This is a genomic window from Burkholderia sp. A2 (assembly GCF_001729305.1).
Lineage (GTDB): Bacteria > Pseudomonadota > Gammaproteobacteria > Burkholderiales > Burkholderiaceae > Burkholderia > Burkholderia sola.
This window is the reverse complement of the sequence record NZ_LZXX01000088.1, coordinates 1-56,465: the sequence shown is the minus strand read 5'-3', so window position 1 is coordinate 56,465 and position 56,465 is coordinate 1. Positions and strand designations below refer to the sequence as shown.

Sequence of the window (56,465 nt, the reverse complement as noted above, 5' to 3'; positions counted from 1 at the left end):
ATAGCCGATCACGTGCGCGGCCGTCATGCCGAGCGGGTACTGGCGGAACAGCCGCGCGCGCACGTCGACGCCGGGGAAGCGGAAACGCTGCGCGGTGAAGCGCGCGACTTCCGCGTCGGTGAGCCGCGTGCGGATCGGCAGGCTCTCGAAGTTCTTCGAGTCTTCCTGCAGCTTCTTGAAGCGGCGGCGGTCACGGGCGTCGATCGGGATGATCTCGGACAGCTTGTCGATCGTGTTGTCGAGCGTGTCGTCGAGCTTCGACGGCGTGATCTCGAGCGTGTACGCCGAGTAGTTCTTCGCGAGGATCACGCCGTTGCGATCGGTGATGATCCCGCGGTTCGGCACGATCGGCGCGACCGAGATGCGGTTTTCCTCGGCCTGCAGCGCGTATTTGCCGTGCTGCATCAGCTGCAGGTAGAAGAAGCGGCTCGCGAGCAGCCCGAAGCAGACGAACACGAACACGCCCGCCGCCGCGACGCGCAGGCGGAACCTCGAGAGCTGCTGTTGGGTGTCGTTGAATTCGGTCATTTAAGGGCAATCTGGCCCGCGCGCGGGCGCGGGCGAGGTGCCGCCCCGGAGCGCGGCGCGCGGCGGGCGTGGGGGCGGCGGGTATTCAAGGTCGGTCCGGCTCAGATCGGGCGCGTATCGTCCGGGTCGACCGGGCGGCGTTGCGGCATCAGCAGCAGGTGGCTCGCGATCGGCCACAGCGCGGCTTCGACGAAACCGTCGACCAGATAGCGCCAGCCGGGGAACGCGGCGCCCATCAGCAGGCGGATCACGAACGGCACGAGCTGCGCGGCGACCAGCAGCGGCGTGACGTACAGCACCTGCACGCCGATCGGCATCCACAGCACGCGGCGGTGGATCGTGATCGCGCCGTACGACAGCAGCGTATAGGCGAGCGCGTGCTCGCCGAGCAGCCCCGCGTCGTGCACGTCCATCAGGATGCCGAGCGCGAACGCGACGCCCATCCCGACCTTGCGCGGCTGGTGGATGTTCCAGAACAGCAGCACGAGCGCGACGAAGTCGGGCACGCCGGGCAGGCGGCCCCACGGCATCAGGTTCAGCAGAAACGCGGCGGCCAGGCTGAAGACGATGAAGTACGGATTGACCGGCTGCAGGATGTATTGCGGGCGGTTCATCGCTGCGCTCCTGATTGCCCGGCGGCGGGCTTCGCGGGCGCGGCGGCCGGTTGGACCGGCGCGGCAGGCGCAGCGGGCGCCGGCTTCGCGCCGGGCTGGGCCGCGGCGGCCGGCTTCGCGTTCGCGTCGGCCTTGTCGGTTTTCTCCGCTTTCTCGCCCTTCGCGGCGGCTTTCGCGCCCTTCTTGCCCTTCGCGTTCTTCTCGGTCGCGGGATCGGGCTCGGCCGGGCGCGGCGGGATGTCGTTGCGGTAATGCAGCACGAGCATCTGGCGCGCGCCGCGCACGGCCGCGACCGGTGCGCAGGTCACGCGGGCGAACGCGGTATCGGCCAGCTTGTCGACGCGCACGACCTTCGCGACCGGCAGGCCGGGCGGATAGACGCCGTCGAGGCCGCTCGTGACGAGCTCGTCGCCGGCGACGAGATCCGCGCTCGTCGGCACGAAGCGCAGGTCGAGCGAGTCGCCCTTCGGCGTGCCGTAGATCACGCTGCGCAGGCCGGTGCGCAGCACCTGCACGGGAATCGCGAGATCGCGGTCGGTGACCAGCGTGACTTCGGATTGCAGCGGGAACACGCGCGTGACCTGACCGATCACGCCGTCCTCGCTGACGACGGGCGAGCCGTCCTGGATGCCTTGCTGCGAGCCTTGGCCGACCACGATCTTCTGCGTGAACGGATCGCTCGTGTCGTACTGGATCTCGACCGGCGTCGATTTCGTCGCGATGTGCTGGCGCAGCTCGAGCACAGCGCGCAGATGGACGTTCTCCTGCGCAAGCACCGCGGCCTGGTTGGCCTGCGTGGACAGCTGCAGGTTGCGTTTGCGGAGGTCGTCGTTCTCGTGGCGCAGCGACGCGCCGGTGACGGCGATGTCGGCCGCGCCCATGAACAGGTCGCGCGGCACGAGCGCCGCGCGTTGCAGCGGATAGAGCACGGTGCCGAGCACGCCGCGCACGATTTCGAGCGTGCTGAAGCGCGCGTCCGACACGAGGAGCGCGATGGCGAGGGCGACGAAGAAGATGAGCCGCGCGAGCGCGGGCGGACCTTGCTTGAAGAGGGGCGGCGGACTGTATTCCATGGTCGGCGCCGGGCGCGTGTGATCGGTTAAATAATGCTCAGACGCGCAAACGGCGCGGCGGTTCGTTCTGAACGAGCGATCCGGCCACGCCGCGGGTGCGTCATATCAAACGGGACTGCTTAGGCGATCACTCGTACGAGAAGATGCTGCCCAGCTTGTCCATGCGCTCGAGCGCCATGCCCGAACCGCGTACGACGCAGGTGAGCGGATCTTCGGCGACGAGCACCGGCAGGCCGGTTTCTTCCGCGAGCAGGCGATCGAGGTCGCGCAGCAGCGCGCCGCCGCCCGTCAGCATCATCCCGCGTTCGGCGATGTCGGCGCCGAGTTCCGGCGGCGTCTGTTCGAGCGCGATCTTCACCGACGACACGATCTGGTTCAGCGGATCGGTCAGCGCTTCGAGGATTTCGTTGCTGGAGATCGTGAAGCTGCGCGGGATGCCTTCCGACAGGTTGCGGCCCTTCACTTCCATTTCCTTGACTTCGGAGCCCGGGAACGCGGAGCCGATTTCCTTCTTGATCGCCTCGGCCGTCTGCTCGCCGATCAGCATCCCGTAGTTGCGGCGGATGTAGTTGACGATCGCCTCGTCGAACTTGTCGCCGCCGACGCGCACCGAGCCTTTGTAGACGATCCCGCCGAGCGAGATCACGCCGACTTCGGTCGTGCCGCCGCCGATGTCGACGACCATCGAGCCGGTGGCTTCGGACACCGGCAGGCCCGCGCCGATCGCGGCCGCCATCGGCTCCTCGATCAGGTAGACCTGCGATGCGCCGGCGCCGTGCGCGGCTTCCTTGATCGCGCGGCGCTCGACCTGGGTCGAGCCGCACGGCACGCAGATGATGATGCGCGGCGACGGCGAAAACATGCGCGATTCGTGGGCCGTCTTGATGAACTGCTTGATCATCTGCTCGGTGACGGTGAAGTCGGCGATCACGCCGTCCTTCATCGGGCGGATCGCCTCGATGTTGCCCGGCACCTTGCCGAGCATCTGCTTGGCTTCCTTGCCGACCGCCTGGATCGTCTTCTTGCCGTTGGGGCCGCCTTCCTGGCGAATCGACACGACGGACGGCTCATCGAGGACGATGCCCTTGCCGCGCATGTAGATCAGGGTGTTTGCGGTGCCGAGGTCGATCGCGAGATCGTTGGAGAAGTAGCTGCGCAAAAAACCGAACATTCAGAATCCTGTTTCGCTCTGGGCCGGCCCTGCATAGCGAGCGCTGAGGGCGGCAGCGGAAAAAATAACAGCCTCGGGAAGCGTGGCGGAAGCGGCCGCCGCGGCGCACGAAGCTGCGAGTGATGTCTACCGGGGATCGCACGAAGCACGCACGGCTTGCCGAAACAAGGCGAAACGGTGCGGGAAAAGGCTGCCGGGTTTGGGTCGAACGCGTAATGATACCTTATAATTTCACGGTATTTGAATCGAAACGGGCGGTATTTTTGCCGCTTCGGCCCCGATTTTTGAGGGTGGGATCGCACCCTCCAACCCCCCGCCGCAGTGCTGCCGTCGACGCACTGCGCAGTCTTGTTTTTCCGGTGATCGCATGGCCCTGACCCTGACCGATGTGAAACGCATCGCGCACCTGGCGCGACTCGAAATGGCCGACGCCGACGCCGAGCACATGCTCGGCCAGCTCAATGAATTCTTCGGCCTCGTCGAGCAGATGCAGGCGGTCGACACCGCCGGCATCGCGCCGCTCGCCCACCCGATCGAACAGATCCAGGAAGTCGCGCAGCGCCTGCGCGACGACGCCGTGACGGAAGTCGTCGTTCGCGACGACAACCAGCGTCCGGCGCCGGCCGTCCAGGACGGCCTCTATCTCGTGCCGAAGGTGATCGAGTAAGCGTTCGATGACAAGCGCGCCGGCCGTCCAGCGCCGCGCGCGACCCAGAATTCCCAGGAAAACCACTCAATGCACGCAAAAAGCCTGACCGAACTGCGCGCCGCGCTCGCCGCCAAGGAATGCTCGGCCGTCGAGCTCGCGCAGCACTATCTGAAACGGATCGACGCCGCGCGCGACCTGAACGCGTTCGTCCACGTCGACGCCGACCTCACCCTCGCGCAGGCGAAAGCCGCCGACGCCGAACTCGCGCGCGGCGCGGGCGGCGCGCTGACCGGCCTGCCGATCGCGCACAAGGATGTCTTCGTCACGCGCGGCTGGCGCTCGACCGCCGGCTCGAAGATGCTCGCGAACTACGAGAGCCCGTTCGACGCGACCGTCGTCGCCCGCCTGCAGGCGGCCGGCATGGTCACGCTCGGCAAGACCAACATGGACGAGTTCGCGATGGGCTCGTCGAACGAGAATTCGGCGTTCGGCGCGGTGAAGAACCCGTGGGACACGAACGCGGTGCCGGGCGGCAGCTCGGGCGGCAGCTCGGCCGCCGTCGCCGCGCGCCTCGCGCCGGCCGCGACCGGCACCGACACCGGCGGCTCGATCCGCCAGCCCGCGTCGTTCGCGGGCGTGACGGGCATCAAGCCGACCTACGGCCGCGTGTCGCGCTACGGGATGATCGCGTTCGCGTCGTCGCTCGACCAGGGCGGCCCGATGGCGCAAAGCGCGTCCGACTGCGCGCTGCTGCTGAACGCGATGGCCGGCTTCGACGAGCGCGACTCGACGAGCCTCGAGCGCGACGATGAAGATTTCACGCGCCACCTCGGCCAGCCGTGGGCGCCCGGCAACGACGCGGGCAAGCCGCTCGCGGGCCTGCGCATCGGCTTGCCGAACGAGTATTTCGGCGCGGGCCTCGCCGACGACGTGCGCGCGGCGATCGACGCGGCGCTCAAGCAATATGAAGCGCTCGGCGCGACGCTCGTGCCGGTGTCGCTGCCGAAGACGGAGCTGTCGATCCCCGTGTACTACGTGATCGCGCCGGCGGAAGCGTCGTCGAACCTGTCGCGTTTCGACGGCGTGCGCTTCGGCCACCGCGCCGCGCAGTACGGCGACCTGCTCGACATGTACAAGAAGTCGCGCGCCGAGGGCTTCGGGCCCGAAGTGAAGCGCCGGATCCTGGTCGGCACGTACGTGCTGTCGCACGGTTACTACGACGCGTACTACCTGCAGGCGCAGAAGATCCGCCGCATCATCGCGAACGATTTCCAGGAAGCGTTCAAGTCCTGCGACGTGATCATGGGCCCGGCGTCGCCGACGGTCGCATGGGATCTCGGCGCGAAGGGCGACGATCCGGTGCAGATGTATCTCGCGGATATCTACACGCTGTCGGTGAGCCTCGCGGGCCTGCCCGGCATGAGCGTGCCGTGCGGCTTCGGCGCGGGCGCGAACGCGAAGCGCCCGGTCGGCCTGCAGATCATCGGCAACTATTTCAACGAAGCCCGGATGCTGCAGGTCGCCGACGCGTTCCAGCGCGCGACCGATTGGCACAAGCAAGTTCCGGCGGGGGTGTAAGCATGACTCAATGGGAAGTCGTTATCGGTCTCGAGACGCACGCGCAACTGTCGACCGTCTCGAAGATTTTCTCGGGCGCCTCGACGCAGTTCGGCGCCGAGCCGAACACGCAGGCATGCCCGGTCGACCTGGCGCTGCCGGGCGTGCTGCCGGTGCTGAACCGCGGCGCGGTCGAGCGCGCGATCCGCTTCGGCCTCGCGATCGGCTCGACCATCGCGCCGCGCAGCATCTTCGCGCGCAAGAATTATTTCTATCCTGATCTGCCGAAGGGCTATCAGATCAGCCAGTACGAGATTCCGGTCGTGCAGGGCGGCCAGATCACGATCCAGGTGCCGGCCAACGAAAAGGCCGGCAAGGCCGCGTACGAGAAGACCGTCAACCTGACCCGCGCGCATCTCGAGGAAGACGCGGGCAAGTCGCTGCATGAAGACTTCGCCGGGATGACCGGGATCGACCTGAACCGCGCGGGCACGCCGCTGCTCGAGATCGTCACCGAGCCGGAAATGCGCAGCGCGGCCGAGGCCGTGGCCTATGCGAAGGCCCTCCATGCGCTCGTCGTGTGGCTCGGCATCTGCGACGGCAACATGCAGGAAGGCTCGTTCCGCTGCGACGCGAACGTGTCGGTGCGCCCGGTCGGCCAGGAGAAGTTCGGTACGCGCGCGGAAATCAAGAACCTGAACTCGTTCCGGTTCCTCGAGGAAGCGATCAACTACGAAGTGCGCCGCCAGATCGAGCTGATCGAGGACGGCGGCGAAGTCGTGCAGGAAACGCGCCTGTACGATCCGGACAAGCGCGAGACGCGTTCGATGCGCAGCAAGGAAGACGCGCACGACTACCGCTACTTCCCCGATCCCGACCTGATGCCGCTCGTGATCGGCCAGGACTGGATCGAGCGCGTGCAGTCGGGCATGCCCGAACTGCCGGCCGCGATGCAGCAGCGCTTCGTCGACGAGTACGGCGTGTCCGCGTACGACGCAGGCGTGCTGACGTCGAGCAAGGCGATGGCCGCGTACTTCGAGTCGGTGGTCGCGAAGGCCGGCGCGGCGAACGCGAAGATCGTCGCGAACTGGCTGATGGGCGACGTGTCGTCGCAACTGAACCGCGACGGCATCGAGATCGACGCGATTCCGGTGTCGGCCGCGCAGCTCGCGCTGTTGCTGCAGCGCATCGCCGACGGCACGATCTCGAACAAGATCGCGAAGGAAATCTTCGCGACGATCTGGGACGAGAAGGCGACCGACGAAGGCGCGGCCGACCGCATCATCGACGCGAAGGGCCTGAAGCAGATCTCCGACACCGGCGCGCTGGAAGCGATCATCGACGAAGTGCTCGCGGCGAACGCGAAGTCGGTCGAGGAATTCCGCGCGGGCAAGGAAAAGGCGTTCAACGCGCTGATCGGCCAGGCGATGAAGGCGACCAAGGGCAAGGCCAATCCGCAGCAGGTCAACGAACTGCTGAAGAAGAAGCTCGGCTGAGCATGCGTGCGCGCCTGAACCGCGCTTGACGACGGGCCGCTCCGAACCAGTTCGGGGCGGCCCGTCGCGTTTGGTGGATGCGTTATCGTATGCATCGCACCGTCCAACGGAGGAACGAATGCCGAAACAACCGTCGCTCGACGATTTCCGCGTGCCGTACAGCACGCGCGACAAGGAAGCCGCCGCATTCAAGCTCGACGCGTTCGACCCGGCCGCGAAGCCGTTTTCGTCCGGCTCGAAGGAGGCCGACCGCGAGCGCCTGTCGGCCGTATCGACCGAACTCGACGTCCAGCAGGAGCGCCTGCACACGCAGCAGAAGAAGCGCGTGCTGCTCGTGCTGCAGGGGATGGATACCAGCGGCAAGGACGGCACCGTGCGTGCGGTGTTTCGCGAGGTCGATCCGCTCGGCCTGCGCATCGTGCCGTTCAAGGCGCCGACGCCGATCGAGGCCGCGCACGACTTCCTGTGGCGCGTGCATGCGCAGGTGCCGGCGGCGGGTGAACTCGCGATCTTCAACCGCAGCCACTACGAGGACGTGCTGGTGCCCCGCGTGCTCGGTGCGATCGACGACAAGGAATGCGAGCGCCGCTACCGGCAGATCCGCGATTTCGAGACGATGCTGTACGAGAACGGCACGACCATCGTCAAGTGCTTCCTGCACATTTCGAAGGACGAGCAGCGCGCGCGGCTGCAGGCGCGCATCGACGACCCGACCAAGCACTGGAAATTCGACATCTCCGATCTCGACGCGCGCAAGCACTGGGACGCGTACCAGTCCGCGTACCGCGACGCGCTCGCCGCGACGTCGGCCGAGCATGCGCCGTGGTACGTGATCCCGGCGAATTCGAAGACGCACCGCAACGTGATGATCGCCGAGCTGCTGCTGCGCACGATGACCGACATGAAGCTGGAATTCCCGCCGGCGAAGCCCGAGCTCGAAGGCGTGAAGATCCGCTAAGCTGCCCCCCTGTAAAAACATCGAACTGAACGGAACCCGACATGATGCGAGTGATTACCGCCAACCTGAACGGCATCCGCTCCGCCGCGAAGAAGGGCTTCTTCGACTGGCTCGGCGAACAGAACGCCGATTGCGTGTGCGTGCAGGAAATCAAGGTGTCGGCCGACGACCTGCCGGCCGAATTCGTCGAGCCGCACGGCTTCAAGAGCTATTTCCACCACGCGGAGAAGAAGGGCTACAGCGGTGCGGGCGTGTACAGCCGCCGCGAGCCCGACGACGTGATCATCGGCTTCGGCAGCAGCGAATTCGATCCCGAAGGGCGCTACGTCGAGGCGCGCTACGGCAAGCTGTCGGTCGTGTCGGTGTACGTGCCGTCCGGCTCGAGCGGCGAAGAGCGCCAGCAGGCAAAGTACCGCTTCATGGCCGAATTCATGCCGCACCTCGCCGCGCTGAAGAAGAAGCGCGAGGTGATCCTGTGCGGCGACGTGAACATCGTCCACAAGGAAATCGACATCAAGAACTGGAAGAGCAACCAGAAGAACTCCGGCTGCCTGCCGGAAGAGCGCGAGTGGCTCACGAAGCTGTTCGACGACGTCGGCTACGTCGACGTGTTCCGCACGCTCGATCCGCGCCCGGAGCAGTACACGTGGTGGAGCAACCGCGGCCAGGCATACGCGAAGAACGTCGGGTGGCGGATCGATTACCAGATCGCGACGCCGGGTGTGGCCGGTACCGCGAAAAGCACGTCGATCTTCAAGGACATCAAGTTCAGCGATCACGCGCCGCTGACGATCGACTACGACTACCAGAAGTGATGGTCGGCGCTACGTGGTGCGCGTAGCCGCCAAATGCAAAACGGGCCGCATGTCGAACATGCGGCCCGTTTCGTTTGGGGCGGCGCTTACTGCTTGAGCGACGCCATATCCACCACGAACCGGTACTTCACGTCGCTCTTCAGCATCCGTTCGTAAGCGGCGTTGATCTGCTGCATCGGAATCGTTTCGATATCGGACGTGATCCCGTGCTCCGCGCAGAAATCGAGCATTTCCTGCGTTTCCGCGATCCCGCCGATCAGCGAGCCCGCGAGGCGGCGGCGCTTGAAGATCAGGTTGAACACCTGCGGCGACGGATGATCGTGCTCCGGCGCGCCGACGAGCGTCATCGTGCCGTCGCGCTTCAGCAGGTGCAGGAACGGGTTCAGGTCGTGCTGCGCGGCGACCGTGTTCAGGATGAAGTCGAAGCTGTTCAGGTGCGCGTTCATCTGCGCTTCGTCCTTCGAGATCACCACTTCATGCGCGCCGAGCCGCTTGCCGTCCTCGATCTTCGACGGCGACGTCGTGAACAGCACGACGTGCGCGCCCATCGCGCGCGCCAGCTTCACGCCCATGTGGCCGAGGCCGCCGAGCCCGACGATGCCGACCTTCTTGCCGGGGCCGACGTTCCATTGCCGCAGCGGCGAGTAGGTCGTGATTCCCGCGCACAGGAGCGGCGCGGCGCCGGCCGGATCCAGCGTGTCCGGTACGCGCAGCACGAACGCCTCGTCGACGACGAGCTGCGTCGAATAGCCGCCGTACGTGATGTCGCCCGTCACGCGATCCTGGCCGTTGTAGGTGCCGACGAAGCCGTTTTCGCAATACTGCTCGAGGCCTTCTTCGCAGCTCGCGCAGGTGCGGCACGAATCGACGAGGCAGCCGACGCCGACCAGCTCGCCGACCTTGAAGCGCGACACCTGCGGGCCGGTCGCCGTCACGCGGCCGACGATTTCATGGCCCGGCACGACCGGGTAGATCGTGTTGCGCCATTCGTTGCGCGCCTGATGAAGGTCCGAGTGGCAGACGCCGCAGTAGAGAACGTCGATCTGGACGTCGAGGTCGCGCAGCGCGCGACGCTGGAATTCGAACGGGGCGAGCGGCGACTGCGCATCGGTCGCCGCGTAGGCATAGGTTGTGCTCATGCAATGGGCTCCTTGTCCGGAAAACGTCCGGTGAAACAGACTGCCGCCGCACCCTGTGGCGATGCGGCGAGACAGGACCTCATCGTAAGGAGCGCGGCGCCGCGGCGAAATACATGAAGGTCTTGAAGGTTTGCCTATTCCTCTCGAATTGCGCGCGAACGCCCGTCAAAACGCGTCCAAGGTGCTAAATTGCGAGCCAGATTCTCTTGCCGGACAGGACCACGCAGATGAGCTTCCAGCCCCTTTTTGCCGACTCGGGCGACCACGTGCAGCGCCGCATGATCGAGCTGCACACGCGCCTCGCGCCGAACGAGGGCGACACGCTCGCGGCGCTCGACGGCGTGCGCTTCTTTCGCGTGAGCCGTCCCGCGCCGCGCATGCCCGTGCTGTACGAGCCGAGCATCATCGTCGTGTGCCAGGGCCGCAAGCTCGGCTATCTCGGCGACCGCTCGTTCGTGTACGACGCGCAGCAGTATCTGGTGCTGTCGGTGCCGCTGCCGTTCGAGTGCGAGACGTTCGCGAGCCAGGACGAGCCGTTTCTCGCGATCTCGATCCGCGTCGATCTCGCGGTGATCGCCGAGCTTGCGATCCTGCTCGACGAGACGCTCGGCGCGGCCGTCAGCGAGCCGCTCGGCGTCTATTCGACGCCGCTCGATGCGCCGCTGGCCGACGCGGTCGTGCGCCTCCTCGAAGCGCTCGCGTCGCCGCACGATACGCGCGTGCTGGGGCCGGCGATCATGCGCGAGATCGCGTATCGCGTGCTGACCGGCGAACAGGGCGACGCGATGCGTGCGGCGCTCGTGCAGCAGCATCATTTCGGCCGCATCGCGAAGGCGTTGCGGCGCATCCATGCGGAGCTGAGGGCCGATCTCGACGTCGAGACGCTCGCCCGCGAGGCCGGGATGAGCCTCGCGGTGTTCCACGCGCAGTTCAAGCACGTGACGGCCACGTCGCCGATGCAGTACGTGAAGACCGCGCGGCTGCACCAGGCGAGGCTGATGATGGTGCGCGACGGCGTGGGCGCCGGCGCGGCGGCCGCGCGGGTCGGCTATGCGAGTGCGTCGCAGTTCAGCCGCGAGTTCAAGCGGCTGTTCGGCCGCAGCCCAGGGGACGAAGTGCGCTGGATGCGTGACAGCGGCGTGCGCCCGGCAATGGCTGACGCGGACGCGTAGTGGCCGGCGTCGCGCGGCGGCTCAGCGCCGCACGATCTTGCGCCGCTGCGCGCTGATGCCTGCGTAGTCGGGCAGCGATTCCACGCGTTTGCCCGTCGCTTTCGCATAGAGCGGCATCAGGTCCGGCAGCCGGTTCAGCAGATCCTGGCGGCGCGCGGTGCTGTACGGGTGCGTGTAGATGAAGCCCGACGCCTTGTTCGCGCGCGTCGCGACCGCGAGCTTGTCCCATAGCGTGATCGCCGCGCGCGGATCGAAGCCCGCGCGTGCGGCGATGTCGCCGCCGATCACGTCTGCCTCGGTCTCGTCGGTCGGATCGTAGTGGAGCGACTGCAGGCGCTCGCCGAGGTTCAGCGCCTGCGGCAGCGGATCGCCGACGCCGAACAGCGGCGGCAGCGCGGCCGCACGCAGCGACGTCTGCGAGGCCACGCTGAAGTTGCTGCGCGCGTGTTCGCGCAGCGCGTGCGCGATGCCGTGCGCGAGCAGCACGCCGAACTCGTCGTCGTTCAGGCGCACGCGGTCGAGCATGCCGCCGTACACGAGCACCTTGCCGCCCGGCAGGCAGGTCAGGCGGATGTCGCGCGAGCGGATCGCGTTCACGTCCCACGCCCAGCTTTTCACGCGGTCGTTCCACTTCACCGAATACGGCGCGAGCTTCGCAACGATCGCGCGCAGGCGCTTCACGCGCGGCTGGTTCGCGGGCAGCAGCCGGTTGCTGTCGGCGGCCGTCTGTACGATCTGCGCGTATTCGTTCGCGGTGAGCTGTTCGAGCAGCGGCGACGGGATCAGCGTGCGGAACGCGATCGCGTTGCCGTAGCGGACTTGCGGCGGCGTCGGCGTATAGGCCTTCGCCGGCGCCGCGGCGCCGGTCGGCTGCGCGCCTTCGGCGGACGGCGGGACGGGCGCGGCGGAGGTTGCAGCGGCGGGCGGCGCGGCTTGCGCGGCGGCCGGCGCGGAGCCGGCCGCGGTCGCGCCGGTGTCGGTCGCGTGCGCGACCGTGGCGGCCAGCGCGGCGGCGCCGACGCTCAACGCCACCGCCGCGTGTGCGAGCCGATGCGGGCGGTTACCGCGCACGGCTCGCCTCGCCGTTGCGCGCGGTACCGTTCCACGGCGCGATCCTGAACAGCAGCAGCATGCCGGGAATCGCGAGCGCGGTACACACGATGAAATAGTCGTACCAGCCGATCTTCGCGACGACGAAGCCGCTCGCGGCCGACGCGAGCGTGCGCGGCACCGACGCGAGGCTCGTGAACAGCGCGAACTGCGTGGCCGTATAGCGCGGGTCGGTCGTGCTCGCGATATACGCGACGAACGCGGCCATCGTCAGGCCGGTCGTGAAGGTTTCGAAGCCATAGACGATCGCGAGCGCGACCGTCATCGGGCTGAATTGCGGCGTGACGGCGATGCCGAACACCGACAGCACGGACGCGATCGCGTGGCTCGTCGACACGGTGAAGTCGTAGAGCATCGCGAGCACCGGCGAGCCCGGGCCGAGCTGCGCGAGCCACGCGAAGCCGAGCGTCGACACCATCTGCAGCGCGCCGAAGATCCACAGCCCGCGGCCGATGCCGATCTTCACGAGCCAGACGCCGCCAATGATGCCGCCGGCGACGCTCGCGACCAGTGCGGTGGTTTTCGCGACGATGCCGATCTCGGTGCGCGTGAAGCCGATGTCGAGGAAGAACGACGTCGACAGCGTGGTGGCCATCGTGTCGCCGATCTTGAACAGGAAGATGAACGCGATGACGAGCAGCGCGCCGGCCCAGCCGTCGCGCTGGATGAATTCGCGGAACGGCAGCACGATCGCGTCGCGCAGGTTGCGCGGTGGCGCGCCGACCACTTCGGGCTCGCGCACGACGAGCGTCATCAGGATGCCCGGCAGCATGAACGCGCCGGTGATCGCGAACACGGCATCCCACGGCAGATGATCCGACAGGATCAGCGCCAGCGAGCCGGGGATCAGCGCGGCGAGCTTGTACGCGTTCACGTGCACCGCGTTGCCGAGGCCCTGCTCGGTGTCGCGCAGCAGCTCGCGGCGGTACGCGTCGATCACGATGTCGGCGCTCGCGCCGAAGAATGCGACGAGCGTCGTGAGCGCGGCGACCGTCCAGATCGAGTCGCGCGGCGACACGAAGCCGAGCGCGGCGATCGCACCCGCGACCAGCAACTGCGTGAGCAGCAGCCAGCCGCGCCGGCGGCCTGGCCGCCAGCCGGGCAGGCGCGGGATGTAGCGGTCCATCAGCGGCGCCCACAGGAACTTCCACGTATACGGGAACTGGATCAGCGCGAACAGGCCGATTTCCTTCAGGTTCACGCCCTCGGAGCGCAGCCATGCCTGCACGAGGTAGACGAGCGTGAACAGGGGCAGCCCCGACGTGAAGCCCAGGAACACGCAGATCAGCATGTGCGTGTTCAGATAGGCTCGCCAGCCGGGGTGATCCTCGTGAGCGGTGAGTGCGGGCGCCTCGTGTGGCGTTTTCGACATGGGCTGGAACTGGGTAGCGTTGACTGATGGCGGCGGCAGCGCAGGTGGCGCGGACGGCGCAGGAGGGGCGGCCGCGCGCGTGGGCGGGCCGGATCTTCCGTCAACGGCTCCCCGGCTCAGCTGCGCTTGACGCGATAGACAGCAAGACTACCACGCCAGTTCGCTCCCCATCGAATCGGCTGGCCTTCGTGCAGCACGACGCGGTCGAGGATCGTCACGCCCACTTCGGGCGCCAGCGCCTCGAAATCCTCGATCGTCAGCACCCGCACGTTCGGCGTGTTGTGCCATTGGTAAGGCAGCGACTTCGATACCGGCATCCGGCCGTTCAGCACCGACAGCCGGTGCGGCCAGTAGCCGAAGTTCGGGAACGACACGATGCACTCGCGGCCGACGCGCGCCGTTTCGCGCAGGATCGCGGCCGTCTGGTGGATCGTTTGCAGCGTTTGCGACAGGATCGCGATGTCGAAGCTGTGGTCCTCGAACAGGCGCAGGCCGTCCTCCAGGTTCTGCTGGATCACGTTGATGCCGTTCTTCGCGCTCGCGAGCACGCCCGCGTCGTTCAGTTCGATCCCGTAGCCGGTGACGTCGAGCTCCTCCATCAGCAGCGCGAGCAGCGAGCCGTCGCCGCAGCCGAGATCGAGCACGGTCGAACGCGGCTCGACCCAGCGCGCGATCGTGCGGAAGTCCGCGCGCGCGGACAGGGAATTCAGCGCTTGCTGGTTCATGCTCCCACCTCGTTGGCGATTCGTTCGTAATACGCGCGGATCAGGTTGTGATAGCGCGCGTCGTCGAGCAGGAATGCATCGTGACCGTGCGGCGCATCGATTTCCGCGTAGCTGACCGTGCGCTTGTTGTCGAGCAGCGCCTTCACGATCTCGCGCGAGCGTGCGGGCGCGAAGCGCCAGTCGGTCGAGAAGCTCGCGATCAGGTACTTCGCCTGCGTGTGCGCGAGCGCGGCCGTCAGGTTGCCGTCGAACGCCTTCGCCGGATCGAAGTAGTCGAGCGCGCGCGTGATCAGCAGGTAGGTGTTCGCGTCGAAGTAGTCGGCGAACTTGTCGCCCTGGTAGCGCAGGTACGACTCGACCTCGAACTCGACGTCGAAGCTGAAGTTGTACGCGTCGAGCGCGCCGTCGGCACGGCGCAGCGCGCGACCGAATTTCTCGGCCATGTCGTCGTCGGACAGGTACGTGATGTGGCCGATCATCCGCGCGACGCGCAGGCCGCGCTTCGGCTTCACGCCGTGCGCGTAGTAGTCGCCGCCGTGGAAATCGGGATCGGACAGGATCGCCGAGCGCGCGACCTCGTTGAACGCGATGTTCTGCGCGGACAGCTTCGGTGTCGACGCGATGTCGATGCAGTGCGCGACGCGCTCCGGATACATCAGGCTCCACGCGAGCGCCTGCATGCCGCCGAGGCTGCCGCCCATCACCGCGGCGAAGCGCTCGATGCCGAACGCGTCGGCGACGCGTGCCTGCGCATGCACCCAGTCCTCGACGGTCACCACCGGGAACTTTGCGCCGTACGGCTTGCCGGTCGACGGATCGATGCTCATCGGGCCGGTCGAGCCGAAACACGAGCCGAGGTTGTTCACGCCGATCACGAAGAAGCGGTTGGTGTCGAGCGGCTTGCCCGGGCCGACCATGTTGTCCCACCAGCCGGTGCTGCGCGGATCGTCCGCGTAGACGCCGGCGACGTGGTGCGACGCGTTGAGCGCGTGGCACACGAGCACCGCGTTCGAGCGCGCGGCGTTGAGTTCGCCGTACGTCTCGACGACGAGCTGATAGTTGCCGATCACGCTGCCGCTTTGCAAGCGCAGCGGTTCGGCGAAGTGCATGGTCTGTGGAGCGACGATGCCGATCGATTCCATTCGTTCCGCCTTATGCCATATGACTGGGCGGCTAAACGGTGTCGGCGGGGCGCGGAGGCGAAGGTGCGCGGCTGACGACCTCTTTAGCCGCATTTGTAGTGAACCGCCGGGCCGCACATCCACGCCCCGGCCGGTTCGCGCGCCCGCAATCGAGTCAGCAAATCGGCGCGCTTCCGACCTGCCGCCAAGGGGCGGCAAGTCGGACGAGTATAGCGGAAATTGCGGGACCCGGATTCGGGAGGTGCGCGGGGTGGCCGGCGGTCCGGCCCTGCGGATCCGCCGGGCCGGCCGGAACGGCCTGCGCGGGAGCAGGCGGCACCGGCCCGCGCCCCGTCACCAGTGGTACTTCGCCGCCAGCTCGCCCTTGACCACCGCATAGTCGGACAGGTTCGCCTCCACCCCGAGGCCCGCCGATATCGCGAAGCGCTTCGACACCTGGCCTCGTGCGCCGACCCGGAACGCCGCGCGGTCGCGCGGGACGCTGAACGAGAAAGCATTGCGGTCGAGCGTCAGCATGCGCGAGCCGGGGCCGTGCCACCAGTTCGCCTCGATGAACGGGCGCAACTCGCGGCCGTGCGACATCGCGGTCACGCCGTGCACGCGTACGCCCAGGCGGGTGAGCACATCGGTGGCGCCCTGGCCGTCGAGGCGGCCGCCGGCGGTGCCGTGCGCGTCCGCGCGATAGTCGGACACGACGAGCTGCGCTTCGGGCTCGACGAAGAACCGCGTGTCGCCCCGCTCGTAGAACCCGAGTGAATAGCCGGTCTCGATCGAACCGGTCACGGTGCGCGACCGATACGAATCGGCCGCGAGGCTGCCGCCGACGCTGTTCGCGTAGGCGCCGTACATGAACCACGCATCGACGTAAGGGCCGGTCAGGATGTCGCGGCTGCCGTACCAGGTGCCGTACACGCCGACGTTGTAGCCGGCCACGCTGCCGCGCGCGGTGGCGTTCATGACGCGTCCCTCGATCGGGTTCCACAGCGGGCGTGTCGACCAGTTCGTCTGGCTGCCGTACATGCCCATCGCGCCGATGCGCACGCTGCCGCCGCGGCCGTCGTCGAAGCGGAGCAGGTCGGCGCCAGCGTGAATCAGGCGGCCGTTGCCCGACACGCTGCGGTGGCCGCCCGACATCGACGTCATCTGGCCCTCGGTGCGCAGCCACACGGCGCCGTCCAGCGGGCCGGTTGCCTCGGCGCGTAGCGAACGATCGTCACGCTGATGCAGCGAATGAATCGCCATCGTCGCTGCGGCGTCTGCGTTTGCCAGATACGCGTCGGGTTCCGGTGCGGCGGCGCGCGGCGGAGGGGGGACGACTTCCGGCACGATCGGCGGATCGGGCTGGACCGGCGGCAGTGGCTTTGCCGCGGAAACGAGATACCAGTCTTCCACCTGCCCGCCATCGCCGCCACGTTTGAGCATGTAATCGTAGCCGCCTGCCGACAACGTACCGAAGCCGTTCCGGTAGCCGTCCGATGCCGCATCGAGCGTGAATGCCGATGCATCGGTCGTGCCGCCGTTGCGGGTTTCGACGAGCGGGATGCCGACGGTCGTCGCCGCGCCGTCGCCGCCCGCGCGTTTCACGACGATGCCGGTATCGCCCGATGCGTGGCCGCCGTCGATCACGAGGCGGTCGCTGGGCGACGCGTCGTCCTGCAGCGTCGTATGGAGGACGAGCTTGCCGTTGCGGGCCGCATAGTCGCCCGTCACCACGAGCGTGTGCGGTGTCGGCGCGCCACGGGCCGCCGGCGCGTCGAATGCGATCGTCGAATCGTTCAGCGCGACGGAGCCGACCGACGAATCCGCGGTGACGGTCCAGAGACTGTTCGTGTCCAGCGACAGCGTGCGAACCGCGTCGGTCGCGCCCGTCCACGCGGACGCGTTCGTGAGCGCGACGTCCGTCACCGCGTGCGCCGGACTGCCGTCGTCGGTCGGGTGGTTGACGATGTCGCCTGCGGCATGGGAGCGCTCGTCGAGCGTCAGGCGTACCGGCGCACCCGACTCGGCATGGACGGACAGCAGCTTGCCGTTGCCGCCGATCGCGCGCGTGCCGTTTTTCAGCGTGACCGCCGCATCGGATGCGTCGATCGCGCCATGGCGCTCGCTGACGAGCGTGCCGTCGTCGATCGTCAGCGTGCCGCCATGGACGGCCGCCCCATACGCGTCGGCGCCGGTCGTGCGGGCGTCGCTGCGCAGCAGATCGACCGTGCCGCCGACACTCGCGTACAACGCGGTGGCTTCGGCGCCGTGCGTTTCGACGCTCGTATCGGTGAGCGAGGCGACGGAGCCTGCGCCGGCCGACAGCACGCCGCGCGCGCGTTCGCCGCTCGTCACGATGCCGCCGCGTGTCATCGCGACCTTGCCGCCGAGCCGGGCGATGGCGCCGATCGCGCCCTTGCCGTCGGTCGTCACCTGCGTATCGGTGGCGTCGATGACGGGCGTGTCGGCGTACTCCTTCGACGCGTAAAGCCCGTGCGAACTGATGCCGTGCGTGACGACGCGCGTGCGTTCGAGCCTGACGCTGCCCTCGCGGGTATCCACGCCGAGCGCCGCATATCCGCTTGTTTCGAGATGCGAGTCGCTGAAGGTGACGGTGGATGCGCCCGGCATGTACAGCACCGACGCATAGTCGCCATCGGTGCGGATATCGGTGCGCTTCAGCGTGGCCAGAATGCCGCCGTAGCTGAGGGACAGGCCGGTGCCGAACAGGCCGCTGGTGCGGATCAGCGTGTCGGTCACGTCGAGAGTGCCGCCCGGAACCAGGATCGTCGCGATGCCCGACGCCTCCTTGCCGCGTGTCACGATCACGCTGTCGGAGAGCGATAGCCGCCCGTTGGCGCCGTCGATGTATGCGCCGTGCGCGTAGTCGCCGTCGGTATCGATGGAGATGCGCTCGGCGGCTGCGCCGCCGCCGTGACGAAGATCGATGCCTGCGCTCGAGTCGCCGCGCGTACGGATTTCCGTATCGCGCAGCGCGACGCGCGACCCGGTACCCCACGCGGACGCGCCGGCCGTGACGTTGCCGGTCGTGAACACGCGGGTCTTGCCGAGGGTCGTCAGCGTGCCGCCGTTGACGGCGGAAAGTACGGCCGTGCCGGATGCGGTTGTCGAATAGTCGCCGGGGGCGATCTCGAGCGCGATGCCGTCCGCTAGTTGTGGTCCGCCGCCGACGACTTGTGCCATTGACGCCCACGGCATCGCCGCGCTGGCGAGCAGTGCGGAATGCAGGACACGCCGGCCGATGCGTGCATGAGAAAAAGAAAAATGACTGCAGTTCACCTGATCACCTTGACTTCTCCTGAATAAGGTAATGTGATCTCGTGAAGGATATTTTTAAATTGGACGAGTTCGAATTTTGGCGGTTGCTTCGCGTCCGGCACGGACACGCCGAAATGCGGGGGTCTTCCGACGCGTGATTCGATCGGCCGTGATTGCCTTCGGGGGTATTCGACGTGAGCGGATGGTGTACTGGACGGACGCACGCGATCGGGCGTGTATGTTCGAGCCAATTGGAGGGGGAGGGCAAAACGAATGGTGCGCGGTGCGGTCCGCGCGAGTGCCGAACTTGTCCGGGCGCGAATGGACGGCCGCCGAGCGACTGTGTGCGTACGGCAGCCATCGGCAAGCCGGGCGCGCTTCCTGCCGCGCACCCGGCAACAAACCGGCGCGCGGGACGCGCGCCGGTTCGCCGTTTCTTTTACTGATACATGATCGAGTACATCACCGACGTATTCACCGTCCCTTGGCCTGCAGCGCCGCCCGTTGCGACGTATTGTGCGTAGTACGGGAGTTCCGCGGCGCCGTTCGACAGCGCGACCGCCTTCGAGTTTTCATCGGCCTTGCCGACCCCGATATTGCTCGTATCACCGTTGAGCAGGCCGATCTCGACGTTCTTCGCGGTGCCCGATGCGTTGAGCAACTGGCCGGTCGTCGAATTGACCGTGGTGCCCGGCTCGAAGTGCGTGTAGACGTTGCCCGTCGACGGCGAGCAGTTCTTCAGGCTGATCTTGAACGACGTGCGGCCGGCCGTCGCTCCGCCCGTGGCAAGCGACGACGTGGACACCTTCGGCAGCGCGACGGTGAAGTCCTTGCCGCCGGTGCCGTTGCCGTCGATCGTGCAGGTCTGCGTGCCGATCCTGCCGTTGATGGTGATCGTGCCGTCCGCGGCATGCGAGACGGCCGGCAGTGCTGCCGCGGCAGCGACGGTGAGAGCGGCGATGCTGGAGAATGCGAGTTTCATGTCAATTCCTCTAGTACTAGGAGATGTAAAAACGGACTCCGCCGTCGAGCCGTCCGCATGCCGTAACCGGCCGTACGGGCGACACCCGACTTCGTCCGTCAATGACCTTCCGATGCAATCCAATAGGACTGCAAAACAGAAGTTTGTTGCGGTCATCGATCGAGCGATGACCGACTTAGCACACCTGCCGTTTGCGATTGCCTGGCGACCGGCGCGCTATCGAATCACTGAGCTATCGAGCGCAGAACGCTCACTGGTAGCTCATCGTGAACGTCGCGACACCCTTGACCTTTCCGCCGGATACCGGCCCGGTCGCGATGTACTGCGCGGACAGCGGAATGCTGGTCGTTGTCGCGGACGGCCCGACCAGCCATTGGTTGGTATTGCCAATGGCGATGGAATCCGGACCGTAACCGACGGGCTGCCCGTTTCTCAGGATGCGAAGCTTCACGCCTTTCGCCGACGAATCGGGCGTGAGGGTCAATTGATTGCCGGTATTGCCCTGGTCGGTCAAATCGGTCAGTGTCACGTAAACGTTCGAGCCGGATTTGCAATTCAGCCCGATATTGAATCCCGCATCGCCTGCGGTCATGCCGACGGTATTCAGTTGGCTTGCCGCGACGGGCGGTAGTTTCACGTCGACCGACGGTGTGGTGACCGTGCAGGTGTTAGGCATGACGATAAGTTTGCCGACGGACTCTTTCCAGGCTAGGTTCCATTGGGCCGCGCCGTATTTGCCATCAGGTCGACTTCGTATATAGATACTAAGTGGCGCGGTGGCATTCCTCGGGAGCGATGAGTTATATATATTGTCGTCGACCTTTATCAATTCGATTTTGAGTGGCACTGTGCCCTCAATCGGTTTGGTCGTCGGGTTGGGCGGCGCGAAAGGCACGAGGTTTCCGCCGGGGCTGATGATCGCTCCAGTCTCAGCATTGCTGATACGCAACCCTAATCCTTTGTAGTAGTTTCCTGCAGCAACGGATGCGACTCCGGGGATACTAGATTCCCATAGGGAGACCATCGCCATGGCCTCATATCCTCCGGGCGGGTTCGGGTTGGCATTGCATTTATAGCTCATCGGCCGATTCACTGTTGCTGTCGCAAGAACGGCACCATTCGGGGTGTCGTAGGAGACAAGCACATTGCCGAAACTGTAAAGGCGAACGTAATCTCCGGTGTTGTTTCCACTGGGGTAGGTGCAATAACCACTAGCTTGTGCAAGGCTGGGGTTTGATTTCAATAGGGTTGTGGTGTAAAGCATGAAAATAAGCAGATATTTAAATTTCATGTTTTCATGTTCCATTTATCGAAATCTGGATTGAATTCGATTCATTGAAAGGCGGCGCTCAGACGCGAGTCATCGATCGAGCTGGCCGGAGTGATGCCGGCTTGATTGGAATCGGTGAAATGCTGACGCGCATCTTTTTCGGCAGCGTCTTGCGGGCGCGCATTCGCCGGCATGGTGCGTGCGCATATCGCATCGACACGCGCGTACACTTCGGCCTTGTCGTGCTTGGTCGGCAAGCGGTAGTTAAGCGAGCAGACCTCGGTTGCACGATTGCCCCATTTCGCGGTCAGCACGCCGGTTTCGCTCAGGCCGCGGGCGAACAACATGCCGCCCTGCCCGGACACACCGACGGTCTTGCCCTGCGCATCGGCAACGGTGCTGCCGAACGGCACCGGCGTGCCGTCCGGCTGACGCATCGTCATCAGCACGGGGCGGCCGGTCACCGTCTCGAACTTCAGCTTGACCACCGAATTCGCCCGCGGCGCGACCTGCTGGCTGGTCGACAGCATTTCGACGTCGGTCGGGATGCCCTTCGGGTCGAGTTCGATCGTGTTCATCTGGTAGGGCGTCAGGTACGGGAGCACCGCATAGCCGCGCCGGTCGATCCGGATGTCCGTGCCGTTCGTGATGCGTGCGCCGATGGCGTCCTTTGCCTCGATGATCGCGGCGGTTTCGCCGAGATCATTCGCGAGCGTGAGGCCGCCCGCATGGCCGACGACCGCGCCCGACACGCCGACGGACACGCTCGAGTAGCCGCTGCCGCCGCTCGCGCTGCCGGAGAGCGTCGCATACGGGCTGCGGTACTGGGCATTGCCGCCGCCGGACGTCGCACTCCCGCCAGTGTTGACGTTCACCCCATACGAGAAGGCATTGGACTTCCCGACAGAACCGGTGAGCGACATTTGCCCGGTCGCACCGCCGTGGCTGTCGTGCGCGACGCTCGCGGACAGTGTCGGCGCGTACGACCGCCGGCCGAGTGGAATGGTCACGTTTGCGTACATCTGGTTGTTCAGGCGGCCCGTGTAGCCGTCGCGCTGCCGCGAAACGGACAGGTTGTAGCTCAGGTTGAGGCCGCCGATCCGCAGGCTGTTGTTGTAGCCGACCTGGAACTGCGTCGTCGTGCCCTTGCGATTCCAGTAACTGGACGTCGAGCCCACCGCGAACAGGCTGCCGCGCCCTTCACCGAGCGTCTGGTTCAACGTCAGCTGAACCTGGTTGCGTTGCCGGTACGCGTCGTTCGGATTCGCGCCGGCAGCCGCCCGCTCGCGGGCGTACATCGCGTCGCGCAGCTCCCAGTAGCCGCGGGACGAGTAGCGATACGCGGCGACCGCGATGTTCGTGCCGGTCGCCTCCACGGACTTGCTGTAGCTCACGCGCACGCTCTGCCCGCTCGTCGCCGACACGCCCGGGATGCGGGCGCTGGCGTGCGTGACGTCGACGGCGAGCGCGCCGAGCGGCGTGTTGAACGCCGCGCCGACCAGCCCGGCCAGATAGTTTTCCGCGACGATCGCGCCGACGTAACCCGTCATCAGGTTGCTGATGCCGCGCTGATACGTAGCCTGAGCAAAGTTCGGATGACGATCGAACTGCGGCTCGCGCAACTGTCCGAGCGCGACGCCGAAGCGGGAGACGCCAGGGCGCAGCGACTGCGCGACGGCCGCATACGGCACGGTGAAGCTGTGCTTTTTGCCGTCGGCCTCGGTGACGGTGACGAGCAGGTTGCCGCCGTAACCCGTTGCGTACAGATCGTTGATTTCGAACGGCCCCGGCGCGACGTTCGTTTCGTACAGCACGGCGCCGTTCTGCGCAACCGTGACGTGCGCGTTGCTGGTTGCGACGCCGCGAATCATCGGCGCATAGCCGCGCATCGAATCGGGCAGCATGCGATCGTCGGTCTCGAGCGTGACGCCGCGCATGCCCACGCTGTTGAACAGCGTGCCGTCGGTGTACGTCTCACCGATCTTCAACTGGCTGCGCCAGGCGGGCAGGTCGCGTTGAACGTACGTGTTCAGCGCTTGATAGCGGTTCTCGCCCTGCGATTGCGACGCATAGGAGCCGTTGTGCCGGAAATGCCAGTTCCCGACGTTCACACCCGCATTCAGCCCCACGTACGCCTGCGTGCTTGCGTAACCTGACGACGCGTTGCGGTACGCGTTCGCGTTGTACTTGAGCGTCGCGCTCGGTACGCCGTCGTCCCACAGTTCCGGGCTCACGTAGCCGCGCGGATTGCGCAGCAGCGCCGCTTGCGGGACGCTCACGTTCAGGCGCAGTTCCGACATGTCGAATTCGACCGTCGCGTCGGCGACCAGCTTGTCGACGTCCGTGCATGCTCCTGCCAACACGCGGGCCAGTTCGGCGCGTCCGGTGTCGGTCAGCGCCTGATCGTCGAGGCCCAGCCGGGTCACGAGCGCGCGATCGAAGCATGGCGTCGCGGTGTCCGCGCCCTGGGCCGCGCTGAAGCGTACCGTCGAACGGCCGTTCCACGTGCCGTTGACGTAGAGATCGACCAGATAGTCGCCCGCCGGAACCGGATTGCCTTTCGAGAAACGATCGAGGTCGAGTCGCTGACCGCGCGGCTTCATCATCAGCGTGTCGTTGAACTGAACCTGCGCGACGTCGAAACCGTCCGCCGGTGCGGCGAGCGTGTCGGCTGCCCAGTTGCCGAGCGCCGCCATGACGAGCAGATATCCCGGCTTGAGCGGGAAGCGCGCCGGTGCCTCGAGGGTTCGGCGTTGATAAATTGTTCGCATGAATCAGATGTATTAATGCCGCATCTTCATGATGCGAACGACGGATTGCCTGCGCCGATGCGATTGCCGCGTCGGCGGGCCAGCGAGAGTTGAATCAGGGAGGGGGAGTGGCGTCAGTGCGCTTTTCTTGGCGCGTAGCTGCCTTCGACGCCGCCGCCGTAGTCGTTGAGGAACGTGTAGTCGACCTCGATTGGTCCGCCCGGCAGCGACGGCACGTTGCCGACGTCGAACTGTTCGGTGGCGCCGGGCTTGACCATGCCGCCCTTGTCGTTGTTCCACGTTGCGCCGCCGGACTTGACGGTCAGCTTGGTGAACGTCACGTGGAAAGGCGTCGGGTTCTTCGCCTGCAATGCATAACCACCGTCGACCTTCGGTGCGAAGTTCCAGGTCACCTTCTCCGCGGACTCGTCAGCCACGCCTCGCAGCGCGGCAGGACGGAAGAACAGCTTGATGCGCGAACGGAACGCGAGCTGCAGCAGGTTGGGGGCGTCCGGATCGTCGGTGGCCTGCGGCGGAACGTCGAGGACGTTGAGCCAGTAGAGCGTTTCCTTGTCCTGCGCGAGCGGCTCCTTCGTATAGATCAGCCTCAGGCTCTGGCCTTTGTTCGGATCGAGGCGGAACAAAGGCGGCGTCAGCGTGAACGGCACCTTCGAATCGTCAGGCAGCGCGTTTGCGTTGCCGTCGTCCACCCAGGCCTGCACGAGTGACGGCCGGTCGCCATTGTTGGTCAACTTGACCGTGACTTCGCGCTCCTTTTCCGGATAGATCACGCGCGTCCCGCTGATGACCACGCTCGCGTCCGCCGCGCCCATGCCGGACAGCGACGCGACCAGCGCCGCGGCGCCCACGCTCGAGCGCCAGTTGATAGACATCCCCATCGCCGATTTCTCCTTGTAGATAGACAGATCACATACCGTCGGCCGGAGGCGGCCCGTGCGCCGCCATGACTTCGCGGGCCCGGGCCGCCGATCGCGACACCGGATTACTGGTACGAGACCGAATACATGACCGACGTGCCGACCGTGCCGGCCGAGGCAGAACCGCCGGTTGCGACGTACTGCGCGTAGTAATCGAGCGTTGCCGCGCCGCCCGAGATCGGAACGACCTGCGAGTTCTGCTGAGCCTGGGCCGCGCCGAGCTTGATGTTCGAGCCGTCCTTGTTCAGCAGGCCGACCTCGACGTTCTTCGCGTCACCCGTTGCGTTGAACAGTTGACCCGTCTGCGCGTTGACGGTCGTGCCCGGCTCGAAGTACACCGATGCGTTGCCCGGGTTCGGCGAGCAGTTCGACAGGGCGATGCGGAACGGTTTGCGGCCGGCCGTCGAGCCAGGCGCGCTCAGCGCCGACGTCGACACGTTGGGCAGCGTGACGGTGAAGTCCTTGCCGCCGCCGTCGCCCGAAATGTTGCAGGTCTGGGCGGTGATTTCGCCGGTGATCGTGATCGTGCCGTCGGCTGCTTGGGCCGACGAAGCAACGGCCAGGAGACCTGCTGTCGCCATCAGAATGGGAAGTGCTTTTTTGGACATGAAAGTACCCGTTAGTAAGGAGTCCTGCGTCGAATGACGACGCACTGACGTTTCCTGAACGCTGTCTGTCGACGTCGCCGAAACGAACTGAAGCGGCGGCAGGAAACAGGCGATATTGTCGATTTCTAAGGGATTTGAAGGAATGGGATGATTACTAATGTGATTGGGTTTTTACTAGTTCAAGTACTAATTTCTTTTAAAAAACGTCAGGCATACGAACTCGGTGCTCATCGTCGCTGAGCGCGGATGCAGTCGGAGCGGAGGGGGATGCTGTGGCGCTGAGAGGGGCGTTGCGAACGCCCGAGCGAGTGGCGGCGGATGCTGACGAAATGTGACCGTGAGCGGGTACCACAGGTGCATGTTAATGAAAAGGCATCCTGATCATGAGTGGGGCCCGTTCATGTGTGTGGCTGCATCGGTTCGTTCGTTTGCCGTGTCGATCGTCACAAGGGCAGACGATGCCCGGGCAAAGTGCGCGTGGATGGGCGTGGCCTGCACCGGGCCACTCAAACCGGAAATGGCGCGTGATTCGGTGGTGGGCGGCCGTTACGCGGATGAGCCGGATCGTGCGTCGATTTGCGCGTGCGCGCCGCGCATCACTGCAGGATCAGCCGCAAATGCGCATCGGCCTGCTCGCCCGGCGGCTTCTGGAACCCGCCTTTCGCGAAGCGGTGCCACCGGCCGATCACATAGCTGACGAGCAGGCTCGCGCGGGCGCCGGGATCGTAGTCGGCAGGCAGCACGAACGCCGTCGCGCCGTCCTGCGGCGCATTCGCCTCGGTGCGCGCGACCCGCAGGCACTGCTTGACGGTTGCCTCGATCCGGTCGAGCAATTGGTTCACGCGCTCGGTCAGCCGCTCGTCCTCGCCGACCAGCGCCTCGCCGGTCAGCACGCGCGTCATGCCCGGGTTCTTCGCGGCGAAATTGAGCATCGTCAGCGCGATCGTGCGGGCCTGCAGCACGCCGTTCGGCTCCTTCGCGACGATCTGGTTGACGAGCCCGAACAGCGCCTGCTCGATGAACTCGATCAGCCCTTCGTACATCTTCGCCTTGCTGGTGAAGTGCCGGTACAGCGCGGCTTCCGACACGTCGAGCCGGGCCGCGAGCGCGGCCGTCGTGATTTTCTCGGGTTTCGGGGCCTCGAGCATCGTCGCGAGGGTCTGCAGGATCATCACGCGGCGCTCGCCCGGCTTCGGGCGCGGGCGAGCAGGTGTGGTCTGGCCTTCGGTTACGGCTTGGTCCTGCGGGTAAGTCGGCTGCATTTTTGTCGCCCCGATCGTGTGCCCAGTCGCAGCGATTTTAACGAACGAATGCGCTGGTCGACATAAAGTGGGCGTCCGGTGCCTGGCAGGTGGCCGGGCAGGTGGCCGGTGATCCACACCGTGCCGATGCCGAGGCGCTTGTAGCGCTTCAGGTGGCCGAGCGTATCCTCGACGAGGATCGCATCGGACGCACGGGCATGCACGGCGCGCAGCGTACGGCGCAGCATCGTGTGATCGGGCTTCGCGCGCCACGTGCGGCGGTCGCGCATGTGCTCGATCGCGATCACGCGTTCGAACAGCCGCTCGATGCGTAATTCGCGCAGAACCGCGCGCGCATAGTTCTCGGGCGCATTGGTCAGCACGAACTTGCGGCCCGGCAGCGCGGCGATGATGTGCGCGAGGCCGCGCTCGGCGCGCACCATCGCGGGAAGATCGGCGAACGTGTGGACCACGCGCAGGAAGTCGTGCGGATCGATCGGGTGATGGCGCGTGAGGCCGAGGAGTGCGGCGCCGTAGCGCTGCGTGTAGCCGGTGCGCAGGCGGTCGGCTTCGGCGCGCTCGACCTGCAGCGTGTCGATGATGTATTGCGTCATCGCGCGGTTGATCTCCGGAAAGATCGCGTGCGATGCGTGGTGCAGCGTGTTGTCGAGATCGAACAGCCAGACGGGCGAGCCGGCGCGCGGCCGGCTGCGGGAGATGCGCCGGCGTCGCAGCGACGCCGGCAGGTCGGGGCTGGAGGGTTTGCGGCGCGCGCTCAATGCGAGCGGATCATCGTGCCGAACGGCTGCTCGGTCAGGATTTCCAGCAGCACCGAATGCTCGATCCGGCCGTCGACGATGTGCACCGACTTCACGCCGCTCTTCGCGGCGTCGAGCGCCGACGAGATCTTCGGCAGCATGCCGCCCGAGATCGTGCCGTCCTCGAACAGCGCGTCGATCTCGCGGGCGGACAGGTCGGTCAGCAGGTTGCCGTCCTTGTCCATCACGCCGGGGATGTTGGTCATCATCAGCAGCTTCTCGGCGTTCAGTACCGTGGCGAGCTTGCCCGCGACCAGATCCGCGTTGATGTTGTACGACAGGCCGTCTTCACCGAAGCCGATCGGCGAGATTACCGGGATGAACGCGTCGTCCTGCAGCGCCTTCACGACCGCCGGGTTGATCGCCTCGACTTCGCCGACCTGGCCGATGTCGATGTACTGGCCCGGGTTGTCGCGGTCCGGCATCAGCAGCTTGCGCGCGTGGATCAGGCCGCCGTCCTTGCCCGTCAGGCCCACCGCGTGGCCGCCGAAGTGGTTGATCAGCATCACGATGTCCTGCTGCACTTCGCCGCCCAGCACCCATTCGACGACTTCCATCGTCTCTTCGTCGGTGACGCGCATGCCCTGGATGAAGGTGCCGGCCTTGCCGATCTTCTTCAGCGCGTGATCGATCTGCGGACCGCCGCCGTGGACGATCACCGGGTTGATGCCGACCAGTTTCAGCAGGATCACGTCGCGCGCGAAGCCCTGCTTGAGCCGCTCTTCCGTCATCGCGTTGCCGCCGTATTTGATGACCACGGTCTTGCCGTGGTAACGGCGGATGTACGGCAGCGCCTCCGCGAGGATTTCTGCTTTCAGCGTGGGGGCGATCTGCGAGAGGTCGATGGGCTCGGACATGGCGGCGGCTCTGGCTGGGAACGGTTGAAACAGGCCGAATTGTACAGGAGTGGCGCAGCGCAGCATCGGGTTTTTGGGCCGGGCGGAACACGGTCGGCGCGACGCGGCATCGCACGCGGCGGCCCGCCGGCTATGGCGCGGCGCGATTCGGGCGGCACCGTGCGGGTGCCGCCGACGGGCGGGCGCGCGCGTGTTTGTGCCGCACCTCGGCCGTGTGGCCGGCGTGCAAAATCCCTGCGCCGCGCTATGCTTGTCGCGTGGGGCGATGTCCCGCCCGTTTCCGCGATTGCGCCATGACCGATTCCGCCGCCGACGCCCGTTCGGCTCCGCGCCGCGCGCGTTGCCCGCACTGCGGGCGCGGCTTCGACTGCGGTGCCGGCACGCAGCCGTTCGACTGCTGGTGCGCGTCGATGCCGGTGCCGCCCGGCGGTACGCCGCCCGCGGCCGGCGCGCGGTGCCGATGCCCCGAGTGCCTGGCCGACGAGATCGCGCAGCGCATGGGCGGCGCGGCCGGTTGACGGTGTTGCGCCATGCACGCGCGTGGGTCGTTCGTGTGCACGGATCCGGCCCCGCTGGAGGCGCCGGGCGCTAAACGGGTAAACTGCCCGGATGCAACGAATCACCACCACCGGCCGCGTCAACCTCAGTCACCTGTTCTGGCTCCGCAATCTCGCGATCATCGGCCAGCTCGTGACGATCGGCGTCGTGCAGACCTATTTCGGCGTGCACCTGCCGTTGCCGGCGATGCTGATGGTCATCGCGCTCGAGATCGTTTTCAACGCGCTGACCTGGGTACGCGTGCTGCGTGCGCGGCCCGAGACCAATTTCGAGCTGCTCGGCCAGCTGTGGGTCGACCTCGGCGCGCTGTCCGCGCTGCTGTTCCTGTCGGGCGGGACGACCAACCCGTTCGTGTCGCTGTACCTGCCGTCGCTCGCGATCGCGGCGGCGGTGCTGCCGTGGCACCTGATGATCTGGCTCGCGGCGTTTGCGGTCGCCTGCTACGCGGCGCTCGGCTTCGACTCGGTGCCGCTCAACATGGACAACCCGGCGAACCTGTTCGATTACTACCGTACCGGCATGTGGGCGAACTTCATGGTCAGCGTCGGGCTGATCGCGTGGTTCGTCGCGCGCATGTCGAACGCGCTGCGCCAGCGCGACGCGGCGCTCGGCGAGGCGCAGCAGCATCTGCTGCGCGACGAGCGGGCCGTCGCGCTCGGCGTGCAGGCCGCCACCGTCGCGCATGAAATGGGCACGCCGCTGTCGACGATCGCGATGCTCGCCGAGGAGTTGCGCGACGCGGCGCGCGCCGATCCGGGGCTCGCACGTTACGAGGCCGACCTGAAGGTGCTCGAGGAACAGATGTCGCTGTGCACGTCGGCGCTCGCGCGCCTGCGCAGCCGCGCGAGCGCGCCGGCGAGCCGCCAGCCGGTGGACGACTGGCTCGACACGTTCGTCGAGCACTGGCGCCTGCGGCATCCGCACGTACAGTTCGAGCTGCTCGGCGCGCGCCCGGCCGGCGTCGCGCTCGACGATACGGTCGCGGCCGGCCAGATCCTGACGATCCTGCTCGACAACGCCGCGCGCGCGAGCCCGCAGCGCGTGACGCTCGCCGCGAAGGTCGCGCATGGCGGCACGGCCGACGAAATCGAATTCGAGGTATGCGACGACGGGCCCGGCATTCCGGCCGCGCTGCGCGAATCGCTCGGCGCGATGCCGGTCGACAGCACGCAGGGCGGGCACGGCGTCGGCCTGTATCTGGCGTTCAGCGCGGCCGCGCGGCTGGGCGGCGAGATCGAACTGTCCGACGTCGCGCCGCGCACGGCGGGCGGCAACGGCCGGGCCGGCGGTGCGGCGAATGGCCACGCAGCGGCCGCATCGGGACAACGCGCGGGTTCGCGCACGGGCGCACATGCCGCCGAACGGCCGGCCGGCACGCCGGACAGCCGCCCGGCCGGCGCTCCGGCAGGGCGCGGCACGCGGGCCGTGCTGCGCCTGCCGGTCGTGCGGGTCGCGCTGCCGGCGGCCTCAACCAACACGTAGACGGAGAAACCACATGAGCGAGAACAATTTCCTGGTGATCGACGACAACGAGGTGTTCGCGGGCACGCTCGCGCGCGGCCTCGAGCGCCGCGGTTACGCGGTCCAGCAGGCGCACGACAAGGAAGCGGCGCTGCGGCTCGCCGCGGGCGGCAAGTTCCAGTTCATCACCGTCGACCTGCATCTCGGCGAGGATTCGGGGCTGAGCCTGATCGCGCCGTTGTGCGACCTGCAGCCCGATGCGCGGATTCTGGTGCTGACCGGCTACGCGAGCATCGCGACCGCCGTGCAGGCCGTGAAGGAGGGCGCGGACAACTACCTCGCGAAGCCGGCGAACGTCGAGTCGATCCTGGCCGCGCTGCAGACCAACGCGACCGAAGTGCAGGCCGACGAGGCGCTCGAGAATCCGGTCGTGCTGTCGGTGGACCGGCTTGAATGGGAGCACATCCAGCGCGTGCTGGCCGAGAACAACAACAACATTTCGGCGACCGCGCGTGCGTTGAACATGCACCGCCGCACGCTGCAGCGCAAGCTCGCGAAGAAGCCGGTTCGGCAGTAAGCGGCGCAGCAACGAAAACGGGCGGCCCCCGGCGAAAGGGGCCGCCCGTTTTTCATCCGGCGCCGCGCGCGTTACAGCACATAGCGCGACAGGTCTTCGTCCTGCGCCACTTCGCCGAGCGCGCGGTCGACATACTTCGCGTCGATCGTCACGCGCTCGCCGGCGTGGTTGCCGGCCGAGAACGACACTTCCTCGAGCAGCTTCTCGATCACCGTGTACAGCCGGCGCGCGCCGATGTTCTCGGTTTTCTCGTTGACCGCGAACGCGATCTCGGCGAGGCGCCGGATGCCGTCGTCGGCGAATTCGAGCTGCACGTCCTCGGTCGCGAGCAGCGCCTGGTACTGCTTGACGAGGCTCGCGTCGGTCGCATCGAGGATCGCCTCGAAATCTTCGACCGACAGCGAATCGAGCTCGACGCGGATCGGGAAGCGGCCTTGCAGCTCGGGAATCAGGTCGCTCGGCTTCGCGAGGTGGAACGCGCCGCTCGCGATGAACAGGATGTGATCGGTCTTCACCATCCCGTACTTCGTGTTGACCGTCGTGCCTTCGACGAGCGGCAGCAGGTCGCGCTGCACGCCCTGGCGCGACACTTCGCCGCCGCTGCCTTCGTTGTTGCGCGACGTGATCTTGTCGATCTCGTCGAGGAACACGATGCCGTTCTGCTCGACGTTCTGCACGGCCTTCGTCTTCACTTCCTCTTCGTTGAGCATCTTCGCCGCTTCCTCGTCGGTCAGCAGCTTCAGCGCTTCCTTGATCTTCACCTTGCGGCGCTGCTTCTTGCCGCTGCCGAGGTTCGAGAACATCGAGCGGATCTGCTCGGTCATCTCTTCCATCCCGGGCGGCGCCATGATGTCCATGCCGACCGACGGCTGCTCGAGGTCGAGCTCGACTTCCTTGTCGTCGAGCTGGCCTTCGCGCAGGCGCTTGCGGAAGGTCTGACGGGTCGCGTTGTTGTCGTCGTTCGCGTGCTCGGCATTGCCGCCGAAGCCCACCGCGCGCGGTTGCGGCAGCAGGATGTCGAGGATGCGGTCTTCGGCCTGGTCGGTCGCCTTGCTGCGGACCTTGCGCATTTCGGATTCGCGCGTCTGCTTGACCGATATCTCGATCAGGTCGCGCACGATGCTGTCGACGTCGCGGCCGACGTAGCCGACTTCGGTGAACTTGGTCGCTTCGATCTTGATGAACGGCGCGTCGGCGAGCTTCGCGAGGCGGCGCGCGATTTCGGTCTTGCCGACGCCCGTCGGCCCGATCATCAGGATGTTCTTCGGCGTGATTTCCTGGCGCAGCGGCTCGGCGACCTGCTGGCGGCGCCAGCGGTTGCGCAGCGCGACGGCGACGGCCTTCTTCGCCTTCGCCTGGCCGATGATGTGCTTGTCGAGTTCCGAGACGATCTCGGCAGGGGTCATGGTGCTCATGGGGCGGTCCTTACTCGATCGTTTCGATGATGCGGTTGTGGTTCGTGTAGATGCACATGTCGCCGGCGATCCCGAGCGACTTCTCGACGATCTCGCGCGGGGACAGATCGGTGTTCTCGACGAGCGCGCGGGCCGCGGCCTGCGCATACGCCCCGCCCGAGCCGATCGCGCAGATCCCGCCTTCCGGGTCGAGCACGTCGCCGTTGCCGGTGATCACGAGCGTGGTGGTCGCATCGGCCGTGATCAGCATCGCCTCGAGGCGGCGCAGCATCCGGTCGGTGCGCCAGTCCTTCGCGAGCTCGACGGCCGCGCGGGTCAGGTTGCCCTGGTGCTTCTCGAGCTTCGCCTCGAAGCGGTCGAGCAGCGAGAACGCATCGGCGGTGCCGCCCGCGAATCCGACCAGTACCTGGTTGTTGTAGATCCGCCGCACTTTCCGCGCGCCACCCTTCATGACGATGTTGCCGAGGGTTACCTGGCCGTCGCCGCCGAGCGCGACCTGGTCGCCGCGCCGGACTGAAACGATGGTCGTGCCGTGAAATTGCTCCATCTGCGTTCCTTGAGAAAAACGGGGAAGAGTCGGGCGGCGCGATGCGCCGCCGCGTGAATCCGCAGTGCGCCGGGGAGCGGCCCGGCGCGCGTCCGTTTCATTTTAGGGCGGGCGCCGGGATATCAAGAGGGGATGGCAAATCGGCCGGCGGCCGGGAACCGGCGCCGGAAAAACAAAAAGCGCGCGGCAGGCCGCGCGCTTTCGGGAAGCAGCGTGTTTGAGCGGAACGCCGCCCGATCAGTCGCCGAACAGCTTCTGGCGCAGCTCGCGGCGCTCCTGCGCCTCGAGCGACAGCGTGGCGGTCGGACGTGCGAGCAAGCGCGGAATGCCGATCGGCTCGCCGGTTTCCTCGCACCAGCCGTAATCGCCGGAATCGATGCGGGCGAGCGACTGCTGAACCTTCTTGAGGAGCTTGCGTTCGCGATCGCGCGTACGCAGCTCGAGCGCGTGCTCTTCCTCGATCGTCGCGCGGTCGGCGGGATCGGGGACGATCACCGTCTCGCGCAGGTTCTCGGTCGTCTGGCCTGCATTCTTGAGGATGTCCGCCTGCAACTGTTCGAGCCGATTTTTGAAGAAGGCGAGCTGATCCTCATTCATGTAATCCTTGTCGCTCATCTTCAGGATTTCGGCTTCGGTCAAGAGTTTCTTCGTCATCTGCTTGCTTCTTCAATGTGCGGCAAATCGAGAGATATTGCCTGCACTTTGGGATTACCCGCAACCGCGTTTGCATTCATTTGCGATTTGCCGCCGCGGGGCCGAAAGCCTCTGGAAACCGGTTCTCAAATACCAGGATAGGCCTGGCGCGGAGTTGTGCGCGCTGCGAACCGGTGTGCTGCGCGGCACATCGCATCGGCCGCGGCCGGGAGGCGGATTGGCGATCCGGCGCGGTTGCGATGCCCGGAAAACTGGTTCAGCAAGAACCGGGCCTGTTTGTTGCCGTACTCCAGCGGGCACGTATTGTAACTGAATCGCAAGCGGGCGCCGTATCGGGTCGATCCCCGTCGGCTGCGCCAATATCTAGAAAATATAACGCGCAAATCGCGAAAAAGCGATGACGGCGAAACCCTGCCCGAAAAAGGCGCCCCGGGGCGGCCGCGGCCGCCTGGGCTGGCGGCCGCGCAGCGGGGCGCGGCGGGCGCCCGCGCGGGTCAGGCGAGGCAGGCGTCGAGGCCGTCGGTGATCAGGTCCTGCGGCAGGTCGACGCCGATGAACACCATCTTGTTGGTCTTCTTCTCGACCGGCAGCCACTTCGCCGCGAGGTCGCTGCCCATCATCTGGTGCACGCCCTGGAACACGACCTTGCGGTCCACACCCTTCATGTACAGCACGCCCTTGTAGCGCAGCATCCGCTCGCCGTAGATCTGGAGGATGCCGCCGAGGAAGTCTTCCAGCTTGTTCGGGTCGAACGGACGGTCGTTGCGGTACACGAACGACTTGATCTTGTCGTCGTGGTGCGCGTGGTGGTGGTGGTGATGGTGGCCGTGATCGTGCGCGCATTGGCCGTGATCGTGATCGCAATTCGCGTGATCGTGACCATGGTCATGATCGTGGTGATCGTGCGCGTGATCGTCCTCGGCGAGGAAATCGGGATCGATCTCGAGCTTCGCGTTCAGGTTGAAGCCGCGCAGGTCGAAGATTTCCTTGATGTCCGCTTCGCCGAAATTCACGACCTTGATCGCGGCCTTCGGGTTCATGTGCATCAGTCGGTGCTTGAGGCCCGCGACGGTCTGGTCGTCGACGAGGTCGGACTTCGTGATGAACAGGCGGTCGGCGAAACCGACCTGGCGCTGCACCACCTCGTGCTCGTCGAGCTGCGCGTTCGCGTGCTTCGCGTCGACCAGCGTGATGACCGCGTCGAGCAGGAAATCGTCGGCGATTTCGCTGTCGATGAAGAACGTCTGGGCGACGGGGCCCGGGTTCGCGAGGCCGGTCGTCTCGATCACGATGCGGTCGAAATCGAGCTTGCCTTCGCGCTTCTTCGCGGCCAGATCGCCGAGCGCGCGGGCGAGGTCGCCGCGGATCGTGCAGCAGATGCAGCCGTTGCTCATCTGGATGATCTGCTCGTTCGAATCCTGCACGAGGATTTCGTTGTCGATGTTCTCTTCGCCGAACTCGTTCTCGATCACGGCGATCTTCATGCCGTGCTGTTCGTTCAGGATGCGCTTGAGCAGCGTCGTCTTGCCGCTGCCGAGGAAGCCGGTAAGGATGGTGACGGGAGTGGCCATGTCGGTCGCCTGTGGTTCGTGAATCGGGGTCAAAACCAGGATGTGCGTCGCGCCCTCGCGCTGCGAGCCGGGGCGCACAACCATCCATTGAAACATACCTGTCAAGTCCCCGCCCGTCGTCCGGACGACAGACGAAAGCGCGGGCCCGACAGGCGGGGCCGGCGGACCGGAGTGTCCGCCAAGATCGGGGCGATCAGACGATTTGCAACAGCAGGCCCTTCAGATATTCGCCTTCCGGGAACGCGGCGAGCAGCGGATGATCGACGCCCGCGCCGAGCCGCTTCAGGATGCGCGCGTCGACCTTCGCGTCGGCGGCCGCGCCCGCGACGATCTTCTGGAACAGGTCCATGTCGATCGCGCCCGAGCACGAGTACGTGAACAGCAGGCCGCCCGGGCGCAGCAGCCTGAAGCCGCTCAGGTTGATGTCCTTGTACGCGCGCGCCGCGCGATCGACGCTGTCGCGGGTCGGCGCGAACTTCGGCGGATCGAGCACGATCAGGTCGAAACGCTCGCCTTCGTCGACGAGGCGGCGCAGCGTCTTGAACGCGTCCGCGTCGAGCCAGGTCGCGCGTTCGGCGTCGAAGCCGTTGGCGACGACGTTCTGCTGCGCGAGCGCGAGCGCATCGCCCGACGAATCGATGGACACGACGCGTTTCGCCCCGCCCTTGAGCGCCGCGAGCGAGAAGCCGCCCGTGTAGCAGAAGCAGTTGAGCACGTCGCGGTCGGCCGCGTACTGCGCGACGAGCGCGCGGTTGTCGCGCTGATCGACGTAGAAGCCCGTCTTGTGGCCGTTCGGCACGTCGACGTGATAGCGCACGCCGTTTTCGTTCGCGATCAGCGTCGCGGGCGGCGCATCGCCGGCCAGCACGCCGGTCGTCTGTTCGAGCCCTTCCTTGTCGCGGATCGACACGTCCGAGCGCTCGTACACGTTCGGGCAGCCGGTCGCGCCGGTGAGCGCCGCGACGATCGCGTCCTTCCATGCTTCGACGCCCGCGGCCATGAACTGGCAGACGAGCTGGCCGCGCGGCGCCGCGCCGGCTTCGGCGGTGTCCGCGACGTAGTAGTCGACGATCAGCCCCGGCAGCCCGTCGGCTTCGCCGAACACGAGCCGCACCGCGCCCGTGCCCGACACCATCGTCGTGCGGTGCGCGACCGCGCGCTGCACGCGGCGCTTGAAGAACGCGTGATCGATCGGCTCGTGCTCGTCGAAGCTCCATACCCGCACGCGGATCTGCGACTGCGGGCTGTACGCGCCGCGCGCAAGGAAGCGGCCGTCATGGGCGCGCACCAGTACGGTCGCGCCGGGCGCGGGCTTGCCGTCGACGCGGTCGATCGCATTGGCGTAGATCCACGGATGGCGGCGCAGCAGCGATTTTTCCTTGGACGGCTTGAGGGTGACGGTTTGCATGATGAGATCGAAATGGGCTGCGCGCGACGCCGGCCGGTGCCGGCCGCCGCGCACGGCGGGTAACACGGGACGCGCGTCAGTCGCGCTTCTTCGCGCGCGGATGCGCGCTGTCGTAAATCTTCGCGAGATGCTGGAAGTCGAGCGACGTATAGATCTGCGTCGCGGCGACGCTCGCGTGGCCGAGCAGTTCCTGCACCGCACGCAGGTCGCCGCTCGACTGCAGCACATGCGTCGCGAACGAGTGGCGCAGCACGTGCGGGTGGACGTTGGCGGGGATGCCGGCGGCCAGCGCCGCGCGCTTCACGCGCTCGCGCACGACGCCCGGCGACATCCGGTTGCCGCGCACCGACACGAACAGCGGATGCGGATCGTGCTTCACGAATTCGCCGCGCACCGCGAGCCACGCGTTCAGCGCGTCGATCGCCTTGCGGCCGACCGGCACCTTGCGCTCCTTGTTGCCCTTGCCGCGCACGGTGACCTCGGCTTCGGCGAGATCGAGCCAGCCGGCCGAGCGATAGCCGTCGGCCTGCGTGTACCTGACGTCGAGCCCGACCAACTCGGCGAGGCGCAGCCCCGACGAATAGAACAGCTCGAGGATCGCGTGGTCGCGGATGCCTTCGGTCGTGTCGGGCAGCGGCGTATCCATGAGCGTGACCGCATCGTCGACCGACAGCGCTTTGGGCAGCGATTTCTCGCGTTTGGGCGCGCGTACCCCGGCGACGGGGTTCGCGGGCATCTCGATGCGCTGCGCGAACCAGCGATAGAACGCACGCCACGCGGAAAGCCGGTGCGAGATCGAGCGCGCGGACAGCCCGGCCGCGTGCCCGCGCACGACCGCGCCGCGCATGTCGGCGGCGGTCAATGCTTCGAGCGGCCGGCCGGCCGCGAGCTTCTTCAGTTCGTCGAGTTCGTGCGTGTACGCGCGCAGCGTGTGTTCCGACAGCTGCCTGACGTGCTTCAGGTTCGACAGGTAGGCGGCGATCGGATCGTCGGTCATCGCGTGCGGCGGATCAGTGCGGCAGCAGGCGCGTGAGCGCGGCGCTCGCGAGCGTCGCGATCTGGGCGAGGAAATCGGTGGCCATCCCGTCGTGGAAGCGGCGCGGATCGGGCGAGCCGAGCACGAGCAGGCCGAACGCGGGCGCGTCGTTGCCGGCGAGCGGCGCGCGCAGCGCGAGCAGCGCGACCGACGCGGCCGCACCGTCGCCGGCCGGCGCGGCTTCGGCGCCTTCCGCCGCGCTCGCGGCCGGGGCGGCGAGCGCGGGTGCGAGCCACTGCGCGGCCTCGAAGCCCGTATTCGCGCCGCAGTACGGCGTCGACAGGCCATTCGCGAACAGGCGCACTTCCTCGCCGACCTGGCGCGCGAAATCGGCTTGCGCGTAGGTGTCGGCGACGTCCCACACGCGCAGCGCCGTCTGCGGCACGTCGAACACGTCGGCGATGCCGTCGGCGATCGTGCGCGGCAGCGCGTACGGATCGCGCTCCGCGATCACGCGCGCGGTCCAGCGGCTGAACTTCGCGGACAGGCTGTCGTTCTCGTGGCCGTAGCGCACGAGTTCGGCGAGCCGGCGCTCGAGATGCTTGTTCTTGTCGCGCAGCATCTCCATCTGCCGCTCCTGCAGCGAGATCGCGGCCTTGCCGTGCGGGTTCGCGAGACGGATCGTCGCGAGCAGCTCGGCGTGCTGCGCGAAGAATTCGGGATTGGCGAGCAGGTAGTCGGCGACTTCGCGATCGTTCATGTGGCTGGCGCGTTCAGTTATCAAGGACGTTGCAGGGTCAGGCGTTCAGGTCGATCTCGCCTTCGAACACGGTCGTGGCGGGGCCGGCCATCATCAGCGCGGCGGCTTCGTCGCGCGCGCCGTCCCAGCCGATCGTCAGCGTACCGCCGTGGGTGTGCACGGTCACGGGCGAATCGAGCAGGCCGCGCCGGATGCCGGCCGCGACCGCCGCGCACGCGCCGGTGCCGCACGCGAGCGTCTCGCCCGCGCCGCGTTCGTATACGCGGAGCTTCACCTCGCGGCGCGACACGATCTGCATGAAGCCGGCGTTCACGCGCTGCGGGAAGCGCGCATGGCGCTCGATCAGCGGGCCTTCTTCCAGCACCGGATACGCTTCGACATCGTCGACGATTTGCACCGCGTGCGGGTTGCCCATCGATACCGTCGAGATCCAGCGCGTGGCGCCGCCGACGTCGAGCGGCCACAGCGTGTCGTGGCCCTGCGTGCGGCCGTCGAGCCCCGACGCGTCGAACGGCACCTGCGCCGGCGCGAACACGGGCGCGCCCATGTCGACGACGACTTCGCCGTTGTCCTGCAGCGTCAGCGTGATCAGGCCCTTCATGACCTGCACGCGCACGCTGCGCTTGTCGGTCAGGCCGCGGTCGCTGACGAACTTCACGAAACAGCGCGCGCCGTTGCCGCAGTGTTCGACCTCGCCGCCGTCGCAATTGAAGATCCGGTACTTGAAATCCGCGCCGTCGACGGTCGGCTTCTCGACCAGCAGCAACTGGTCGGCGCCGATGCCGAAGTGGCGGTTGGCGAGTGCGCGCACCTGCGCGTCGGAGAGCGGCGGCAGCGCGCGCGAATAGCCGTCGAGCACGACGAAGTCGTTGCCCGCGCCGTGCATCTTGGTGAACGAGAGTTTCACTGGGTCCGGAATTCCATGGCGAACGAGGCGGTCGGCACGACGGACGCGGCGTGCCGTCATGCCGGGCGTCGTCGTTCGTCGTGCGGATCTCAGCCGTAAATGATACATGCAGCCGACAGGGGCGTCCTGCGCGGGTGGGCTGCGCGTCTGTCATGGAGATGGAAGGGGGGCGCTATCTGCCGATCGGCCGACTGGTCGTGCGAATGATGAGCGGTCGGATTGACGGGGGCGTGGCGGGCGCGCAGAAGGTGGCGAGGGCGCGGGCCCGCGCATGACGGCGCACCCGCGAACGTCTCGCGGCAGGGTCAGTACAGGCTCGGCTCGCCAGGCGGGCGCGTCTTGAAGCGCTTGTGCACCCAGTAGTACTGCTCGGGCATCAGCGGAATCTGTTCTTCGAGGAATGCGTTCATCCGCCGCGCGTCGAGATCGTCGTCGCCGGTCGGGTAGTGATCCCACGGCTTGAATACCTTCAGACGGTAGCCCTTGTAGTTCGGCAGCACCTCGCCGATGAACGGCACGACCTGCGCGCGGCCCGTCTTCGCGAGCCGGCCGACGGCCGTCAGCGTGCACGCCGGCACGCCGAAGAACGGGACGAACGTCGAGTTGCGCAGCCCGTAGTCCATGTCGGCGCCGAGCATCACCGGCTTGCGGTCGCGCAGCCAGCGCAGCACGACGCGCGCGCTGTCCGCGCGGCCGACCATCTCGGCGTCGAAGCGTCCGCGCGCCTTCTTTGCTTCTTCCTCGAGCACCGCGTTCGAGAACGGCTGGTAAAGCGATCCGCAGCGGCGGTGCAGCGAACGGTTCAGCCAGATCGAGCCGGCCTCGATGCCGACGAAGTGCAGGCCGAGGAACAGCGTCGGCGGCAGGTCGGGATCGTCGAGATCGACCGCGCTGTCGACCTGGATCAATTTCGCGAGCTTCTTCTCCGAGCCGAACCACTGGACGCTGCGCTCGACGTAGCTGCGGATCGCATGACGGAAATGCTGGCCGGCCACTTCCTCGCGCCGCGCGTCGCTCCAGTCGGGGAAGCAGAGTTTCAGATTCGTATGTACGATGCGCTTTCGCCGGCTGGGGATCTGATACAGCAGCCAGCCGAGGCCATCGCCGAACCGTGCGGTCAGACCGTATGGCAGCAGGGCGAGCAGCTTCAGCAAGCCGATGGCGAGGTGCGTGCCGAGGCGGCCTAGCATGCGGAATCTCCGTAGGGCCGGCTGGCCGGCACGTTGCGAACAGGGTGGTAAGACAGCGGAAGATGCAGCACGGGCGGCGCTCTGTGACAATTCATGAAAGCCGCTATAATACGGGCTTCGCCGAGTTAACTGACAACTTGCGGGGCGAAGCCGGCTGGCGCGACACACGCCGCCCGGTCCTGGTAATCCGCTAAAGCGTCGCCGCTTCAGGCCCAACGAAGCTGGCTACGTGAAACCAACCGTAACCACACAGGAGCCTGAAAAAGTGGCAAACGATTATCTCTTCACGTCCGAATCCGTCTCCGAAGGCCATCCGGACAAGGTCGCGGACCAAATCTCGGACGCGATTCTCGACGCCATCCTCGAGCAGGACAAATACTCCCGCGTTGCGGCCGAAACGCTGTGCAACACGGGTCTCGTCGTGCTGGCCGGTGAAATCACCACGACCGCCAACATCGATTACATCCAGATCGCGCGCGATACGATCAAGCGCATCGGCTACGACAACACCGACTACGGCATCGACTACAAGGGTTGCGCGGTGCTCGTCGCGTACGACAAGCAGTCGCCGGACATCGCGCAGGGCGTCGATCGTGCACACGACGACAACCTCGATCAAGGCGCGGGCGACCAGGGCCTGATGTTCGGCTATGCGTGCGACGAAACGCCGGAACTGATGCCGCTGCCGATCTACCTGTCGCACCGCCTCGTCGAGCGCCAGGCCAGCCTGCGCCGCGACGGTCGCCTGCAATGGCTGCGTCCGGACGCGAAGTCGCAGGTCACCGTCCGCTACGTCGACGGCAAGCCCGATTCGATCGACACCGTCGTGCTGTCGACGCAGCATGCTCCGGACATCGAGCTGCCCGCGCTGCGCGAAGCGGTGATCGAGGAAATCATCAAGCCGACGCTGCCGGCCGACCTGATCAAGGGCGACATCAAGTTCCTCGTGAACCCGACCGGCCGGTTCGTGATCGGCGGCCCGCAGGGCGATTGCGGCCTGACCGGCCGCAAGATCATCGTCGACACGTACGGCGGTGCCGCACCGCACGGCGGTGGCGCGTTCTCGGGCAAGGATCCGTCGAAGGTCGACCGCTCGGCTGCGTATGCCGGCCGTTACGTCGCGAAGAACATCGTCGCGGCCGGCCTCGCGTCGCGCGCGCTGATCCAGGTGTCGTACGCGATCGGCGTGGCCGAGCCGACCTCGGTGATGGTCAACACGTTCGGCACGGGCCGCGTGTCGGATGCGGTGATCACGAAGCTCGTGCGCGAGCATTTCGACCTGCGTCCGAAGGGCATCATCAAGATGCTCGACCTGCTGCGCCCGATCTACGAGAAGACGGCGGCTTACGGCCACTTCGGCCGCGAAGAGCCGGAATTCTCGTGGGAAGCGACCGACAAGGCGCTCGTGCTGGCCGAAGCGGCCGGCGTGGAGCCGACGGCACGCGTCGCGTAAGCGTCGTCCGCCTGAAATGAAAAACCCCGGCCTGGCCGGGGTTTTTTTATGGGTCGAGCGCCGAGGCAACGGTGGCGATCGGGCGGACAACGCCCGCCGGGCACACGCTCAACGCGCGCCGAACCCGAACCAGCCGTTGCTGGCCGCGAGGCGGCGCGGGCGGTTGATGCGGCGCTGCGGGCCGAGCTTGCGGCGCAGCGCGAGCGCGCGCAGCGACGACGGTTTTTGCAGCAGCGAGCGCAGGCCGGCGCGGCGAGCGAATGCCTGCGCGCTCATCATCGAGAAAAACGCGTGGAACCACGCACGGATGCCGTCCAGCCGGCTGTGCGCGTGCGTACGTTCGGCCAGCGCCTGCGTCCGTGCGCGGTGATGGCGCAGCGAGCGGGCGGGAGCGGACGGCACGACGCGCTTCGCAGCGCGGTTGAAACGGGAAGTCAGACGGAATGGCATGTGAACGATGCTTCGCTTGTATGGTGGCGCCCTGCAGAGCGCACTGGTATGAACGGCCTCGGATGACGCAACGGATCTTATCGAAACCCGTTGCGCGCCGCGCCCGCCAGAATTGACAGGCCGCGTCAGGCTACAGGGGATTCGTGACGGGCAAAAGTCGCGATAAACCCTTGTGCCGCAAGGCGTGTGCCGCCTACCGCCTGTCGCTGAGGCAGGCGCCGCGCCGCACAGTTCCCTTGCGCTGGATCAAATCCGCGATTGGCATGCCCCTGCGCACGACAATGGCGCTGTTCGCGGTATCCGGCGCCGATTTACAATCGTCACATTCACACAATAAACGTCTGGCATCCCATGTCGTCTCCATTGCAGTCGGAATCGATCCGCGCGCAAGTCGCGGAATTGCGCGAGCGCGGCTTCGTCGTCGCGCGCGGCCTCGTCGGCGAAGCGCAGTGCGCGGCGCTCAGGCAGATCGCGGAGCGCCAGTTGCGGGAGGCCGCCGAGCCGATCGAGTTCGAGGCCGACCTGCGCTATCCGGGCGCGCCCGAGTCGAAGCATGCGCCGGGCGGGCATACGGTGCGACGGCTGCTCGATGCGTACTCGCGCGATCCGGCGTTCGCCGAGCGCGCGATCGCGCCTGAAATCGGCGCATGGATGCGTGAGTATTTCGGTGAAGAGCCGGTGCTGTCGCGCGCGCATCACAACTGCATGATGACGAAGCACCCGGCGTACGGCAGCCTGACCGGCTGGCATCGCGATTTCCGCTACTGGGCGTTCGAGCGTCCGGACATGGTGTCGGTGTGGCTCGCGCTCGGGCCCGAAACCAACGAGAACGGCGCGTTGTGGCTCGTGCCGGGTTCGCATACGGCCGAATTCGGGCCGGAAGCGTTCGACGACGCGAAGTTCTTCCGCAGCGATCTGCCGGAAAACCGCAGGATGATCGACGCGGCCACGTGCCCGTCGCTGCAGACGGGCGACGTCGTGTTCTTCCACAGCAACACGCTGCATTCGGCCGGGCAGAACCGTTCCGACCAGGTGAAGTTCTCGCTCGTGTACACGTATCACGGCGCGAGCAACCGGCCGTTGCCCGGCACGCGCTCGGCGTCGAAGCCGGAAGTGCAGTTCTAGGCGCCGGGCAGCCGGCGAAGCGGCCGCGATCACGTAATGCGGCGCATCGCGGGCGAATGAAGCAACGGGCGGCCTGGCCGCCCGTTTCGTTTGGTGCGACCCGCGCGCGTGGCGCGGGCTGGATGTGCGTCGCGATGCGTCTCGATCAGCGCTTGCCGCCCGGCATCGCGAGGCCGATCAGGCCGACGAACGACGCGACGGCGCCGCCGACGATCAGCAGGATCGTCTTCGTCGCCGGCGAGCCGGTGAAGAAGCGCGACACGTTGTCGTTGATCGAATGGAACGACTGGCCGCCGAAATACAGCAGCACGACGCCGCCGACGAGCAGTGCAACCGAGATGACCCGGGACATACCAACCTCGCTGAAACGGTGATTCGAGACGCCGCAGTGTAGGCGAGCGCCGCGGTCGCGTCCATCGCCGTGCCGCCGTGCATGATCCGGCCGCTTTCGCTACCATAGTCGTCGTATGACTTCTTCGCCGCCGTCGCGCCATGGGCGCGGCGGGCGCGCGTCCCTTCCCCCGATGTCCTGACGGAACAGACTCATGGCCTACGAAGCAGCTTCCGAACGTTATGCCGGCATGCAATACCGCACCTGCGGCCGATCCGGGCTCCAACTGCCCGCCCTGTCGCTCGGCCTGTGGCACAACTTCGGCGATTCGACGCCGATCTCGACGCAGCGCGAGATCCTGCGCACCGCGTTCGACCTCGGCATCAACCACTTCGACCTCGCGAACAACTACGGGCCGCCGTACGGCAGCGCCGAAACCAACTTTGGCCGACTGCTGAAGGAGGATTTCCGGCCGTATCGCGACGAGCTGCTGATCTCGACGAAGGCCGGCTGGGACATGTGGCCGGGGCCGTACGGCAGCGGCGGCGGATCGCGCAAATACGTGCTCGCGAGCCTCGACCAGAGCTTGCAGCGGATGGGGCTCGACTATGTCGACATCTTCTACTCGCACCGTTTCGACGCACATACGCCGCTCGAGGAAACGGCGGGCGCGCTCGCGTCGGCGGTGCAGCAGGGCAAGGCGCTCTACATCGGCATTTCGTCGTACTCGGCCGCGAAGACGCGCGAGATGGCCGCGCTGCTCGCGCAATACAAGGTGCCGCTGCTGATTCACCAGCCGTCGTACAACATGCTGAATCGCTGGATCGAAGAGGATCTGCTCGACACGCTCGACGACGTCGGCGCGGGCAGCATCGCGTTCACGCCGCTCGCGCAGGGCCTGCTCACGTCGAAGTACCTGAACGGCGTGCCGGCCGACGCACGCGTGAACAAGCCGGGCGGCGGCTCGCTGAAGCAGGATCACCTGAGCGCGGCCAACCTCGAGCATGTGCGCAAGCTCAACGCGATCGCCGAACGGCGCGGGCAGAGCCTTGCGCAAATGGCGCTGGCGTGGGTGCTGCGCAACGGCCGCGTGACGTCCGCGCTGATCGGCGCGAGCCGGGCGGAGCAGGTGCGCGAGAACGTCGGTGCGTTGAGCAACCTCGAATTCTCCGCTGAGGAACTCGCGGAGATCGATCGTTACGCGACGGAAGGCGGCATCAATCTGTGGGAAAAGCCGTCCACCGATCAGGCGATCTGACCGGAAGGCGATACGGGATGCGAAACATCGCGTGCCGTATCGCCCACGCGCAGGCCGTCCGTCGCCTCGCTGCGGTGCAACGAGGCACGTCACGCGCGGATGATGGCGCTAGATCAGCGCAGGCAGGCCTTCAACGAGCAGCACCGCGACGCCGACGCCCAGAATGACGCCGAGTACGCGCAGCAGGTTGTGACGGAACTGAGTGGCGCACGGCACCGCGCCGAGAAATAGCGCTCCGGCCAGCGCCATCGGAATCAACAGGATGAAGTCGCCGATCGTGAAATAGGTCGTCATGCGTGTCTCCAGTGTCGGCCGAAGTGGGCGCGTCAGCGCTTGCCCGGGCTTCATCCTTGCCGGATGTCGGCCGAAGTCCGGCGCACGTTCGCTCACCCCGGTCCCATGCCGGGCGTTTCTAGTTGGTCCGGCCCGTCGTGCGCAGGCCGGTCAATTCGAGTATAGGCAACCGGCGGCGTTTTTCGCTATCCGAACCATTAAAAATCAGCGGAAAGCCCCGGGAATCGCGCGTTTTTCATGCAAACAAGACGAACGCCTTGCGCGTATCTTTCCCGTTCCTTTCGGTTTTCGCGGAATCGTCGTATGTGTCCGATGCGGGCCGCCGCACCCGCGCGCGGCGGCCCGCCCGCTTACGCGCCGTCGGGTTGCGGGCGGCCGGCCGGCGCGCGGAACACGAGCGCGAGCCCCGCGATGATCGCGCCCATGCCGGCGAGCGCGAGCGGCTCGGGCCGGTTGCCGAGCCACGCGGCATCCATCAGCGTGGTGACGACGGGCACGAGATAGAACAGGCTCGTCACGTTGACGAGATCGCCGCGCTGCATCAACCGGTAGAACAGCAACTGCGCGATCACCGAAATCACGATGCCGAGCCACAGCAGCGGCACGACGAACGCCCAGCTCATATCGAACGATACCGGCCGGAACGGCACGATCGCGACGCACAGCGCGAGGCCGATCGCATTCTGCAGCGGCAGCACGTCGGCGGGCGCCGCGCGTACGCGCTTTTGCAGCAGCGACCCGACGGTCAGCGCGACGAGCGCCGTGAGCGCGCACGCGATGCCGGCAGCCGACAGGCCACCCGTCCCGCCGCTCACGCCGCGGCCCACGACGAGCGCGAGGCCGGCGAGCGACAGCGCGAGTCCCGCGATGCGCACGGGCTGCCAGCGACGCTCGACGATCGCGAGCGTGAGGATCGGCTGCACGCCGAGGATCGTCGCCAGCACGCCGGGCGCGATGCCGCGCTCGAGCGCGAGCAGGTAGAAGATCGAATAGCCGCCCATCATCAGCAAGCCGGTCAGCGCGGCCATGCGCCGCTCGCCGCGCGGCGGCAGCCAGCGTTTGCGCATGAAGGCCAGCGCGAGCAGCACGAGCGATGCGAGCGCGAAACGGGCAGTGAGAAAGGCGAACGCGGACGCGTGACGCAGACCGAGTTCGGCGAAGATTGCGCCGCTGCTCCACAGCAGCACGAAGAGCGACGTCGCGCCATGCGCGGCGAGCGCGCGTTTGAACGAAACCATGTGAATCCACCTGTCGAACGGATCGAAACGTTCCATTCGCGCGCACGGCTACACGCCGCGCGTCATGACGCACGTACCCGCAGCCAACGGAGCGAATGGAAGACGAAAACGGATGCCGGCGAGTCAGCCGGCGCGTGCCGCCGAAGGGGGCGGCGCGGCGCAGACGAGCGGCGGTGCGACAGGGGGAGGAAGGACCGACGGATGCACGCACGCCTGCGGCCGCGAGTCGAACTGCGGCCGGGATTTTGCGAGGGCGGACGTGAGCGGATGCATCGTGTCGGAATGCGGTTGAACGCGAATGAAAGCCAAAGGTACAGCAAGGCAGCGGTCGAGCGCAACTGCTGTCGGCGGCTGCGCATCGCGGGCGATGGTGTCGTGTCGATGCAGGCCGACGCCGGGGCGCCGGCCGCTGCGCACGCAAGCATTCGACGAACGGAAGAAAGCGATCGCCATGCGACGCGCGCGATGCGATGTCGGCGTGGTCGACGGGCGTGCCCCGATGATCCCGCACGGGCGATGCGAAGCGGTACGTCTATTGCGTCGATCACATGCGCGCGGCGGCGCCGGGCGGTTTCGGTGGGCAGTCACATTCGACAGGGTATGATGGGGGTAACCGGGCGGGCAAGTGCGTGTCCGGCGCAGTGGTTGATTGGAGACATTCGACGAATTCGCGGCACTTCGCCTGCTTCTTCTTCTTTTCGCGCTTCGATAAACCGTGAACAATGGGATCACGCGCAACGCTCCGCCGAGAGCGGCGCGGATCGCGCATTTGCCGGCTCGCCAGCGGGCCGGGTTTCAAGATTCAAGAGTGGGGAACCATCATGCATATCGGGTCGATTGTCTGCACTACCCATATCGCGGTGCCGAAGGGCGCGCGCGGCATCGTCCAGCGCATCCTGGGCGACATGGCCATGGTGACCTGGTACGCGGGCGTGCCGGGTGAGTCGAAAGAACTCAACACCGAGCCGTTCTTTCTCGAGGACCTGATCGACACCGGCGAATCCGTTCTGCCGGCCGGCGCGGCGCTTCACTAGGGCTGTTCACGCGAATAGCGGGCTTGCGAACGCGCCTTTCCGCCCGTCCCCCAAGGAGACTTCCTTCGGGCGCAGGCAAGAAGAGAGGAGGCGCAATAGTCGTAGCTATTGCAGCGACGAACGACGCCGCCATGCGGGCGCAAAGGCGCGTTCCCCTGTTTGGAAAATTCGTTCGTGGGGCCAGCGCAAGCTCGTCATTTGCGTGAACAGGCCCTGGCACATCGCACCGGACGCTCGTCTTTCGGTCCGGCTGGCGGCACAATGCGGGGCATGACAGACGCCACTTCCGCTCCCGCTTCTCCCGCCAGCCCGCCGTTCGCCGGCCTCACGCCCGAATGCGTGCTCGACGCGCTCGACAGCGTGCTGATGCCGGCCGGCCTGCGCACCGACGGGCGCCTGCTCGCCCTCAACAGCTACGAAAACCGCGTCTACCAGGTCGGCATCGAAGACGGCCCGCCGGTCGTCGCGAAGTTCTATCGTCCGGCGCGCTGGTCCGACGACGCGATCCTCGAAGAGCATGCGTTCGTCGCCGAACTCGCCGCGCGCGAGATTCCGGCGGTGCCCGCGCGAGCCTTCGACGGCCGCACGCTGCACGCGTTCGACGGCTTCCGTTTCTCGATCTTCGAGCGGCGCGGCGGCCGCGCACCCGATCTCGACCGCAGCGACACGCTCGAATGGCTCGGCCGCTTCATCGGCCGCATCCATGCGGTCGGCGCGACCGAGCCGTATGTCGCGCGCCCGGTGCTCGACATCGGCACGTTCGGCTACGAGCCGCGCGACTACCTGCTCGCGCACGATTTCATTCCGGATGACGTAAGACCGGCGTACGAGACCGCGGTCGCGCTGGCGCTCGAAGGCGTCGAGGCCGCGTTCGCGCGCGCCGGAGAGATTCGCCTGCTGCGCACGCACGGCGACTGTCATCCGAGCAACGTGCTGTGGACCGATGCCGGCCCGCATTTCGTCGACTTCGACGACAGCCGGATGGCGCCGGCCGTGCAGGATCTGTGGCTGCTGCTGCCGGGCGATCGCGAAGGCGCGTCGCGCGCGCTGGCCGACCTGCTCGCCGGCTACGAGGATTTCTGCGAATTCGAGCCGCGCGAGCTGCATCTGGTCGAAGCGCTGCGCACGCTGCGGCTGATCCACTACGCGGCGTGGCTCGCGCGGCGCTGGGACGATCCGGCGTTTCCGGCCGCCTTCCCGTGGTTCAACACGCATCGTTACTGGGAAGCGCGCGTGCTCGAATTGCGCGAGCAGATCGGCGCGATGCAGGAAGGGCCGCTCTGGCCCGTGTGACGTGTGACGGCTGCATGCGCGGCATCCATGCCGCGCGGCAGGTTGGCCTGGGCCGCGGCGCGACGCGCACGGCCCGTTCCGCTCAGAACTTCAGCATCAGCTTGATCAGCGCGGCGAAGCGCTTGCCGTACGGCGGCGCGAGCAGGTTGCGCGCGTTCAGCCGCGCCTGCGTGAGCACCGGCTTCATCTTCGAGAACGTCACGAAGCCGTCGTAGCCGTGATACGCGCCCATGCCGCTCGCGCCGACGCCACCGAACGGCAAGCTGCCGCACGCGATGTGCATCAGCGTTTCGTTGACCGTGACGCCGCCCGAGACCGTTTCGCGCATCACGCGGTCGATCGTGCCGCCATCCTCGTCGAACAGGTACAGCGCGAGCGGACGCGGGCGCGCGTTGACGTACGCGATTGCTTCGTCGAGCCGCTCGTACGGCACGAGCGGCAGCAGCGGCCCGAAGATTTCCTCCTGCATCAGTTGCGACGCGGCCGGCACCTGTGTGACCGCGCACGGCACGAAGCGGCGCGACGCGGGATCGGACTGCGCGTCGGACAGCGGATGCAGCTGCGCGCCGGCGGCCTGCGCCTCGCTCGCCAGTTGCTGCAGGCGCGCGTAGTGACGCGGCGACACGATCGTCGTGTAGTCGCCGTTGGTCGACAGGTCCGGATACAGCTTCGCGAAGCGGGTCCGCGCGCGTTCGATGAACGCGCCTTCCATGCCGCGCGGCAGCAGCACGTAGTCGGGCGCGATGCAGGTCTGGCCGGCGTTCAGCGTCTTGCCGGCGACGATCGCGTCGACGGCCGCGTCGAAGCGCGCATTCGGGCCGACGATCGCCGGCGATTTGCCGCCAAGCTCCAGCGTGACGGGCGTCAGGTTGTCGGCGGCCGCGCGCATCACGTGGCGGCCGACTTGCGTCGAGCCGGTGAACAGCAGATGGTCGAACGGCAGCGCGCTGAACGCGGCGCCGACTTCCGCGTCGCCGTTCACGACCGCGACGTGGTCGCGCGTGAAGGTCTTGCCGATGAGCTGCTCGAACAGCGCCGACGTGCGCGGCGTCAGTTCGGACATCTTGATGATCGCGCGGTTGCCGGCGGCGAGCGCGCAGATCAGCGGGCCCGCGGCGAGCAGCACCGGGTAGTTCCACGGCACGACGATGCCGACCACGCCGAGCGGTTGCGGCATCACCTTCGCGCGCGCCGGGCGCAGCCACTTGTTCATCGGCTTGCGGACCGGCTTCATCCAGCGCTTGCCGTGCTTCAGCGCGTCGTCGATCTCTTCCTTCGCCATCCAGATTTCCGACAGCAGCACTTCCTGCTTCGCGCGATGGCCGAAGTCGGCGCTGATCGCGTCGGCGAGCGCATCCGCGTGATCGATCAGCATCGTGCGCAGCGCGCGCAGGTGCTGCGCGCGCGTGTCCCATGCGGGGTACGGTGCGCGCAGGTACGCCGCGCGCTGGTCGTGCAGCAGCGACGTCAGCGCATCGACCGACGGCAGTGCTTGCGGGGCCAGTTCGGGCAGGTCGTTCTTCATGTCGTCTCCTCCAGTTGGGCCTGGCCGATCGGCCGGCCGTCACGCCGCGCGCGCACGCTCGGCGAGCACGGCGACGCGGATCGGGTGATGCGTGTCGCACGGCGCGGGGCCGGATGCGACGGGTACGCGAAAACCGGTTTCAGCACGTGGCAAGCGTCGTATCCGCGCGACGGTGTCCGCGTCGGAACGTCGTGCCGCCCGGCATGCGCATACGAGCCGATACGGTGACGCGCGCGCACGCGATGCCGTCTTGCGATCGTCTGCCGGTGCACCGCGGCAGCGCAGCGCGACAGATCCGCGACGGCGCGGCGCCGCGCATCGTGCGGCGGCGGCGACACACCGTCCAAACGGTCGGCGACGACACGTGCCGTTCGATTTCGACCGACTGCGCGCATGACGCCGTGCATCGTCGCGCGGGCCGTCGTTTGAAATGAAATGCGAACCGCGCGCGCGACCGCCGGATCATCCGGCCGGCACGCGGCGTGCAGGCGCTGGCGCTGCATCGTCGTTCCTCCCGTTTCGCGACGAATCGGCTTCTCGTGGTCGGTGCATCGCGCGACGCGACTCGATACATCTTAAATTTAGTTCACGCGGGCGTTTAGAGGAATCGCTCTTGAATCGGCGCGCCGCGCACGGGACGGCCATTCCTACAATGCCCGAACACAAGAGGAGACGCGGTCGCGCGGCGGTGCCGGGCGCCTTCCATGACACGACGGAGACGTGACATGCAATACGACTACATCATCGTCGGCGGCGGCTCGGGCGGCTCGAGCCTCGCCGGCCGTCTCGCCGATGCCTGCCCCGATGCGACGATCGCGCTGATCGAGGCCGGCTCGCATACGGAGCGCAACCTGCTCGTCAACATGCCGGTCGGCATCGCGGCGCTGGTGCCGTTCAAGCTCGGCACCAACTACGGCTACGAGACTGTGCCGCAGCCCGGCCTTGGCGGGCGGCGCGGTTACCAGCCGCGCGGACGGGGGATGGGCGGCTCGAGCGCGATCAACGCAATGATCTACACGCGCGGCCATCCGGGCGACTACGACGAGTGGGCGCAGCTCGGCGCGACGGGCTGGGGCTGGCAGGACGTGCTGCCGTATTTCCGCCGCGCGGAAGGCAACGAACGCGGCGCGGACGCATGGCACGGCGCGGACGGCCCGCTGTCGGTGTCGGATCTTCGCTTTCGCAATCCGTTCTCCGAACGATTCATCCAGGCCGCGCACGCGGCCGGCTATCCGCTGAACGACGACTTCAACGGCGCGACGCAGGAAGGCGTCGGCTTCTATCAGGTCACGCATCGCGACGGCGCGCGCTGCAGCGTAGCGCGCGCGTACATCTACGGCCGCAACCGGTCGAACCTGCACGTGGTCCCCGATGCGACGGTGCTGCGCGTCGGCTTCGACGGCAAACGCGCGGTCGGCGTCGTCGTGTCGCGCAACGGGCGCGTCGAGACGCTCGGCGCGCGCGCGGAAGTGGTGCTGTCGGCCGGCGCGTTCAATTCGCCGCAATTGCTGATGTGTTCGGGGATCGGCCCGGCCGAGCAATTGCGCCGGCACGGGATCGCGGTCGTGCACGATGCGCCGGACGTCGGCGCGAACCTGATCGACCACATCGACTTCATCATCAATACGCGCGTGAATTCGTCGGAACTGGTCGGCGTGTGCCTGCGCGGCATCGCGAAGATGACGCCGGCGCTCGTGCGCTATTTCTCGCGCCGCACGGGGATGATGACGAGCAACGTCGCGGAGGCCGGCGGCTTCATCAAGAGCGATCCGTCGCTCGCGCGTCCCGACCTGCAACTGCATTTCTGCACGGCGCTCGTCGACGATCACAACCGCAAGATGCACTGGGGCTTCGGCTATTCGCTGCACGTGTGCGCGCTGCGGCCGTTCAGCCGCGGCACGGTCGCGCTCGCGAGCGGCGATGCGCGCGACGCGCCGCTGATCGACCCGCGCTTCTTCAGCGATTCACGCGACCTCGACCTGCTGGTGCGCGGCACGCAGGCGATGCGCCGCATCCTGTCGCAGGCGCCGCTCGCGTCGCACGGCGGGCGCGAGCTGTACACGCGGCCGGACCAGAGCGAAGCGGAGCTGCGCGCGACGATCGTCGCGCATGCGGACACGATCTATCACCCGGTCGGCACCTGCCGGATGGGCTCGGATGTGCGGGCGGTCGTCGATCCGCAACTGCGCGTGCGCGGCGTCGACGGGCTGCGGGTGGTGGATGCGTCGGTGATGCCGACGCTGGTCGGCGGGAACACGAATGCGCCGTCGGTGATGATCGGCGAACGCGCGGCGGACTTCATCGTCGCCGCGCGCAGGGGCGGTGTGCCGCGCGGCGAGGCGGCCGCGGCGGTGCACGGCCGCTAGACGCGGCGCGCGCACGGCAGCGGCCATGCTCAGGCAAACGTATCGACGAGGCCGGCGCGGCTCACGCGCGCGGCGACCGGTGCGGATTGCGCGGCGTCGACGGGTGCATCGACGGCTGACGGTCCGCCGTTCCCGCGTCGCGACGACTGGCCGCCGGCGAAGGCATGCTGCGGGTTTTGCTGCTGTTGCTGCGAAGCGAGGCCGCCGTCGCTGACGGTCGCGCTGCCGAGCCCGAGCCCGCCCGCTTCCATCGCTTCGCGCAGCTTCGGCAGCGCGGCTTCGACCGCGTCGCGCACCTGCGCGTGCTGCGACACGAACAGCGCGTGCGCATGGTTGTCCGCGACGCGCAGCACGACCTGCAGCGGCCCGAGATCGGGCGGGTTGAGCGTCAGCTCGGCGCTCTGCTGGTGCGCATTCGACAGGAACACCACTTTCTGGCTCAGTGCGTCCGTCCAGTCGGCCGTGCCGACGTGCGGCGCGAGCACGTGCGCGTTGGCGGCGGCGATCGCCCCGGCGGCTGGCGACAGTTGCAGGTTCGCCTGCGCGGCGGCGGTGGCCGCGGCGCCGGCGGCGAGCGTCGCGCTGGCGGCCGGGTCCGTCGCGTTGCCGGCCGCCGCGAGCGCGTGCTGGGCGCCGGACTGCGCGTTCGCGTCGGCCTGCAGCGTCTGCGCGGTGATCTGTGTCGGCGTCTGCTGGGTGGCGAGCGCGCCTTTCGCGTCGGCGAGCGTGCGGTCGAACGTCGGCACTTTCGGCGTTAGCGGCGCGGCGGCGTTCGACGTGGTCGTGGTCGTGGCCGGCGCCGTCGGCGTGGCGGCGGCGGCGGTCGCGCTGGTCGCGGGCATCGCAATCGCGTTCGCACCGCCCGTCAGCTTGGCGAGCGCCGCTTGCAGCGCGTCGCGGCTCGATGCCGGGTCGGTCGGTTGGGCGGCCGCCTCCTGGGCTGCATGATTGGCGAGCGTCGCCGTGGCGTCCGGCTGGCCGGACACAGCTGTCTTTTGAGTCGCGGTCGCGGCAGCAACGGCCGCAGCGGTCGCCGCGTCGGCCGGCGTCGCGATGTCCGGGCGCGCCTGCAATTGCGCCTGAACGGCCGCGGCGGCCGCGAGTGCGGCGGCGTCGGGATTGGCGGTGGCGGTGTTCGCGGTGGTGTCGTCGGTCGCCGTGTCGTCGTCCGTGCCGGACGGCTTCGCACCGGCGGCCGGCTTCGACGCAGCCTGTTGGGTCGGTACGTCGGGCGTACCGGCGTCGGCCGTGTCGCCTCGCGTGGCGACGCTTTGCTTCAGCGTTTGTGCGAACGGCACGGCGCTCGTGGCGGCCGACGCATCGTTGGCGGCGGACGAACCCGAGCCGCGGGCGGCCTTGAGTGCGGCGCCGGCGGTGTCGAGCAGCGCGCCGAGCAGGGGCAGGGGAGGCATGACGGTTCTCTCGTTCGAATGCGGTGGTCGGTTACGACGAACGGGCCGCGTCGGCCCGCATGCGCAGGATCTTCGCGGCGTGTTCGTCGGCGTCGCGCTGTTCGCGCCGGGCGTCGCGCTTCGCTTCCTGCGCGACGCCGCGCGCCTGCAGGATTTCATACGAGCCGACGGTACGTTTCTTCTGCTGCCAGTTCGGGCGCGCCTCGTCGATGCGGACTTCGGCCGCGGCGAGCACGGTGCGCTGCTGCGCGATCGCGGCATCGAGCGTGTCGATGAACGCCTGGAAATTGCGCCAGTTCCCCGCCGGCATCCCGCTTTGCGCGGATTGCGCGAAGCGCGCGTGATATTCGTCGCGGTAGCGCAGCAGCGCGTCGAGCTGTTCGGCTGCCGCGGTGCGGTCGCGCTGCGCGGTACCGAGCTGCTTCGCGGCCGAGTCGAGGTCGTCCTGCGCGCGGTCGAGCAGCAGCTGAAGGGGAAAGCCGTGGGCCATCGGGATCAGCCTCCGTAAGCGTCGAACAGCGCATCGAGCGCAGTGAGGCTCGATGCGAACGGCGCGCATTCGCGAAAGCCCTGCTGCAGGAACGCCTCAATGCGCGGGTAGAGCGCGATCGCGCGGTCGAGCTGCGCGTCGCGGCCGGGTGCGTAGGCGCCCACTGCGATCAGGTCGCGATTGCGCTGGTAGCGCGACAGCATCTGCTTGAACTGCCGCACGTGGTCGAGGTGCGTTTCGTCGATCAGCGCCGTCATCGCGCGGCTGATCGACGCCTCGATGTCGATCGCGGGATAGTGGCCGGCCTCGGCGAGCGCCCGCGACAGCACGATGTGGCCGTCGAGGATCGCGCGCGCCGAATCGGCGATCGGGTCCTGCTGGTCGTCGCCTTCGGTCAGCACCGTGTAGAACGCGGTGATCGAGCCGCCGCCTTCGGGCCCGTTGCCGGTGCGCTCGACGAGCGCCGGCAGCTTCGCGAACACCGACGGCGGATAACCCTTCGTCGCGGGCGGCTCGCCGATCGCCAGCGCGATCTCGCGCTGCGCCATCGCGTAGCGCGTCAGCGAATCCATCAGCAGCAGCACGTGCTTGCCCTGGTCGCGGAAATACTCGGCGAGCGACGTCGCGTACGCGGCGCCCTGCATCCGCAACAGCGGCGACACGTCGGCCGGCGCCGCGACGACGACCGAGCGCGCGAGTCCGTCCTCGCCGAGGATCTGTTCGATGAATTCCTTCACTTCGCGGCCGCGTTCGCCGATCAGCCCGATCACGATCACTTCCGCGCTCGTGTAGCGCGCCATCGTGCCGAGCAGCACCGACTTGCCGACGCCGGAGCCCGCGAACAGGCCCATCCGCTGACCGCGGCCGACGGTGAGCAGCGCGTTGATCGCGCGCACGCCGACGTCCAGCACGTGGTGGATCGGTTCGCGATCGAGCGGGTTGATCGACGGCGCCGACAGCGGCGCATCGACTTTCGACGCGAGCGGGCCGAGGCCGTCGAGCGGGCGGCCCGACGCGTCGACGACGCGCCCGAGCATCTCCCAGCCGACCGGCAGCCGCTTCGCGCCCGCGAGCGGGTCGGCGACGGGCGCGCTTTCGCGCGGCCACACGCGTGCGCCGGGCAGCACGCCGGCGACGTCGGTGGTCGGCATCAGGAACAGGCGATCGCCGGCGAAGCCGACGACTTCGGCTTCCGCGTGCGGCAGCGTGCTGCCGGGCGGCAGTTCGATCGTGCATTCGGCGCCGACCGACAGGCGTAGCCCGATCGCCTCGAGCACGAGGCCGGCCGCACGCGTGAGGCGCCCGCACGGCCGCAGCGGCAGCGCGTGGCGGCTGCGCGCGGCAAGCCCGTTCAGATGCGTGCGCCAGTGCGCGAGATGCGGATTGTGCGGCGCGCGCGGGGCGGCGGCGACGCCGGCGGCCGCGGGGTCCGGCGCGGCATCGTGCGCGGCCGCCGGCCCGAACGACGCGAGCGCGAGCTCGCGTTCGAGCGGCGTCATGCCGTCGTGCGCGAGCGCGTCGGGTGAGCGCGTCACCACGTGCTCACCTTGCCGATCGCGGCGGCGACGCGCTGCCAGCGCGTGGGCAGCGTCGCGTCGACCTCGCCGGTCGCGGCGTGCGCGCGGCAGCCGCCGCGCTCGATCGACGCGTCGGTGCGCACGTTCCAGCCGAGCGTGTCGAGATCGTCCTGCAGATACGCTTCGACGACGGGCAGATCGGCCGGATTGACCGCGAGATGCGGCGCGCCGGACAGCGCGGGTTCGGCCGCGAGCACGTCGCGCACGGCGGCGACCAGCGCGGCCGGGTCGTGCTTCACGTGCTGGCGCACGACCTGCTGCGCGATGTCGAGCGCGAGCTGCGCGAGGTCGGACGCGAGATCGTGTTCGACGGTCGCTACGGCTTCGCGGAACGACGCGGCGAGCGCCGCGA

Annotated in this window: 52 protein-coding genes (1 of these 52 running past the window's edge); 15 read left to right on the top strand and 37 right to left on the bottom strand. The window is 67.3% G+C overall.

Annotated features, from left to right (window positions below):
- The 4 genes from mrdA to A9Z05_RS11685 all read right to left on the bottom strand — a co-directional run.
- Window positions 1-528, bottom strand: partial view of a penicillin-binding protein 2 gene (gene mrdA / locus A9Z05_RS11700; RefSeq protein WP_069618226.1) — the start only. Its footprint begins 1,755 nt before the window's first position; only the first 528 of its 2,283 coding nucleotides appear in the window; it begins with the start codon at window positions 526-528; the stop codon falls past the left edge of the window.
- 101 nt (window positions 529-629) lie between these two features.
- The gene (gene mreD, locus A9Z05_RS11695) at window positions 630-1,142 is read right to left on the bottom strand and encodes a rod shape-determining protein MreD (protein WP_006477476.1); all 513 of its coding nucleotides are present in this window, start codon (window positions 1,140-1,142) and stop codon (window positions 630-632) included.
- Entirely contained in the window at window positions 1,139-2,215 is a 1,077-nt protein-coding gene (mreC, locus tag A9Z05_RS11690; RefSeq protein ID WP_069618225.1) for a rod shape-determining protein MreC, read from the bottom strand. The genes mreD and mreC overlap by 4 nt, the downstream gene beginning before the upstream one ends.
- A 127-nt stretch (window positions 2,216-2,342) precedes the next feature.
- Window positions 2,343-3,386 (bottom strand): rod shape-determining protein, encoded by a 1,044-nt coding sequence (locus A9Z05_RS11685; protein WP_004189550.1) that lies wholly within the window; start codon window positions 3,384-3,386, stop codon window positions 2,343-2,345.
- Between the two features lie 367 nt (window positions 3,387-3,753).
- Between A9Z05_RS11685 and gatC the strand changes: the two genes are divergently transcribed.
- The 5 genes from gatC to A9Z05_RS11660 all read left to right on the top strand — a co-directional run bounded on the left by gatC (window position 3,754) and on the right by A9Z05_RS11660 (window position 8,861).
- Window positions 3,754-4,053, top strand: coding sequence for an Asp-tRNA(Asn)/Glu-tRNA(Gln) amidotransferase subunit GatC (gatC, locus tag A9Z05_RS11680; RefSeq protein ID WP_069618224.1), 300 nt, complete (start codon window positions 3,754-3,756; stop codon window positions 4,051-4,053).
- A gap of 69 nt (window positions 4,054-4,122) precedes the next feature.
- Window positions 4,123-5,613, top strand: a complete 1,491-nt coding sequence (gene gatA, locus A9Z05_RS11675) for an Asp-tRNA(Asn)/Glu-tRNA(Gln) amidotransferase subunit GatA (RefSeq protein WP_069618223.1) — start codon at window positions 4,123-4,125, stop codon at window positions 5,611-5,613.
- A gap of 2 nt (window positions 5,614-5,615) precedes the next feature.
- On the top strand, window positions 5,616-7,088 hold the full coding sequence (gatB, locus tag A9Z05_RS11670) for an Asp-tRNA(Asn)/Glu-tRNA(Gln) amidotransferase subunit GatB (RefSeq protein ID WP_069618222.1): 1,473 nt from the start codon (window positions 5,616-5,618) through the stop codon (window positions 7,086-7,088).
- Window positions 7,089-7,206: 118 nt separating this feature from the next.
- Window positions 7,207-8,046, top strand: a complete 840-nt coding sequence (locus tag A9Z05_RS11665) for a polyphosphate kinase 2 family protein (RefSeq protein ID WP_069618221.1) — start codon at window positions 7,207-7,209, stop codon at window positions 8,044-8,046.
- A 41-nt stretch (window positions 8,047-8,087) separates the two neighbouring features.
- Entirely contained in the window at window positions 8,088-8,861 is a 774-nt protein-coding gene (locus tag A9Z05_RS11660) for an exodeoxyribonuclease III (RefSeq protein ID WP_069618220.1), read from the top strand.
- 86 nt (window positions 8,862-8,947) lie between these two features.
- On the opposite strand, the gene A9Z05_RS11655 is transcribed toward A9Z05_RS11660, so the two are convergent.
- Entirely contained in the window at window positions 8,948-10,000 is a 1,053-nt protein-coding gene (locus tag A9Z05_RS11655; RefSeq protein WP_069618219.1) for an NAD(P)-dependent alcohol dehydrogenase, read from the bottom strand.
- Window positions 10,001-10,227: 227 nt separating this feature from the next.
- Here A9Z05_RS11655 and A9Z05_RS11650 point away from each other — a divergent pair, with 227 nt between their 5' ends.
- Entirely contained in the window at window positions 10,228-11,172 is a 945-nt protein-coding gene (locus A9Z05_RS11650) for an AraC family transcriptional regulator (RefSeq protein WP_069618218.1), read from the top strand.
- Window positions 11,173-11,193: 21 nt separating this feature from the next.
- On the opposite strand, the gene A9Z05_RS11645 is transcribed toward A9Z05_RS11650, so the two are convergent.
- The 13 genes from A9Z05_RS11645 to argB form a co-directional block, all read right to left on the bottom strand.
- Window positions 11,194-12,243: a M48 family metallopeptidase gene (locus A9Z05_RS11645; RefSeq protein WP_069618217.1), complete on the bottom strand. Its 1,050-nt coding sequence runs from the start codon at window positions 12,241-12,243 to the stop codon at window positions 11,194-11,196.
- Window positions 12,233-13,654, bottom strand: a complete 1,422-nt coding sequence (locus A9Z05_RS11640) for an AmpG family muropeptide MFS transporter (protein ID WP_069618216.1) — start codon at window positions 13,652-13,654, stop codon at window positions 12,233-12,235. Before A9Z05_RS11640 ends, A9Z05_RS11645 begins: the two co-directional genes overlap by 11 nt.
- A gap of 116 nt (window positions 13,655-13,770) precedes the next feature.
- Window positions 13,771-14,379: a methionine biosynthesis protein MetW gene (gene metW / locus A9Z05_RS11635; RefSeq protein WP_006755281.1), complete on the bottom strand. Its 609-nt coding sequence runs from the start codon at window positions 14,377-14,379 to the stop codon at window positions 13,771-13,773.
- Complete coding sequence (locus A9Z05_RS11630) at window positions 14,376-15,521, bottom strand: homoserine O-acetyltransferase (RefSeq protein WP_006484643.1); 1,146 nt, start codon at window positions 15,519-15,521, stop codon at window positions 14,376-14,378. The genes metW and A9Z05_RS11630 overlap by 4 nt, the downstream gene beginning before the upstream one ends.
- 333 nt (window positions 15,522-15,854) lie before the next feature.
- Complete coding sequence (locus tag A9Z05_RS11625; protein WP_256121961.1) at window positions 15,855-18,704, bottom strand: autotransporter outer membrane beta-barrel domain-containing protein; 2,850 nt, start codon at window positions 18,702-18,704, stop codon at window positions 15,855-15,857.
- 514 nt (window positions 18,705-19,218) lie between these two features.
- Window positions 19,219-19,761: a fimbrial protein gene (locus A9Z05_RS11620; protein ID WP_069618214.1), complete on the bottom strand. Its 543-nt coding sequence runs from the start codon at window positions 19,759-19,761 to the stop codon at window positions 19,219-19,221.
- Between the two features lie 250 nt (window positions 19,762-20,011).
- Window positions 20,012-21,052 carry a fimbrial protein gene (locus A9Z05_RS34555; RefSeq protein WP_185728578.1) on the bottom strand — a complete coding sequence of 347 codons (1,041 nt, stop codon included), beginning with the start codon at window positions 21,050-21,052 and terminating at the stop codon, window positions 20,012-20,014.
- 41 nt (window positions 21,053-21,093) lie between these two features.
- Complete coding sequence (locus tag A9Z05_RS11610) at window positions 21,094-23,802, bottom strand: fimbria/pilus outer membrane usher protein (protein ID WP_069618212.1); 2,709 nt, start codon at window positions 23,800-23,802, stop codon at window positions 21,094-21,096.
- Window positions 23,803-23,915: 113 nt separating this feature from the next.
- Window positions 23,916-24,680: a molecular chaperone gene (locus A9Z05_RS11605; RefSeq protein WP_084044201.1), complete on the bottom strand. Its 765-nt coding sequence runs from the start codon at window positions 24,678-24,680 to the stop codon at window positions 23,916-23,918.
- A gap of 104 nt (window positions 24,681-24,784) precedes the next feature.
- Complete coding sequence (locus A9Z05_RS11600) at window positions 24,785-25,327, bottom strand: fimbrial protein (RefSeq protein ID WP_069618211.1); 543 nt, start codon at window positions 25,325-25,327, stop codon at window positions 24,785-24,787.
- A 596-nt stretch (window positions 25,328-25,923) separates the two neighbouring features.
- Window positions 25,924-26,589 carry a nucleoid occlusion factor SlmA gene (gene slmA / locus A9Z05_RS11595; RefSeq protein WP_069618210.1) on the bottom strand — a complete coding sequence of 222 codons (666 nt, stop codon included), beginning with the start codon at window positions 26,587-26,589 and terminating at the stop codon, window positions 25,924-25,926.
- A complete protein-coding gene (locus A9Z05_RS11590; protein ID WP_069618209.1) occupies window positions 26,556-27,347 on the bottom strand; it encodes a pyrimidine 5'-nucleotidase in 792 nt (263 codons plus the stop codon). The genes slmA and A9Z05_RS11590 overlap by 34 nt, the downstream gene beginning before the upstream one ends.
- A complete protein-coding gene (gene argB, locus A9Z05_RS11585) occupies window positions 27,344-28,243 on the bottom strand; it encodes an acetylglutamate kinase (protein ID WP_006490510.1) in 900 nt (299 codons plus the stop codon). The genes A9Z05_RS11590 and argB overlap by 4 nt, the downstream gene beginning before the upstream one ends.
- A gap of 293 nt (window positions 28,244-28,536) precedes the next feature.
- Between argB and A9Z05_RS11580 the strand changes: the two genes are divergently transcribed.
- The 3 genes from A9Z05_RS11580 (at window position 28,537) to A9Z05_RS11570 (ending at window position 30,839) form a co-directional block, all read left to right on the top strand.
- Window positions 28,537-28,761: a cysteine-rich CWC family protein gene (locus A9Z05_RS11580; RefSeq protein WP_069618208.1), complete on the top strand. Its 225-nt coding sequence runs from the start codon at window positions 28,537-28,539 to the stop codon at window positions 28,759-28,761.
- 91 nt (window positions 28,762-28,852) lie between these two features.
- A complete protein-coding gene (locus A9Z05_RS11575; RefSeq protein ID WP_069618207.1) occupies window positions 28,853-30,283 on the top strand; it encodes an ATP-binding protein in 1,431 nt (476 codons plus the stop codon).
- A 13-nt stretch (window positions 30,284-30,296) separates the two neighbouring features.
- On the top strand, window positions 30,297-30,839 hold the full coding sequence (locus A9Z05_RS11570; protein ID WP_021156278.1) for a response regulator transcription factor: 543 nt from the start codon (window positions 30,297-30,299) through the stop codon (window positions 30,837-30,839).
- A 71-nt stretch (window positions 30,840-30,910) separates the two neighbouring features.
- Here A9Z05_RS11570 and hslU read toward each other — a convergent pair whose 3' ends face one another.
- The 9 genes from hslU to lpxL form a co-directional block, all read right to left on the bottom strand.
- The gene (gene hslU, locus A9Z05_RS11565; RefSeq protein ID WP_069618206.1) at window positions 30,911-32,254 is read right to left on the bottom strand and encodes an ATP-dependent protease ATPase subunit HslU; all 1,344 of its coding nucleotides are present in this window, start codon (window positions 32,252-32,254) and stop codon (window positions 30,911-30,913) included.
- 10 nt (window positions 32,255-32,264) lie between these two features.
- Window positions 32,265-32,801: an ATP-dependent protease subunit HslV gene (gene hslV / locus A9Z05_RS11560; RefSeq protein WP_069618205.1), complete on the bottom strand. Its 537-nt coding sequence runs from the start codon at window positions 32,799-32,801 to the stop codon at window positions 32,265-32,267.
- 237 nt (window positions 32,802-33,038) lie between these two features.
- Window positions 33,039-33,455: an RNA polymerase-binding protein DksA gene (gene dksA / locus A9Z05_RS11555; RefSeq protein WP_006477498.1), complete on the bottom strand. Its 417-nt coding sequence runs from the start codon at window positions 33,453-33,455 to the stop codon at window positions 33,039-33,041.
- Window positions 33,456-33,949: 494 nt separating this feature from the next.
- The gene (locus A9Z05_RS11550; protein WP_069618204.1) at window positions 33,950-35,026 is read right to left on the bottom strand and encodes a GTP-binding protein; all 1,077 of its coding nucleotides are present in this window, start codon (window positions 35,024-35,026) and stop codon (window positions 33,950-33,952) included.
- Between the two features lie 193 nt (window positions 35,027-35,219).
- Entirely contained in the window at window positions 35,220-36,434 is a 1,215-nt protein-coding gene (locus A9Z05_RS11545) for a class I SAM-dependent rRNA methyltransferase (protein WP_069618263.1), read from the bottom strand.
- A 76-nt stretch (window positions 36,435-36,510) separates the two neighbouring features.
- Window positions 36,511-37,431, bottom strand: coding sequence for a tyrosine recombinase XerC (gene xerC, locus A9Z05_RS11540; RefSeq protein ID WP_069618203.1), 921 nt, complete (start codon window positions 37,429-37,431; stop codon window positions 36,511-36,513).
- Window positions 37,432-37,444: 13 nt separating this feature from the next.
- Complete coding sequence (locus A9Z05_RS11535; RefSeq protein ID WP_050017936.1) at window positions 37,445-38,170, bottom strand: DUF484 family protein; 726 nt, start codon at window positions 38,168-38,170, stop codon at window positions 37,445-37,447.
- 37 nt (window positions 38,171-38,207) lie between these two features.
- Complete coding sequence (gene dapF, locus A9Z05_RS11530) at window positions 38,208-39,077, bottom strand: diaminopimelate epimerase (RefSeq protein WP_069618202.1); 870 nt, start codon at window positions 39,075-39,077, stop codon at window positions 38,208-38,210.
- Between the two features lie 305 nt (window positions 39,078-39,382).
- Window positions 39,383-40,267, bottom strand: coding sequence for a lauroyl acyltransferase LpxL (lpxL, locus tag A9Z05_RS11525; protein WP_069618201.1), 885 nt, complete (start codon window positions 40,265-40,267; stop codon window positions 39,383-39,385).
- Window positions 40,268-40,532: 265 nt separating this feature from the next.
- Between lpxL and metK the strand changes: the two genes are divergently transcribed.
- On the top strand, window positions 40,533-41,720 hold the full coding sequence (gene metK / locus A9Z05_RS11520; protein WP_050017940.1) for a methionine adenosyltransferase: 1,188 nt from the start codon (window positions 40,533-40,535) through the stop codon (window positions 41,718-41,720).
- A 108-nt stretch (window positions 41,721-41,828) separates the two neighbouring features.
- Here metK and A9Z05_RS11515 read toward each other — a convergent pair whose 3' ends face one another.
- Window positions 41,829-42,170 (bottom strand): hypothetical protein, encoded by a 342-nt coding sequence (locus A9Z05_RS11515; RefSeq protein WP_069618200.1) that lies wholly within the window; start codon window positions 42,168-42,170, stop codon window positions 41,829-41,831.
- A gap of 351 nt (window positions 42,171-42,521) precedes the next feature.
- On the opposite strand from A9Z05_RS11515, the gene A9Z05_RS11510 reads away from it, so the two are divergent.
- Window positions 42,522-43,295 (top strand): phytanoyl-CoA dioxygenase family protein, encoded by a 774-nt coding sequence (locus A9Z05_RS11510; RefSeq protein ID WP_069618199.1) that lies wholly within the window; start codon window positions 42,522-42,524, stop codon window positions 43,293-43,295.
- 145 nt (window positions 43,296-43,440) lie between these two features.
- On the opposite strand, the gene A9Z05_RS11505 is transcribed toward A9Z05_RS11510, so the two are convergent.
- Window positions 43,441-43,647 (bottom strand): DUF3185 family protein, encoded by a 207-nt coding sequence (locus A9Z05_RS11505; RefSeq protein ID WP_006477510.1) that lies wholly within the window; start codon window positions 43,645-43,647, stop codon window positions 43,441-43,443.
- Between the two features lie 193 nt (window positions 43,648-43,840).
- Between A9Z05_RS11505 and mgrA the strand changes: the two genes are divergently transcribed.
- Entirely contained in the window at window positions 43,841-44,884 is a 1,044-nt protein-coding gene (mgrA, locus tag A9Z05_RS11500; RefSeq protein ID WP_069618198.1) for an L-glyceraldehyde 3-phosphate reductase, read from the top strand.
- Between the two features lie 108 nt (window positions 44,885-44,992).
- Here the strand turns inward: mgrA and A9Z05_RS11495 are convergent, their stop codons facing one another.
- The 3 genes from A9Z05_RS11495 to A9Z05_RS37260 all read right to left on the bottom strand — a co-directional run bounded on the left by A9Z05_RS11495 (window position 44,993) and on the right by A9Z05_RS37260 (window position 46,869).
- A complete protein-coding gene (locus A9Z05_RS11495; protein WP_006482800.1) occupies window positions 44,993-45,178 on the bottom strand; it encodes a hypothetical protein in 186 nt (61 codons plus the stop codon).
- A 350-nt stretch (window positions 45,179-45,528) separates the two neighbouring features.
- Window positions 45,529-46,416, bottom strand: a complete 888-nt coding sequence (locus A9Z05_RS11490; protein ID WP_069618262.1) for a DMT family transporter — start codon at window positions 46,414-46,416, stop codon at window positions 45,529-45,531.
- 123 nt (window positions 46,417-46,539) lie between these two features.
- Entirely contained in the window at window positions 46,540-46,869 is a 330-nt protein-coding gene (locus A9Z05_RS37260) for a hypothetical protein (RefSeq protein WP_185728588.1), read from the bottom strand.
- Between the two features lie 368 nt (window positions 46,870-47,237).
- Between A9Z05_RS37260 and A9Z05_RS11485 the strand changes: the two genes are divergently transcribed.
- Window positions 47,238-47,450: a hypothetical protein gene (locus A9Z05_RS11485; RefSeq protein WP_006477514.1), complete on the top strand. Its 213-nt coding sequence runs from the start codon at window positions 47,238-47,240 to the stop codon at window positions 47,448-47,450.
- A gap of 270 nt (window positions 47,451-47,720) precedes the next feature.
- Window positions 47,721-48,743 carry a serine/threonine protein kinase gene (locus A9Z05_RS11480; protein ID WP_084044199.1) on the top strand — a complete coding sequence of 341 codons (1,023 nt, stop codon included), beginning with the start codon at window positions 47,721-47,723 and terminating at the stop codon, window positions 48,741-48,743.
- Window positions 48,744-48,825: 82 nt separating this feature from the next.
- Here the strand turns inward: A9Z05_RS11480 and A9Z05_RS11475 are convergent, their stop codons facing one another.
- On the bottom strand, window positions 48,826-50,268 hold the full coding sequence (locus A9Z05_RS11475; protein ID WP_069618196.1) for a coniferyl aldehyde dehydrogenase: 1,443 nt from the start codon (window positions 50,266-50,268) through the stop codon (window positions 48,826-48,828).
- Between the two features lie 725 nt (window positions 50,269-50,993).
- On the opposite strand from A9Z05_RS11475, the gene A9Z05_RS11465 reads away from it, so the two are divergent.
- Complete coding sequence (locus A9Z05_RS11465) at window positions 50,994-52,634, top strand: GMC family oxidoreductase (RefSeq protein ID WP_069618194.1); 1,641 nt, start codon at window positions 50,994-50,996, stop codon at window positions 52,632-52,634.
- A gap of 29 nt (window positions 52,635-52,663) precedes the next feature.
- On the opposite strand, the gene A9Z05_RS11460 is transcribed toward A9Z05_RS11465, so the two are convergent.
- The 4 genes from A9Z05_RS11460 to A9Z05_RS11445 form a co-directional block, all read right to left on the bottom strand.
- Window positions 52,664-54,046, bottom strand: coding sequence for a flagellar hook-length control protein FliK (locus A9Z05_RS11460; RefSeq protein ID WP_069618193.1), 1,383 nt, complete (start codon window positions 54,044-54,046; stop codon window positions 52,664-52,666).
- A 31-nt stretch (window positions 54,047-54,077) separates the two neighbouring features.
- A complete protein-coding gene (fliJ, locus tag A9Z05_RS11455) occupies window positions 54,078-54,536 on the bottom strand; it encodes a flagellar export protein FliJ (protein WP_069618192.1) in 459 nt (152 codons plus the stop codon).
- A gap of 5 nt (window positions 54,537-54,541) precedes the next feature.
- On the bottom strand, window positions 54,542-56,035 hold the full coding sequence (fliI, locus tag A9Z05_RS11450) for a flagellar protein export ATPase FliI (RefSeq protein WP_371090889.1): 1,494 nt from the start codon (window positions 56,033-56,035) through the stop codon (window positions 54,542-54,544).
- A 32-nt stretch (window positions 56,036-56,067) separates the two neighbouring features.
- The coding region (locus tag A9Z05_RS11445) for a flagellar assembly protein FliH (RefSeq protein WP_084044196.1) at window positions 56,068-56,465 on the bottom strand (398 nt) is incomplete at its 5' end.

Excerpts from the sequence above, each read along its gene's own strand:
- mreD (WP_006477476.1), bottom strand. The coding sequence starts at position 1,142 with ATGAACCGCCCGCAATACATCCTGCAGCCGGTCAATCCGTACTTCATC.
- mreC (WP_069618225.1), bottom strand. The coding sequence starts at position 2,215 with ATGGAATACAGTCCGCCGCCCCTCTTCAAGCAAGGTCCGCCCGCGCTC.
- A9Z05_RS11685 (WP_004189550.1), bottom strand. The coding sequence starts at position 3,386 with ATGTTCGGTTTTTTGCGCAGCTACTTCTCCAACGATCTCGCGATCGAC.
- gatC (WP_069618224.1), top strand. The coding sequence starts at position 3,754 with ATGGCCCTGACCCTGACCGATGTGAAACGCATCGCGCACCTGGCGCGA.
- gatA (WP_069618223.1), top strand. The coding sequence starts at position 4,123 with ATGCACGCAAAAAGCCTGACCGAACTGCGCGCCGCGCTCGCCGCCAAG.
- gatB (WP_069618222.1), top strand. The coding sequence starts at position 5,616 with ATGACTCAATGGGAAGTCGTTATCGGTCTCGAGACGCACGCGCAACTG.
- A9Z05_RS11665 (WP_069618221.1), top strand. The coding sequence starts at position 7,207 with ATGCCGAAACAACCGTCGCTCGACGATTTCCGCGTGCCGTACAGCACG.
- A9Z05_RS11660 (WP_069618220.1), top strand. The coding sequence starts at position 8,088 with ATGATGCGAGTGATTACCGCCAACCTGAACGGCATCCGCTCCGCCGCG.
- A9Z05_RS11655 (WP_069618219.1), bottom strand. The coding sequence starts at position 10,000 with ATGAGCACAACCTATGCCTACGCGGCGACCGATGCGCAGTCGCCGCTC.
- A9Z05_RS11650 (WP_069618218.1), top strand. The coding sequence starts at position 10,228 with ATGAGCTTCCAGCCCCTTTTTGCCGACTCGGGCGACCACGTGCAGCGC.
- A9Z05_RS11640 (WP_069618216.1), bottom strand. The coding sequence starts at position 13,654 with ATGTCGAAAACGCCACACGAGGCGCCCGCACTCACCGCTCACGAGGAT.
- metW (WP_006755281.1), bottom strand. The coding sequence starts at position 14,379 with ATGAACCAGCAAGCGCTGAATTCCCTGTCCGCGCGCGCGGACTTCCGC.
- A9Z05_RS11630 (WP_006484643.1), bottom strand. The coding sequence starts at position 15,521 with ATGGAATCGATCGGCATCGTCGCTCCACAGACCATGCACTTCGCCGAA.
- A9Z05_RS11625 (WP_256121961.1), bottom strand. The coding sequence starts at position 18,704 with ATGGCACAAGTCGTCGGCGGCGGACCACAACTAGCGGACGGCATCGCG.
- A9Z05_RS11620 (WP_069618214.1), bottom strand. The coding sequence starts at position 19,761 with ATGAAACTCGCATTCTCCAGCATCGCCGCTCTCACCGTCGCTGCCGCG.
- A9Z05_RS34555 (WP_185728578.1), bottom strand. The coding sequence starts at position 21,052 with ATGAAATTTAAATATCTGCTTATTTTCATGCTTTACACCACAACCCTA.
- A9Z05_RS11610 (WP_069618212.1), bottom strand. The coding sequence starts at position 23,802 with ATGCGAACAATTTATCAACGCCGAACCCTCGAGGCACCGGCGCGCTTC.
- A9Z05_RS11605 (WP_084044201.1), bottom strand. The coding sequence starts at position 24,680 with ATGGGGATGTCTATCAACTGGCGCTCGAGCGTGGGCGCCGCGGCGCTG.
- A9Z05_RS11600 (WP_069618211.1), bottom strand. The coding sequence starts at position 25,327 with ATGTCCAAAAAAGCACTTCCCATTCTGATGGCGACAGCAGGTCTCCTG.
- slmA (WP_069618210.1), bottom strand. The coding sequence starts at position 26,589 with ATGCAGCCGACTTACCCGCAGGACCAAGCCGTAACCGAAGGCCAGACC.
- argB (WP_006490510.1), bottom strand. The coding sequence starts at position 28,243 with ATGTCCGAGCCCATCGACCTCTCGCAGATCGCCCCCACGCTGAAAGCA.
- A9Z05_RS11580 (WP_069618208.1), top strand. The coding sequence starts at position 28,537 with ATGACCGATTCCGCCGCCGACGCCCGTTCGGCTCCGCGCCGCGCGCGT.
- A9Z05_RS11575 (WP_069618207.1), top strand. The coding sequence starts at position 28,853 with ATGCAACGAATCACCACCACCGGCCGCGTCAACCTCAGTCACCTGTTC.
- A9Z05_RS11570 (WP_021156278.1), top strand. The coding sequence starts at position 30,297 with ATGAGCGAGAACAATTTCCTGGTGATCGACGACAACGAGGTGTTCGCG.
- hslU (WP_069618206.1), bottom strand. The coding sequence starts at position 32,254 with ATGAGCACCATGACCCCTGCCGAGATCGTCTCGGAACTCGACAAGCAC.
- hslV (WP_069618205.1), bottom strand. The coding sequence starts at position 32,801 with ATGGAGCAATTTCACGGCACGACCATCGTTTCAGTCCGGCGCGGCGAC.
- dksA (WP_006477498.1), bottom strand. The coding sequence starts at position 33,455 with ATGACGAAGAAACTCTTGACCGAAGCCGAAATCCTGAAGATGAGCGAC.
- A9Z05_RS11550 (WP_069618204.1), bottom strand. The coding sequence starts at position 35,026 with ATGGCCACTCCCGTCACCATCCTTACCGGCTTCCTCGGCAGCGGCAAG.
- A9Z05_RS11545 (WP_069618263.1), bottom strand. The coding sequence starts at position 36,434 with ATGCAAACCGTCACCCTCAAGCCGTCCAAGGAAAAATCGCTGCTGCGC.
- xerC (WP_069618203.1), bottom strand. The coding sequence starts at position 37,431 with ATGACCGACGATCCGATCGCCGCCTACCTGTCGAACCTGAAGCACGTC.
- A9Z05_RS11535 (WP_050017936.1), bottom strand. The coding sequence starts at position 38,170 with ATGAACGATCGCGAAGTCGCCGACTACCTGCTCGCCAATCCCGAATTC.
- lpxL (WP_069618201.1), bottom strand. The coding sequence starts at position 40,267 with ATGCTAGGCCGCCTCGGCACGCACCTCGCCATCGGCTTGCTGAAGCTG.
- A9Z05_RS11515 (WP_069618200.1), bottom strand. The coding sequence starts at position 42,170 with ATGCCATTCCGTCTGACTTCCCGTTTCAACCGCGCTGCGAAGCGCGTC.
- A9Z05_RS11510 (WP_069618199.1), top strand. The coding sequence starts at position 42,522 with ATGTCGTCTCCATTGCAGTCGGAATCGATCCGCGCGCAAGTCGCGGAA.
- A9Z05_RS11505 (WP_006477510.1), bottom strand. The coding sequence starts at position 43,647 with ATGTCCCGGGTCATCTCGGTTGCACTGCTCGTCGGCGGCGTCGTGCTG.
- mgrA (WP_069618198.1), top strand. The coding sequence starts at position 43,841 with ATGGCCTACGAAGCAGCTTCCGAACGTTATGCCGGCATGCAATACCGC.
- A9Z05_RS11495 (WP_006482800.1), bottom strand. The coding sequence starts at position 45,178 with ATGACGACCTATTTCACGATCGGCGACTTCATCCTGTTGATTCCGATG.
- A9Z05_RS11490 (WP_069618262.1), bottom strand. The coding sequence starts at position 46,416 with ATGGTTTCGTTCAAACGCGCGCTCGCCGCGCATGGCGCGACGTCGCTC.
- A9Z05_RS37260 (WP_185728588.1), bottom strand. The coding sequence starts at position 46,869 with ATGGCGATCGCTTTCTTCCGTTCGTCGAATGCTTGCGTGCGCAGCGGC.
- A9Z05_RS11485 (WP_006477514.1), top strand. The coding sequence starts at position 47,238 with ATGCATATCGGGTCGATTGTCTGCACTACCCATATCGCGGTGCCGAAG.
- A9Z05_RS11480 (WP_084044199.1), top strand. The coding sequence starts at position 47,721 with ATGACAGACGCCACTTCCGCTCCCGCTTCTCCCGCCAGCCCGCCGTTC.
- A9Z05_RS11475 (WP_069618196.1), bottom strand. The coding sequence starts at position 50,268 with ATGAAGAACGACCTGCCCGAACTGGCCCCGCAAGCACTGCCGTCGGTC.
- A9Z05_RS11465 (WP_069618194.1), top strand. The coding sequence starts at position 50,994 with ATGCAATACGACTACATCATCGTCGGCGGCGGCTCGGGCGGCTCGAGC.
- A9Z05_RS11460 (WP_069618193.1), bottom strand. The coding sequence starts at position 54,046 with ATGCCTCCCCTGCCCCTGCTCGGCGCGCTGCTCGACACCGCCGGCGCC.
- fliJ (WP_069618192.1), bottom strand. The coding sequence starts at position 54,536 with ATGGCCCACGGCTTTCCCCTTCAGCTGCTGCTCGACCGCGCGCAGGAC.
- fliI (WP_371090889.1), bottom strand. The coding sequence starts at position 56,035 with ATGACGCCGCTCGAACGCGAGCTCGCGCTCGCGTCGTTCGGGCCGGCG.